Below are 47,262 nucleotides of genomic sequence, written 5' to 3'. Positions count from 1 at the left end.
TCGCCAAGGAAAACCGCACACACCGCGACTGAACCAACCCCAGGGGGTCAATTCTGCGGGAGCGGAACGTGCTCAATTCTGCGGGAGCATTGACAGCCCGCTCGGCCGTCGGCTGCTCCCGCCTCTACTACGTCGGCTGACGCGTCGACCGTCGTTCTGGGGCGGGCTTCCGCAGGCTCTGACCATCGGCACCCGCTCAGGGGTGAGGACACCGCGCTCGTCCGTCCGTACGTGTTGGCCTGGGAGGCGCGGGTACGGGCGCGCTCGGTGGTGGTCGCTCCCCAGGTGCCGTCCGATGCATGGTCGGCCCTCGCGGGGGCTCTCTGATGCCTCCTCGCCAACATCCCCGTATCGGGGACACCGCTGCCACCCCGTACCGATCGATCGCCTGTCATATCGGCACCCATTCCGCCTGCGCGGAGTCCTCCCCGGCCTCGCCGTCGGTCGACCTGCCGGTGATCTACGAAGTGTGTGACTGCTCGTGCCATACGGCGCGTGACCAGTCCGCGCCTGCGGAGGTGGCCGGGTGAGCGAGCGGGTCCCCGGTGGCGTTCTGATCTCCCACATCGAGGTCACCTCGACCACTGTCCAGTGTGGCGACATCATCCAACTCGGGGGCTGTGCCTGCCGGGTGAGAGACCTCCTCCAACTCCCTCACGGCGCCAAGCAACTCGTCTTCGAGTCAGGCGAGTCGCTGACCATACACAGCCGCACCCGACTCGCTGTCGTTCGAATGCTGGGAAGGCGGTGACGGGAATCGTGCCGTCTCGTCACCGAGACATCGCCGAGGACCTGCGGCGCCAGATTACGACCGGTCGGATCCAACCTGGCGAGCGTCTTCTGTCCGAAGCCGACCTGGCCGACCAGTACAAGGTCAGCACGGTGACTCTGCGGAACGCCCTTGCGGTGCTCCAAGGGGAAGGCCTCGTCGAGAAGATCCACGGCAAGGGCAACTTCGTCCGCCGCCCCGTGCGCAAGATCATGTACGTCGGCGGTTGGGGCACGCTGGACCCCTGGACCGCCGCCGATGCGCCCCTACACATCACGATTCGCAGCGCGACGGTGCAGGCTCACGGGCATCTGACGACCTTGCTGAAGGTGCCCACGGGCAGTCCCCTCGTCGAGTTCACCTGCGTCAGCCTCGAAGGAGACGCACCACACGGGCTGGCCCGTATCTACATCCCGCGTGACCTCGTACCCGCCGGGGTCCTCGACGACGAGTCCACCTGCCGGGAGACGGTCACGAGATTCGCCGTACTGGGCCCGTCGCCAGCCGCGGTGAGGGAGACGGTGTGCGCCCGTCAGCCGACGCCAGACGAAGCCTCGGCCCTCCGTATCGGCTCCGCCCCACCCATCCTCGCGATCACACGCGTTGCGACTGACCTCACCGGCCGAGTCGTCGAGGCCGCACTACTGGCATTCCCAGGGGATCGCGTCGACGCGGTCTTCATCACCCACCACATGACCTATGAGAGGCAGACGCAAGGATGACGCCACGGAACGAACTGCGGCTTCTCCCGTGGTCGGGGCCGGAGGGCAAGCCCTGCTATCTGACCACCGACGACCCGGACGGCTACATGTCCCGCCTGGCAGACAACATGGAAGCAGTCCAACTCGGCACGGCGGCCGAGCTGCTGGAACGAGCCTCCGAGGCGCTCGACGACCAGGACACGGACCGTGAGGACATGCAACGCCTGGCAAAGGAACTGACTGGCGCCCTGCGAGACGTCCTTCGCGTCGCGACCAGCCGCGGTCACCTCCTGGCGGTGAGCGAATCGCAGGGCGAGTGAAAAGGAGCGGGCGAAAGGGCACTTGGGTCGTGTCCCGCTTCGTGGTGTAAGCGACCTTGCTCGACGCGTTCCGGTAAGCCGCACGTCGGCCACCCCATGGGGCACGGCTCCCGGGTCGCGCAGCGGCTGACCTGCCGTCAGCGCCATGGGCGGCCCCGAACCCCGCTGAATGCGGCGATGACCTGCGGGTTCCGACGCCTTGATCCGCTACACCACCTGGCGGGACGCCACCGGCACTTGACGACAACGATCGTCCTGGCGGGGAGGGGAGCCTGGGCACCAACCCGGGCCCCCTCCGCAACGGCTTCCGGCTCCCCGTTTCACCTTGGCCCCTCTGTCGGCTCGACGCCCTCCTCCTGAGCAGAGAAGGCAGAACCTTGGTGTCTGTGCCTCAGCCGACGACAGTGCGCCACGACGGCGGGTACGCCAACCGATCCGGCGCGCGTGTGCCCGTTGTACCCCCACCGGCCTCAGCCACGCTGCTCAGTAACGTCCATCAGAGCAAGTCGTGACGGCAGAGCCGTGGCAGCGAGGCATTGGACGAGGACTTCAATGCCCCGAAGCACCACAACGGGGGCGCGAGCCACCCGTGTGGAACGCGATAGGCCGAGTTATCCACAGGCTTGCACACGTTCGCAGCGCGGGCCGTACCGTTCAGATCAAGTCGATCACGCGAGCGGGGGTGCGCATGGCTGCTCCTTCCTGGTTACGAGAAGCCCTGCTGGCTGGCTCAGTAACCTGCTCAGCTGGGGTGCTGCCGGGTCCTGACCGGGCTGCTGCTGCGTCGGACGCATCAGAACGTAGCGAGGGCGTTACGGAATGCGCCGCAGATCCATATGATCTGGTCTGTGACAGGGGCATCCGGTTGGATCTGGGATCCAAACTCATGGCAAGAGTGGGCCATCCGTCTGCTCCGGCAGCAGCATGGCGCCGACAACGTGATCAAGGTCCCGGACCAAGATCGCGGTGATCTCGGGATCGAGTGCTTTACGCGAAGCGGAATCGTCTATCAGTGTTACTGCCCAGAAAACCCTGACCTTAGTCCGCGTGCACTTTACAGCAATCACCGCGACAAGATCACAGCAGATATCAATAAATTCATCAAGAACAAGACGGAGCTTTCGAGGCTTTTCGACAGTGTGAAGATTAGATCATGGATCCTTTTCACGCCGCGACACGAGTCTCACAAAACAGTACAACATTGTAGTGAAAAGGCGACGGTTGTACGGCAAGCAAATTTGCCGTACGCTACAAATGACTTCATGATCGATGTCCATGAGTTGGCGGACTATCGAGAGTCGGCGGAGATTCTCCGCCGCGGGCCCGTCCTTCCGGCACCAGTGGGTGTTCCGGCGCCGGTGCCCAAAATAACCCCCGATGGAATCGATTTTCGCCAGGTCCAGAGTCCGTTGATTTCCGACATGGATGAAAAATTGGCGCGCATCCCTCAACTGGCCAATCCGGAAAGGCGGGCGACGTATCGGGCTAGCCTCCTGGGCAGCCACTTGGCCGGCGAGGGTCTGCTCGACCGGTACTTGGAATCGATCCCCGAAGTACACCAGCAAATCATCGATTGCATCGCAAGCGTTGAGCGAGGGTTGCTTCTCGCTTACGGGCCGGGAGATCAACCTCATAAGGTCTTGGGAGCGGTCATCGATGAAGTTCGGGTTCGCGTAGAGCAAGTAGTTCCAGGTATTGCAAAAAGTAACGCGGAAAGCATTGCGCTAATGGCGGTAACCGACTGGCTGCAGCAATGCCCTCTAGACTTTGAGGAGGCGGGTTGAGATGTCCTCTGATCCTCGAACAATGACACAAGAAATTAGCAGCCAACCCATTGTATTCAGGAGTCGGCCGCGCCCCGTTCCACCAACGAGTGATACAACCTGGCGACTTAGTGCTCTGGTGCTCGTTCTCAGTCAATTCCGCGGTTCAACTGCCGACATCGACGATCTTAGTGTACTAACCCATGCTCTAAGAACTCCAACAACTAGGGCACGTTTTCTGGCGTGGTGGGACGGCGCCTTCATTGCAGGGATCGGATCTTTCAATCTAGAACCATCACTAGAGTTGACGATCCGCCTTGCGCGCGCCGAAGGATTGATTTCAATTTCTCAGAAAGGGCGGGTCGCCCTACTGGACAAGGGGCAAAGGTTCGCGGAGGCACTGAAGCAAGATCCGGATATCTTCTCGGAAGAGAAGTCGTTCATGGACCGCTTGCTGCCCCTTTCCACGGCCAAGCTGAAGCGCGCGATTGCGCTAATTCGTTAAGGAGCTAGCCTTGTTGCGCATCTCGGCCGTTTCGATCAATTCAGTGACCCCTGAGGGGACCGTTAGCTTCCACGCGCGCTTTGGCGATGGCCTGACCGTAATTCGGGCCAAAAACAGCTCAGGTAAGACTCTGCTGCTCAACTCAATCATGTATGCGCTAGGACTTGAGGGAGCACTCAAGCCCGGTAAGCAAGGAATCCTGACTACTGCGCTTACGCGTAGCGTCCGTGTAAATGGTGCTGAACGGCCAGTACGGCAGTCTTGGATTGACCTTGAAATCGCCAATGAGCGGAGTTCCATCACTCTGCGGCGCTACCCAGTCCCGCCAGAGGGAATTAAGTCGGATCTAATCACGGTCTGGGATGGCGCGTTGCTGTCCAGGGGTGAGGCTGATGTGCCTCAGCCTCGGTACTTCTACGTAGGCAGAGGAGGCACAGCTCAGAATGAGGGTGGATTCCACAACTTCCTAGCCCGATTCCTTGGGTGGGAGCTACCCATAGTTCCCACTTACGGCGGGAGAGACGTACCACTATATCTACAGGTGCTGGCTGCTCTCTTCTTCGTAGAGCAAAAGCAAGGGTGGTCTGGCATCATTCCCAGAATGCCCACGCAGTATCAGATTAGGGAACCCCTGAGGCGGTCCATCGAGTTTTACCTGAATCTCGATGTTATGGAACGAGCGCGACGTCGATCTGAGCTGCAACAGGGACTATCCGTCTTGCGAGCTGAGTATGCGGCGCTCCGCAGTGCTTTGGACGCGGCAGCGCATGTGTCCAATGCCAGGGTAGTAGCTACGGGTGAGTTCGGCTCCGCAGCCTTCTACCGGAGCGCCCTTTTTGGTGCCGAAGACGGGCAGCTAGACGCCAGCCAGGCACTGACGATCTTTCATGAGGATCAATGGTTGAGTCTTGAGCAGATGCTCGCAAATCTACAGTCCAATATTCAGGAATTGGACGTTAATCGGCAGGCAAGGTTCAATGAACCAGAACTAGCTGCCCTAAATGCGACACTTATGGAAACCCGGGAGAGGCTACGCGTCATCACGCTGGAATTGCAGGCATTTGATGACTCTGCCAATATGATGGACATGCAGCGGGGTGTTCTGGAAAAAAGGCGACGCCTGCTGGAACAGGAGCAGAGGCGATACAAGGATATTCGAGCCTTGGAAGGTCTTGGAGCAGACTTCTCTGCTCATGCCATCGCACACCGTGATTGTCCAACATGTCGGCAATCACTCGACGGTACTGAGAGTTTGAGCGGAGCGCCAGTACTTACAACAGGTGAGAGTGCAGCCCTGGTTGATCAGCAGCTGGAGACAATTTCAAATGTCATCAATGATGCTGAGCGCAGTTCACGGGCAAACAAGGCGGCGCGCGGGGCTCTTGAGCAAGAGGCGAGCGAGGCTCGGGCGCGAATTCGTGCAATTCAGGCGGATCTGGAGGCGGAAGCCCCTAACGTCTCCATTGCACAGCTTCAGAAGAAGATTTCCGCCGAGTCCCGGTACCGTGAGTTGATTCGCCTCCGGGACAATGCGCAAGTTACCATAAACGATATGCTGGATGTTCAAAGTAGGGCTCGTCTGCTGAAACGGGAACTGGATTCCCTGGGAGATGAAGTATTCTCGGAGGCGGACGCCGGAAAGCTAGAAGCTTGGCAGCGTTCCCTTAGGGGTTTCTTGGCGAAATTCGGGTTTGCGGTATTCGCTCCGAATGAGATTACGATCGATCCGCAAGGTATGCGGCCAGCTCATGGCGACAGTGATCTCGGATTTCAGGGATCAGCTAGCGATGGGCTGAAACTGCGCTGGGCATACTTGTTGAGCCTTGTGCAGGTGAGCCTAAGCATGGGTGGCCGCCATCCTGGCCTCCTGCTACTAGATGGCCCTCGGATGTATGACATCGAGCCGAGAGCGATGGAATCATTTTTGCGCTCCTGCTCGACGCTCACTGGCAGTGGGCAGAAGACGCAAATCATCCTGACTCTGAGCGAGCAGAGCGCAGTAATCGATGATTGGCTGGCTGGCTGCGAATACGTGGTCTTGAATATCGCAGATCGCTTGCTGACTGGGTCGGTCTAGGGGCACAGCGAGAGCTGGTTTGGGCGCGAGTGATCATGAGGCCTTGCAAGCTTCCTACGTGTCGGCTCCTTGCCGTGAGCGCGGCACGGGCGCCGGCCGGGCTGGAGCGGGACGAAGGCAGGAGCGCAGGTCCGGCCGGGGGCCGGGCCGCGCGCGGGGAGCGGAGCGAGCCGCCTTGATGATGGAGAGAAGGTTTTATCCCGCTGGGATGAGGCGCTTGCCGTCGTGGCTGCGGACGTGGGGGCCGTTGTCGTCCAGGGCGTCGAGGAGTCTGACCGCGAAGACCTCGGACATGCGGTCGCTGACCTCGGCGGGGGTGAGCCAGGAGACGGCGGTGGATTCGCTGGAGGTGCGTTCGGTGCCGCCGGAGGGCTTGCAGCGGAAGACCAGGGCGACGATGCCTCGGGTCGTGTTCTTGTAGACCCCGGTGAGTTCGTCGATCTCGACGTGGATGCCGGTCTCCTCCAGGACCTCGCGGGCGACGCCGGCTTCAGGGGTCTCGCTGAGTTCAAGGATGCCGCCGGGGAGTTCCCAGGTGCCGTTGTCGGCTCGGCGGATCGCCAGGAGGCGGCCGTCCTCGCGCACCACTGCTCCGGCTACGGACACGGAGTGCAGGGGGGAGGGTGTCGCTTCCTGTGGTTGACTCATGTAGAGGAGCATAGGAGGCAGAGAAGGACTATGGGAACTGCGGCGGGAGGGGTCGGCACCGGGCCTCGGTACGTGCAGATCGCGGACGAGATCGTGCAGCAGATCCGGGCGGGGGTTCTCAAGCCTGGTGACATGGTGCCGAGTGAGTCCGAGCTGGTGGATCGCTACGGCGTGTCCGGCGGGACGATCCGTAAGGCCATGGTCGAGGTGCGGGCTAGCGGGCTGGTCGAGACCCGGCACGGCAAGGGTTCGATCGTGAAGAACCGGCCCCCGGTGCGGCACCGCTCCTCTGATCGCTTCCGGCGCTCGCTCCGGCAGGGTGGGCAGGCGGCCTACCTCGCGGAGTCCGCGCAGTCCGGGGCCACGGCCAAGGTGAGCGTCCTCTACATCGGGCCCATGGAAGCGCCCGAGGATGCCGCCGAGCGCCTGGGCGTCCCCGCCGGTGCACAGGTGTTGGCTCGTCGGCGCCTGTACTTCCGTAACGGCACGCCGGTCGAGACCGCCACGTCCTACCTGCCCTGGGACGTCGTGAAGGACATCCCCGAGCTGTTCGCCGAGAACCCCGGCGGCGGTGGCATCTACGCCCGACTGGAAGACCACGGGCATGAGTTCGCGGAGTTCGTCGAGACGCTGCAAGCGCGGCCGGCCTCCAAGGCGGAAGCTACGGAGCTGGCGCTGAGCCCGGGGGCTCCGGTGGTTCACCTGATCCGGGAAGCTCGTACGACCGCGGGCCTCGTGGTCGAGGTGTGCGACACCCTCATGGCCGCTGACCAGTTCGTTTTCGAGTACCGGATCCCTGCCGGCGACTGACGCCCGCTCAACTCCTCACAGCCCGTCGCGAGTTCTTCTTCGTGGCGGGTTGACTCATGTACAGGAGTGATGCACTCTTCTCCATGTCACTCATGTACATGAGTGGCGGAGTTCTCTGTGCGTCAGATTCCCGTCGACACCTCCGGCGCGGTTGTCATGGTCGCCAAGTCCCCGCAGGTCAAGGTGCGTGACCGCCGTACCGGCGAGATCGCCACTGACACCGAGACCGGGGCGAAGCTGATGACGGTGGACGTGATGTTCGCGGCGAATGAGGAGGTGGAGATCCTGTCCATCACCGTCCCGGAGCCGGGCATCTCCGGTGAGCTGGCCATGGGTACGCCGGTCGCGCTCACGGGGCTCATCGCCCGGCCGTGGGAGAACGACTTCAACGGCCAGAAGCGGCACGGCATCGCGTTCCGGGCGGTCGCGGTGACCTCGCTCGCCAGTGCTGCCGCAGGGTCCAAGGCGGCCTGATCATGACCGGGTTCACGGTCGCTCTGGTGCTGGTCGTCGCTGCCGTGGGTCTCCTGCGGTGGCGGCGCCCCGCCTGGTACTGGTTGACCTTCGGGGTCACGCTGGCCGTGGTGCGGGTCCTGGTCCGGTACAGCTCCGTGATGGACGCGTGCGGGCTGACCGTCCCGCCCGCCCGGTGGCGGCTCGCTCTGGCCCGTGCCACCAACCGGCCGATCCCGGAGCTGCGTCCGCCGCGCATCCTGCGGCTGCGGCCTACCCGTACCGGCCTCGTCCTGCGGCTTAAGCTCCGCCCCGGACAGGACGCCTTCGACATCGCCGCAGCCTCGGACCGGCTCCGGCACTCGTTCTCCATGTACGGCGTCACCTCGCGGGAACTGCGTTCCGGAGTCGTCGAAGTGCGGATGACCGGCTATGACGTGCTCAAGCGGGTGCAGATGCCGGCCGAGACCGACCCGCGGCCGATGCGGGTGCCGGTCGCGCTGCGGCAGGACGGCTCGGTGCACTACCGCGACTACCGTGCGATACCCCATGCCCTCACCCTCGGTGCCACGGAGTCCGGCAAGTCTGTCTACCAACGCAACCTGGTCGCCGGGCTCGCTCCGATGGACGTCGCACTCGTTGGCATCGACTGCAAGCAGGGAGTTGAACTGTTCCCGCTGGCCCGGCGGTTCTCCGCGCTGGCCGATGACCCCGACACCGCCGCCGAAGTGCTCGATGCGCTGGTGGCACGGATGGAGCGTGTCTATCAGCTCATCCGGTCACAGCAGCGGATCACCTCCGACGTACCGGATGCGGAGATCGCCGCCGACATCTGGGACCTGCCCGATGAGCTGCGCCCGGTGCCGGTCGTGGTTCTGGTCGACGAGGTCGCCGAACTCGCCCTGTATGCAAGCAAGGAGGAGGAGAAGCGCCGGGATCGCATCGTCACCGCTTTGGTTCGCCTCGCCCAACTCGGCCGCGCGGCCGGCATCTACCTCGAAATCTGCGGGCAGCGTTTCGGCTCCGAACTCGGCAAGGGCATCACCATGCTTCGCGCCCAGCTCACCGGCCGTACCGCCCACCGCGTCAACGACGAATCGTCCGCCAACATGGCCTTCGGCGACATCTCCCCGGACGCCGTTCTCGCCGCCATCCAGATCCCGGCCGAGATGCGGGGTCTCGCCATCGCGGGCGACTCCTCCGGCGGGTGGCACCGTATCCGCGCCCCGCACACCTCGCTCCGCCAGGCCGTGAACATCTGCAACCGGCACGCCGACCGGACCCCGGACCTGCCCGAGCTGGCCCCGTTCCGGCCCGTTCTCCTCGGCTCCGACGCCGAGTCCGTGCCGCTGGTCAAGGCGTCCTCGGCCACCGCCTGATCTCTTACCGCTCCTCACGGTCGGCGTGACCGCCTTCGCGCCGCGTCCCTACCCCGCCATGCCCAAATGAAGGGAGACCCGCCATGTGCCCGGACTGCGAGGACTTCGCCCGGACCGTGCTCCTGCTCGGCCAACTCGCCCTCTACGCCGACATGGCCGGCGCCGACCTCGACTTCGTGGACGTCGTCAGCCCGTCCCTCGCCGTCTCGCTGCCCGAGCCGCCGCCCGGCATGTTCCCTGACGACCAGGACCCCGACGGCGGCCCCGCCTACCCGGGCGATGTCTGATGGGTGCCCGTCACGGTCTCCGGGTCGACGCGGTTCTGATTCAGGCCGTGATCGCCGGTGCCCTGTCCTTTGCCCACCTGCACGACCTGGCCGCCGCTGCCGGACAGAACGGCTGGAAGGCCTGGGCCTACCCGGTCAGCGTCGACCTGCTCCTGGTCGCGGCTTGGCGGCGGCTGCGCAGCGAAGGGCCGTCCCGGCTGGCCTGGTGCTGGTTCGTCATCGCGCTGTTCGCCTCGCTCGGCGCCAACGTCGCCACCGCAGGGTTCCTCGACCTGACCGATCCGCCCGCCCTGCTCCGCCTCGGCATCGCCGGATGGCCCGCGCTCGCCTTCCTCGGCGGCACGCTCCTCGCTCACTCGTCGCCTGCCGAGCCGGAGCCGGAGCTGATTCCGTCGGCCTTCGTCCCGGACACGCCTGACGCTGAGCAGTCGGCGCCGGAATCCATGCCCGCGCCCGACGCGGCCCCCGCGCCAGAAGTCACGACCGCTGCGGGGCCGGTGCCCCAGGTCCCCGCCGTCCTCGTCGACCACGCCCGCAAAGTCGCCGACGAGTACCGCGCCCGCACCGGATCCCCGATCGACCCCGACACCCTCCGCTCACGCCTCGGCGTCCCGCCTCACCTCGCCGACGCCATCGCAGCCCATCTCACCTGACCCGCGAGAGACACCGGAAGGAGGACAACGGATGACCCGCGACCCCGCTGCCCTGACCGCTGCCGACTACCTCGACAGCGCCCGCGAGATGGCCGTAGCCGGTCGGCCCTACCTCGCCCACCTGCTCGCCGAGGAGGCCGCCAAGCGCACCCCCGACCCGGCCACCGCCGCCGGTATCCGCGCCACCTTTCCCGACCCGACGACCGCCCGGAAGGAGAACGACTGACATGCCCGCCCGCGACAACTTCCACTCCCTGATGCGGATCGGCCCCGTACAGATCGGCACCCACCGCGACCGCAACGGCCGCACCACGCACGCCGCCGTCTGCACCGCCGACCGCTGCGGCTGGTCCGCCGACTACTCCAGCCAGACCGCCGCCCAGCTCGCCGCCCGTACGCATCGCTGCCGCGTCGCTTAGGAGGCCACCGGCCATGCAAGTTCCGCTCTGGTTCGCCTTGTTGGCCGTCGGCTACCTCGGCGTCAAGCTCATCCGCCCGCCTTGGTGGCTGATCTGCGTGCTCCTCCTCGGCGGCTACCTCCTCGCCGACAGCATCTTCGCCCCGCTCATCAACACCGCCGTCAAGTAACCCGCCGCGAAAGGAGAACTGCCCATGCTCCGGCCCAAGCTCCCGACCATGCCGCAGCCCACCGGCCTGACCACCCCGGCCGCCGTCATCCACCCGACCACCATCACCCCCGGCATCCAGGCCGCTCCGGTCCCGCCGGCACCGGTCGCCGTTCCCGCGCCGCCGTCCCGCCCGGTCGTCCAACTCACCCCCGGCACCGCCCTCGCCCTGGTCGGCGGCGGTACGGCCGTCGTCCTGGTCGTCGGCGCCGTCCTTGTCTCCCTGCTCCTGGCGGTCGCCATCACCGGCGCTTCTGTCGCCGTCTGCGCGGTCGTCCTGCGCTCTCTGCTCGCTTCCGAGGCCAAGCGCCGCTGACCGGCCCCCGGGCGGCCTCGATACCACCAAGCATCCGCCGCCCGGGAGCCGTCCCCGCCGATCGATCTCGCAACCGGAAGGAACCTCCAGCATGGCCCACCGGGCCTCACCCGCGACACAGAAGACGCCCGCGCCCACCCCGCCGCCACTCGACCCGACCACCCTCCGGGACGTCCTCCGGGTCGCCTCGGCCGCCGACTACACCCGCTGGGAAGACCAGATCCGCCGCACCGGCGGCTGCTCCGACCCGATCCACCTCACCGGCTGGACCCTCCACAAGGACAGGACCACCGGCGAGACCCTGCACCACTACTCCACCGCCACCGAACCGGGCGGACGCCTCCGCCTCGCCTGCGGCAACCGCCGCGCCTCCCGCTGTCCCTCCTGCGCCTGGACCTACGCGGGCGATACCTACCACCTGATCCGCGCCGGTCTCGCCGGAGACGACCGCCGCGACATCCCCGCCGCCGTCCGCGACCACCCGCGGGTCTTCACCACCCTCACCGCCCCCTCCTTCGGCCCGGTTCACAACCGCCCCGACCACGGCGGCACCTGCCGCTGCGGCACGCCACACACCCCCGACGCCTCCGAGCTGGGCACCGCTCTCGACCCGGACACCTACGACTACGCGGGCGCTGTCCTCTTCAACAACCACGCCGGTCAGCTCTGGCAGCGCTTCACCACCCGCCTCCGTCGCGAACTCGCCGCCCGCGCCGGCCTGCCCCGCCGCGAACTCGCCGACCATCTCCGCGTCTCGTACGGCAAGGTCGCCGAATTCCAGAAGCGCGGCGCCCTCCACTTCCACGCGGTCATCCGCCTCGACGGCCCCGACGGCCCCGGCACGCCGCCGTCCGCCTGGGCCACGGTCGACCTCCTCACCGACGCGGCCCGCGCCGCCGCCGCGCACTCGTACACGTCCGTCTCCGTCCCGGCCGCCGCCGACCAACCCGCCAGAACCTTCCGATGGGGTCGGCAACTCGACGTCCGACCGGTCAAGGCCTTCGGCGACGGCTCCGACATCACCGAACAGGCCGTCGCCTCCTACGTGGCCAAGTACGCCACCAAAGCCGCCGAGAACACTGGCACCCTCGACCGCCGTATCGGCGAACTCGCCGAACTCGACCGCCACCACGTCCCCGACCACGCCCGCCGACTCATCACCGCCTGCCGCGACCTGGACGGCCTCTACCCGGACCGACGTCTCTGGGCCTGGGCGCACATGCTCGGCTTCCGCGGCCACTTCTCGTCCAAGTCGCGCACCTACTCCACCACCCTCGGCGCCCTCCGCCAGGAACGCGCCGACTACCGCGCTGCCCAAGAGGCCTCCGCCCTCGGCCTCGACGACCGTGAGCCGGACACCGTCCTCGTCCTGACCGACTGGCAATACGCCGGCCACGGCCACACCCCGGGCGAAGCCGCCCTCGCCGCCACCATCGCCCGCGATCTCCAGACCAACCGCGAGACCGCTCGCGACGCCCTGCGCGACAGGCTCACCGAGGAGGGAACCGCAGCATGACCACCGCCACCGCCGAACTCCTGACCGTGCCGGAGGTCATGGCCCGGCTCAAGCTCGGGCGCTCCAAGGTCTATGACCTCATCCGGTCGCACCGCCTCGTCTCCATCAAGATCGACGGCGCCCGTCGCATCCCCGCTGATGCCGTTCGGGACTTCGTCCTCGGCCAGTTGGAGGAGGCTGCCTGATGGCCACTCAGCGCAAGCGCAACCCGAACGGCGCCGGCACCATCACCAAGCGCAAGGACGGCCGCTTCCAGTGCGCGGTCTACGTGCTCCAGCCGGACGGCACCAGTGCTCGAAAGTTCGCCTACGGCAAGGACTGGGCGGAATGCGACGCCAAGCGCCGGGCGCTGCTCGACAAGGTGGATCAGGGCATCCCCGTACCCACCAAGTCCGCCAAGCTCTCCGAGTGGCTGCCGTACTGGCTGGACAACGTCATCAAGCCCCGACGGAAGCTCAGCACCTTCGACAAGTACGAGGCACACATGCGGCTCTACCTCGTGCCGCTCCTCGGTTCCAAGCGCCTCGAATCGCTCGGTGTCGCCGACGTCCGCCGCTTCCTCGTCCGCCTGGAGAAGGAGACCACGGCCGCAACCGCCAAGGAATCACACCGAGTTCTGCGATCCGCGCTGTCCTCCGCTTGCCGGGAGGAACTCATCACGCGCAATGTCGCCAAGCTGGTCGAGCCGCCGCGCACGGCTACGGCTGAGCTGCACCCCTGGACCCTGGACGAGACGCTCGACTTCCTCGCCGCGTCACGCAAGGACCCGCTCTACGCGGCCTTCGTCCTCGCCATCACCATGGGCCTGCGCCGAGGAGAGATCGTCGGCCTCCGCTGGTCTGATCTCGACCTCGACAACCGCGTGCTCTACGTGCGGCACCAGGTACAGCGCCGCCGTGGCGTCCTGTACGACGACGACCCGAAGAGCCGCCGTCGGCGTGCTGTCCCGCTGCCCGCCCTCTGCATCGCGCCGTTGCGCTGGCACCACATGAGGCAAGTAGCCGCCCGCACCAAGGCGGGGGAGAGGTGGCAGGCATCGGACTACGTCTTCGCCACCCGCACCGGTCGCCCGGTCGAGCCGCGCAACCTCTACCGCTCCTTCACCCGAGTCGCCGAGTCCGCCGGCCTCCGCGTCATCCGGCTGCATGACGCCCGCCACGGCACCGCCACTCTCCTCACGGCGGCCGGGGTCGCGCCCCGCGTCGTGATGGAGATCCTCGGACACTCCCAGATCAGCATCACCATGGACGTGTACACGCACGTTGTGCAGGACACCCAGCGCGAAGCCATGAGCCACATGGACCGGCTACTCAGGAAACGGCGCCCCGGTCGCGGCTGACCGCCCTCGTTGATGTCAAAAGTAGATGTCAAAGGCCCCGGACCATGATCGGTCCGGGGCCTTTTGCCTGGTGCCCCCGGCAGGATTCGAACCTGCGACACCCGCTTTAGGAGAGCGGTGCTCTATCCCCTGAGCTACGAAGGCTGGTGATGGCAGGCTGGGCTGCAGCTGTGCCGTCGCCCACAGTGTAGCGGCTGGCGCGGTGGGGGCCGGTGGCTGGGCGCGGTGGGCGTGGATGGCGCCGCAGGGTGGCTCGGGTGGTGGTTTCTCCTGGGTGGGGGAGGGGCCTTCCGTGTCTTCTGGTGTCAGGGAGTTGTCAGGAGACCGGTACCGGGCTGAAGCGGGAGGCGGTGTGGAGGTCGGTTTGTAGTTGGGCCGCTGTGGTGAGCAGGGCCGGGAGGACCTCGGTGACGCATTCCTCCAGGGAGCGGCGGGCCGCGTGGGTGGCCACGTTGAGGGCGGCGACCGGGCGGCCGACGCGGTCCCGTACCGGTACGGCGATGGAGCGCAGCCCCGACTCCAGTTCCTCGTCGGACAAGGCGTACCCGCCGGCGTCGTCGAGGCCGAGGAGGACCCGGCCGAGTGAGGTCCGGCGGGCCGGGAGGCGGGTGCCGACCGTGATGTCCACCGTCAGGACACGGCTCGCGGCCTCCACCGCCACGTACTGGATGTCCTTCGCGCCGGGTGCCAGTACCGCGAGTGCCGTCGGTTCCTGGAGGTGGTCCGCGAGGGCGCGCAGGTGGGGGGTCGCCAGGCGGGCGAGGGTGGTGCGGGAGAGGGGAGGGTAGCCGAGGGACAGGACCCGCGGGGTGAGGGTGAACTCGCGGTCGCGTGCCGTCACCAGGCCCAGGTGCTCGTACGTGATCAGTGCCCGCCGTGCCGTGGCCCTCGCCAGGCCGGTCGCCTTCGCCACGTCCGTCAGGGTCAGCGCGGAGCGGCCCTCGCCGAACGCGGTGAGCACCGTCAGACCGCGGGCCAGCGACTCCACGAAGTCGCGGCCCAGCTCGTGCTTGGACGCCGTGGTCCACCCGGCGAGGTCCGCGGGGGCCGGCCCGCCCTCCGCCGGGGGCGCCTCGCGCAGCTCCGCCTCCATCGCCGCCACCGCCGTACGCAGCCGGGGGAGCAGGGTTTCGCGCAGGTCCGCCGCCGTGTGGCGGGAGGTGTGGCTGACGACGTTCGCCACGCACGCGACCCGTCCCGTGCCCGGGTCGCGCACGGGGACGGACACCGCGACCAGGCCGGGTTCGACCAGCTGGTCGTCCAGGGCCCAGCCGTCCCGCCGGGCCCGGTCCGCCCGTGCCTCGAAGTCGTCAGGCGCACCGGCCGCTCTCGGCGGTACGGCGGGGAAGCCCGCGTCCGTCGGGTCCGTCGCGCGCCGGGTCCGCCAGGCCGCCCACTCCTCCTGCGTCCACTCGGCCGCGAACAGCGGGCCCGGGGCGGTGCGTTCGGCCGGGAGCAGGTCGCCTATGCGGAAACTGACGGACATCGCGCGGCGGCGGGTCGCCTGGTGGATGAAACGGATGCCGTCCCGGTCGGCGACCGCGAGCGAGACCGACTCGTCCAGTTCGTCGGCGAGGGCGTCCGCCTGTCCGTCCAGCAGCGCGGGCAGGCGCAGCGCGGCCAGGTAGGCGTTGCCCAGCTCCATGACACGGGGGGCGAGCACCGCGTCCCGGCCGTCCTGGCGGAGGTATCCCATCCGGGCGAGGGTCGCGGTGATCCGGTCGACCGTGGAGCGGGCGAGCCCCGTACGCCGTTCCAGCGCACTCGCGCTCAGCGTCCCGCCCGCCTCGGTCAGCGCCCCCAGCACGGCCACGCCCCGGATGAGCGGTGCGACCGCCTCGGCCGGCGGCGGCTCGGCCGGCGGAGGCTCGTGCGAGGGCCCGGAGACGGAACCGGGGGACGCGGGAGAGACGGAGGAGAAGGCGAAGGATGAGGATGAGGATGAGGACGGAGAGGCGGGGGGCAAGGGGGTGGTCATGGACTCTCCGGTACCTCCGGTACGGCGGCGGCTTCGGCTCTCCGGCACGGAGGCTTCCGCGTCTGCTCCACGGCGGTTTCCGCGTCCGCGCTACGACGATCAGGGCACGCCCACCGTAAACCCCGGCCGGGCCGAGTACCCCCGGGGCCGCCCTCCCGGGCCGACTCCCCGGGGCGTTGGGACGCGGTCCTGACGGCCGGATTCCCGGGGGTGTGGTTCTGACGGCCGGCTCCCCGGGGAAGGGTTCTGACGGTCGGCTCCCCGGGGCGTGGTCCTGATGGTCGGATTCCCGGGGAGTGGTTCCGGCCGTCGGCCGCTCTCCCTCGCCTACCTCCGCGTCACCCGTACCCGGTAGCTCCCGTCTCCGTTCGCCTCCGTCACCTGTACCTCGATCCCGTTGCGCGGGTCCTTGAAGCTCTCGCCCTGGCCGAACGGGGCGTCGGAGAGTTCCGCCTGGACGTTGGGGCTGCGGGTGCAGCCGCCGGAGTCGCGGTGGGCGTCGTACACCTTGATCGGTCCGCGGCCGGTGTCGACGTTCGCGTCGACCTTGTAGATGAGGACGCCGGGCCGGCAGACCTCCTCGTCGTTGCCGCCCTTGGCCCGCACCTCCAGGGCGTAGCCGGTGCGGGCGTCGACCGGGACGAAGACCATCTTGCGGCCGCCGGGAACGGAGAGCGGGGTGAGCGTGTACTCGGTGCCGCCGTGCGCCGCCGCACAGCTGACCTGGTCGGCGTCGAGCCAGCCCAGCTTCCACTTGTGCCAGCCGAGGAGGTCGTTGTCGGCGCCCCAGTCCTCGCTCATGATGTCCCAGTGCCCGACCGCGCCGCCGCCCTCCTGGGTGTAGAGGTCGGGCAGGCCGAAGACATGGCCGTTCTCGTGCGGGAGCACCCGGTAGCCGGTGCTGGCGTAGGAGCCGGAGCCGTCGTCCTGGCGGGAGTAGACGAAGGACGCGTTGGCGACCGGGACCCCGTCGGCGACCGGGGCGTCGGTGTTGCCGGCGAAGGTCACCGACAGGACCGTGTCGAGCGCGGAGGGGCCGGCGTTCGGGGTGACCAGTACGTTCAGCAGGTCGTACGACCGGAAGTCCACGTCGGGGTCGGCGGCGGCCACCAGGTCCTGGACCAGCTGCCGGTAGCCGGGGTCGAAGGGCGCGCCGCGCTCTATCCCGTACGCCCGGAACGGCTTGGGCATCCGCAGCCAGTGGTCGATGGGGGCCGCGGGCTCGTAGTCGAGCTTGCCGTAGGAGGCGGTGCGGAACCAGTCCTGGGTCTGCGGGAAGAACTCGTGGTAGCGGTCGAGCGCGCTGCCCTGGCCGGGCGCGTCGGGGAAGTCGACCATCAGGGTCAGGGCGTGCACGGTGCCGGTGGAGCGGGCGTAGCCGCCGGGCGTGGGGACGCCCTCGGTCATCTGGACCTCGTGGCCGCCGCTGATCATGCAGGGGCCGAGGGCGGAGGTGCGGGCCAGTGCGATCGGGCCGGCGCCGGCCGGGGTGGGCGCCGTCGCGAGGCGTCCGGTGCCCGCCGAGGTGCCGACCGCGAGGGTCAGCACGGTCACCGCGGCCAGGGAGACCGCCCGGCGCCGGGCGGTCGCGGGTCCGCGCGCCGCCCGCCCGCGTATGCGTCGGCTCCGCGGCCACGGACCACGGCCGGGGCGGTCCGTGCGGTGGCCGGGCAGGCATATACGGCGGCTGGGCTGCGGCTGCATGCATGGACCTTTCGCTCCACGGCAGCCGCCGGTCTCCGGCTGCACCCTCTCGATCACCCTGTGTCGAGGGGGCGGCGGGCGCGCGCTGGAGGGGCCGATCGTGGGATGCGCCGGACAGGCAGGTGTGGCTCAGGTCACATCGAATTGATGGAAGTCGCGGAAATAACCGGGGACCGGATCCCCGTTTGGACCTGTGTCCGAGCGAAACGGGGACCTGGTCCCCGGATCGCGGAAGCCATCCAGCAGACCGTCACCCGACCAACCAGGAGCGCACCGTGCACACCGCGACCGCGACCCCAGCCGTGCGCAAGGCACCCCGGCCCCGCGCCGACGCCCTGCGCAACAGGGAGCGGATCGTCACCGCCGCCCGGGAGATGTTCACCGAGTACGGCCCCGACGTGCCGCTCGACGAGATCGCCCGCCGGGCCGGCGTCGGCAACGCCACGGTGTACCGCAACTTCCCCGACCGCGACGCGCTCGTCCGCGAGGTCGTCTGCTCCGTCATGGACCGGACGTCCGAGGCGGCCGAGCAGGCCCTCGCGGAGACCGGGGACGCCTTCGAGGCGCTGGAGAGATTCGTGCACGCCACCGCCGACGAGCGGATCAGCGCGCTGTGCCCGATGGTCGCCGGCACCTTCGACAAGAACCATCCCGACCTGGAAGCGGCGCGCGAGCGGTGCGAGCAGCTCATCGGGCAGCTCATGGACCGCGCCAAGGCGTCCGGACGGCTCCGTCCGGACGTGGGCGTCGGCGATGTGATGATCGCCGTGGCCCAGCTCAGCCGGCCCCCGGCCGGCACCGGCTGCCTGATCAACGACCGCTTCGTCCACCGTCATCTGCAGCTGTTCCTGGACGGGCTGCGGGCCCCCGCCCCGTCCGTCCTGCCGGGCACGGCCGTGACCATGGAGGACCTCCGCCAGGCCTGACCCACCCGCGTATCAACGCCACCGACGGCGCCGACGCCACCGACGGCGCCGACGCCACCGACGGCGCCGATGGAACCGATGGAACCGACGGCGCCAAGGAGTCATCGGCATCACCGGTCGGCGGTCCGGACCGCGATGAGTCCGGGGCCGTCCGCCGGTCCCTGACCTGACGCACCACCACACGCACCACCACACGCATCGCTTTTTCCGTCACGAAGTCATGAAGTCACGAAGTCACGAAGTGGGTACCCCCATGTCAGAAACAGCCGCCAAGGCTCCCGGCGCACCGGCATCGTCCGGTGACGCCAACCGCTGGAAAGCGCTCGTCTTCATCGCGCTCGCCCAGCTGATGGTCGTCCTCGACGCCACCATCGTGAACATCGCGCTGCCCTCCGCCCAGACCGACCTGGGCATCTCCGACGGCAACCGGCAGTGGGTCGTCACGGCCTACGCCCTCGCCTTCGGCGGCCTGCTGCTCTTCGGCGGCCGTATCGCCGACCTGTGGGGCCGCAAGCGGGCCTTCGTCATAGGCCTGGCCGGCTTCGCCGCCGCCTCCGCGCTCGGCGGTGCGGCGACCAGCGGCGCGATGATGTTCGGCGCCCGCGCCCTCCAGGGCGTCTTCGGCGCCATGCTCGCCCCGGCCGCGCTCTCCCTGCTCGCCGTGATGTTCACGGACGCCAAGGAGCGTGCCAAGGCGTTCGGTATCTACGGCGCGATCGCCGGTGGCGGCGGCGCCGTCGGCTTCATCCTCGGCGGTGTGCTCACCGAGTACCTGGACTGGCGCTGGACGTTCTTCGTGAACATCCCGTTCGCCATCGTCGCCGCGCTCGGCGCGTACTTCGTCATCCGTGAGCCGGAGGGCGGCCGCAACCGCAACCCGCTCGACATCCCCGGCGTACTGCTGTCCACCCTCGGCCTGGTCTCGCTGGTCTACGGTTTCACCCGCGCCGAGTCCGACGGCTGGGGCGACGCCACCACCATCGGCCTGTTCGTGGCCTCCGCGGTGCTGCTGATCGCGTTCGTCGTCACCGAGACCCGGGTCAAGGCGCCGCTGCTGCCGCTGCGCGTGGTCACCGACCGCAACCGTGGCGGTATCTACCTCTCGCTCGGTATCGCGATCATCGCGATGTTCGGCACCTTCCTCTTCCTGACCTACTACCTCCAGGTCATCAAGGGCTTCTCGCCGATCCAGACCGGCTTCGCCTTCCTGCCGATGGTCGCGGGCATGATGGTCGGCTCCACCCAGATCGGCACCCGTCTGATGACCCGGGTCCCGGCCCGGCTGCTGATGGGCCCGGGCTTCCTGGTCGCCGCCGTGGGCATGCTGCTGATGACCCAGCTGGAGACCGGCTCGTCGTACGCCTCGACGATCCTGCCCGCGATGGTGCTGCTCGGCCTCGGCATGGGTACGGCGTTCATGCCGGCCATGTCGCTCGCCACGCTCGGCGTCGAGCCCCGGGACGCCGGTGTCGCCTCCGCGATGGTCAACACCTCGCAGCAGGTCGGCGGCGCGATCGGCACCGCGCTGCTGAACACGATCGCCGCGTCCGCGACGACGTCGTACATCAAGGACCACATCGCGACCGCGAGCTCCACGTCGCAGCAGCAGCTGGTGCAGATGCAGGGCGCGGTGCACGGCTACACCAGCGCCATCTGGTTCGCCGTCGGCATGCTGGTGCTGGCCTCGGTGATCGTCCTGGCCCTCGTCAACGCCGGTACGCCGGGCTCCACCCCGGTGGCCTCCGGCGAGGGCGCGGAGGACGAGGTGGCGATCCCGGTGGTCGCCCACTGAGCCTCTGAGCGACCGGCGGCGACCGGTCGGCCGACCGCAGGGGTACCCGCAGGCGGACCTGTTCCCGGCTTCTCAGCGGAGCCAGGGCAGGTCCGCGCCCGCGTCGCTCGGCTGCAGACCCTCGGCGACGATCTCCATGATCTCGCCGAGGGTCCGCTGCTGTTCCGGGGTCAGCCGCTCGAACAGCGCCTGCCGTACGGCGGCCACGTGGCCCGGCGCGGTGCGCTGGAGCACCTCGGCGCCCTCGTCGGTCAGTACGGCGAACTGGCCCCGCTTGTCGGAGGGGCAGTCCTCCCGGCGCACCCAGCCGCTCTTCTCCAGGCGGGCGATCGCATGCGAGAGCCGGGACCGGGTGATCTTCGCCCGCATCGCCAGCTCGGTCATCCGCAGCCGCCGCCCGGGGGCCTCGGCGAGGCCGACGAGCAGGCCGTAGTAGATGTGCGGCATCCCCGCGTCCCGCTGGAGCTGACGGTCCAGGTGGTCCTCCAGCAGCGTCGTGGCATGCAGGTACGAGCGCCAGACGCGCTGTTCGTCGGCGGTGAGCCAGCGGTCCTGGTGCGCCTGGTGACCCTGCTGCCGTGGCTGCTGCTGCTGCTGCGCGGTGGCGGATGTGGGTGCCGTAGTCATGTGTCCCACTGTACGAGGCCTCTCCTTGAAGATTAAACAAGTAGGGCGTAAGGTGTTGACCTGAAAGCTTGAGAGTTAAAACATTGCTCTCACTTCGCTTTGCTTTGCTTCACCTCACTTCACCTCAGTTCACTTCACTTCATCGACAGCTTCGTACTCGGAGGGAGCCGCCGTCATGTCCGCCGCAGCCCAGGAACGCATGTCCGCGGAGCGTATGCCCGCCCTCTATCTGAGCCACGGCGCGCCGCCGCTCGCCGACGACGCCGTCTGGCCCGGAGAACTGGCCGCCTGGAGCGCGGACCTGCCCCGCCCCAAGGCGATCCTGATGGTCTCCGCGCACTGGGAGGAGGCCCCCCTCGCTCTCGGTGCCGTCCAGCCCGTCCCCCTCGTCTACGACTTCTGGGGCTTCCCCGAGCACTACTACAGGGTCCGGTACGAGGCCCCCGGCGCGCCCGAGCTCGCCGAGTCCGTGCGCAAGCTGCTGCGCGCCCCCGGCACCCCCGTGCAGGACATCCCGGACCGCGGCCTCGACCACGGCGCCTACGTGCCCCTGGTGGAGATGTTCCCGGCCGCGGACATCCCCGTCCTCCAGATCTCCATGCCCACCCTCGACCCGGTCCGCCTGATGGAGATCGGCCGCCGGCTCGCCCCGCTGCGCGACGAGGGCGTGCTGATCGTCGGCTCCGGCTTCTTCACCCACAACCTCGCCGCCCTGCGCCACGTCGGCAAGGGTGTGCCGACCTGGTCCTCGGAGTTCGACGACTGGGGGCACCGGGCGCTGGAGAACCGCGACTGGGACGCCCTCCTCGACTTCCTCGACAAGGCCCCGGCCGGCCGCTACGCCCACCCGCGCACCGAGCACTTCGCGCCGCTCTTCGTCACCATGGGCGCGGCCGAGGCGGGCGGCGAGCTGGACGCGCAGAAGTCGGTGATCGACGGGTTCTGGATGGGGATGGCGAAGCGGTCGGTGCAGTTCGGCTGAGGGTGCGGGTCGGCTGACGGCCGGGTGTGGTGAGGCGTGGTCTACAGGTCCTTCTCGTACCAGGCCACGTCCCAGTAGCGGCCGAACTTGCGGCCCACCTCGCGGTACGTGCCGACGTACCGGAAACCGAAGCGCTCGTGCAGCCGGGTGGACGCCTCGTTCGGCTGCGCGACGCCCGCGTAGGCGCGGTGCAGGTCCTCGCCCCCGAGCGCCTCGAACAGGGCCGTGTAGAGCAGCGTGCCGATCCCGCGCCCGCCGGCCCGCGGGGCGACGTAGACCGTGGTCTCCACCGAGGTCCCGTAGGCCGGTTTCGCTCGGTAGGGGCTGGATGTGGCGTACCCGAGAATCTCCTGTGAGTCCCCGTCCGTGGCAACCATCAGGCGGTACGGGCCGTCTTCCGGGTGGGAGAGCAGCCAAGGACGACGCTCTTCCGGCGTGAAGACCATCGTGTCGAACGTGATGGGCGTCTCACGTACGTAGTGGTTGTAGAGGTCCGTGAGAGCTTCGAGATCCTCCTCGACTCCCGGCCTGACCTGCACCTCTGTACGTTCGGACGACATCCCGCCTCCTCTGGTGGCCGCACAGGGTACTGCATGATCAGAAAAATCGGGGGGCGCCATGGGAATTCTGTCCGGATTCCAGTCGTTGTTTCCATCGGATGCAGGGCACTCGGCGAGAGTCCCAGGAGTTCCAGGAATGGGGTTCCGGAGCGTGTCGAGTCGAGTGAACGGCATTCGCTGAAGAACCGAAGGACCCGACAGGACCAACCCGCCCGCCCACCATCGCAAGGGAGCACGCATGGCAACCCGTGCCGTCGCCCGTCGTAAGACCGCCACTGGCGAGGCGGCCGACTCGGCAAGCAGTGTCCGCGCCCGTGCCGTTCGCAGCCACGCCGGCGAGATCGCCGACCGCGACCTGGTCGGCATGTACCTCGACGAGATCGCGCGCACACCGCTGCTCGACGCCGCCAAGGAAGTCGAGCTGTCCCAGACCATAGAGGCGGGTGTGTTCGCGCGGCAGGTCCTCGACGGCGAGGAGGAGTCCGTGTCGGACGCCTCCCGTGAGGAGCTGGAGGCGCTCGTCGCCGCCGGCGAGCGGGCGAAGGACGTCTTCATCCGCTCCAACCTCCGCCTGGTCGTGGCAGTCGCCCGGCGCTACCCGCGCAGCGGCCTGCCCCTGCTGGACCTGATCCAGGAGGGCAACGCCGGCCTGGTGCGCGCCGTCGAGAAGTTCGACTACCGCAAGGGCTTCAAGTTCTCCACGTACGCCACCTGGTGGATCCGTCAGGCGATCACCCGCTCCATCGCGGACCAGTCCCGGACCATCCGGCTCCCCGTCCACCTGGTGGAGGAGCTGGGCCGTATCCGCCGCGTCCAGCGCGAGTTCAACCGGGAGCACGGCCGCGACCCGGAGCCCGCCGAGATCGCCGCCGAGCTCGGCTCCACGCCGGAGCGCGTCACCGACGTGCTCGACTGGGCCCGTGACCCGGTCTCGCTGAACATGTCGGTGGACGACGACGGCGACACCCAGTTCGGCGACCTCCTGGAGGACACGTCGGCGGTCAGCCCCGAGCAGTCCGTCCTGACCCTGCTGCGCAGCGAGGAACTGGACGACCTCATCGGCCGCCTGGACCAGCGCACGGCCTCCATCATCAAGATGCGGTACGGCATCGAGGACGGCCGCGAGCGCACGCTGACCGAGGTCGGCAAGGAGCACGGCCTGACCCGTGAGCGGATCCGCCAGATCGAGAAGCACGCGCTGCTGGAGCTGAAGAAGCTGGCCCGCGACACCGGGTTCGAACCGGCGGCGTGAGCGTCGGGTCGTAGAGCCGTAGAGCCGTAGAGCCGTAGAGCCAAAGAGCCGTAGAGACGCAAGAGCTGTATGGGCTGGCAGGGGGGCGCGGGTGGTGTGTGCGGAGCGTAGGGCGAGCGGGGCCCGTGCGCCGGGGAGCGCGCGAGGTTCCACCGTTCACCCGGCGCGTGCGCCCGGTGGCGGAAGACGGCGCGAACATGGCGCGGTACCGTCGCTTCAAGGCGCCACGTGTAGGGAACAACCAGTCAGGGCCCCGGCGTTGAGGCCCTTGGCAGCGGTCGTGCGGTGGACGCGCTCCGCCGGACGACGACGACCTTGACGGCCTCTCACCCCCAGTGAGCCATGTCCCGACGCACCGATCCCCCCGGCGCCGGGACCTCCGCAGAGCCGGGCTTCGGCGCCCATCCCCCCCGGGCGCCGGGGCCCGGTTCCACCTCGCCGCCGTTCTCGGGCTCGCCGTCAGGGGCCGGTGTTTCGAGTTCGGTGTCCGGGTTCGGTGTCCGGGGCCGGAGTTCTGCCCTGCCGCCCGCTGTCCCGGCATGCTGAGCGGCGGCCCACCCCGTACCTGAACCACGGGGTGAACCACCGGATGGCAGATTCTGCCACAGCGACATAGCCTGCCGAGGTGAGCACCCCCAGCACCACCGGCGACTTCCCTGCGCCGGACCCCGCCCCCCTCTCCCTCACGGAGCGACGCAAGGCGGAGACCCGCGTGGAGATCGCCCGCGCGGCCGCGGGTCTTTTCGTACGGAAGGGCCTGCGGGCCACCCGGGCCGAGGACATCGCGCAGGCCGCGGGCGTCGCACCGCGCACGTTCTACCGCTACTTCGCCACGAAGGAGGAGGCGGTCGCCCCGCTCTACGCGGCGGGCGCCCGCCGCTGGGCGGAGGCGGTCCGCGCGGCCCCGGCCGCCCTCTCCGTCCCCGAGGCCCTGGAACACGCGGTCCACCACACCCTCACACCCGGCGTGGGCGTCTCTGCGGCCTCCTGGGAGTGGGTCCGCACCCTCATCGAACTCGCCGGTTCGAGCCCGGCCCTGCGCAAGGTGTGGGCGGAGGTGTGCCAGTCCTCGGAGGACCTCCTCACCTCGATCCTGGCGGAGCGCACGTCCCCGGACAACGTTTCCCCCACCCCGAGCCTCCGCTTCGCCTCGGCGGTGGCCAGCGCGGCGGTCCGGGTCGCGGTCGAGTCCTGGGCGGCCGGCACGGCGTCCGCGGAGGGGGAGGAGGGCCCGAGCGCACTGGCACTGCGGAACCTGGCGGCGCTGCGAGGGTTCGAGTGGGAGACGGGGGCAGGGAGAGGGGCAGGAACGGAGACGGGGACAGGGAGAGGGACGGAGACGGGGACGGGGGCGGGGACAGTGGCGGCGGGCCGACAGTCCGGCTAGCCGCCCGCGCCCCCACCCGCATCCACTCAGGCCTCCCCGCCCGCGCCCCCGCCCGCGCCCCCACCCGCATCCACTCAGGCCTCCCCGCCCGCGCCCCCGCCCGCGCCCCCACCCGCATCCACTCAGGCGCCCCCGCATCCACTCAGGCCTCCCCGCCTCCGCCCCCACCGCCCCGCACCAGGCGTTCCCCCAACTCCCTTGCACATGAAGCGAGTTCCTCCGGCTCCCGCACCACGAACTCGCGGCCCGCCATCAACAGCCGTACCGCCAGCCACTCCAGCGGATCCCCGCTGGTGCCGCGCACCACGCACCAACCTTTGTCACCCTCGCCCCCTTCGCGCCCTTCGTCGCCCTCGCCGCCCTCGCCACCCTCGTCCACCGGTGTCCCCAGCCACCCCGGCAGCCGGGCCCCCACCTCCCGCGCCGACCCGGCGAACGCGACCACGAACTCGTACGACTCCTGCTGGCGGCCGATGGAGCGCCGCAGGTACTCCGCGGCGCTCCCCGTCGGCAGCTCCCGCGGAGCGAACCGTGCCCCGGTCGCGAACGGCTCGCTCACCCGGTCGACCCGGAACGTCCGCCAGTCGTCGCGGCCGAGGTCGTACGCCACGAGGTACCACCGCCGCCCGGTCGACACCAGCCGGTACGGCTCGGCCTGCCGCCGCGTCTCGCTCCCGTCCGCCGCGCGGTAGGCGAACCGCAGCCGCTCCCGCCCCGCCACCGCCGACGCCATCACGGTCAGTGTCTCCGGCGCGATACTCGCCCCGTCTCCGCTGGTCAGCGCCGTGGTCGCGGCCTGGAGAGTGGTCACCCGGTGCCGCAGCCGGGTCGGCAGCACCTGCTCCAGCTTCGCCAGCGCCCGCACCGACGCCTCGTCCACCCCCTCCACCGCGTGCCCGGCCCCGGCGCGCAGCCCGACCGCGATGGCCACGGCCTCCTCGTCGTCGAGGAGCAGCGGCGGCATCGCCTTCCCCGCGACCAGCCGGTACCCGCCGTCGGAACCCTTGCTGGCCTCCACGGGGTACCCCAGCTCCCGCAGCCGGTCGATGTCCCGCCGCACCGTACGCCGTGACACCCCGAGCCGGTCGGCGAGTTCGCCGCCGGGCCACTCGCGGGGCGTCTGGAGAAGAGACAGCAACTGGAGGAGCCGTGCCGGAGTGTCCGTCGTCATGCGTCGAGGATGGCGTACGACTAGGACCGGATCTGGCCTAAAGCCCTCTTAGGCTGATGGCATGACCTCCAGCGAGATGAGCGCCTCCCAGGGGCGCGGGGAACTGCGCGACCAACAACGACGCACCGGAACCCGATCGGCCACGCGCACCCCGACGGCGCCCGGAACGTCGGCCTCTCCAGGGGCGCCGCACCGCTGGCTGGCCCTGGCCATCGTCATGACCGCCGCCTTCATGGACCTCGTCGACGTCACCATCGTCAACATCGCGATCCCCTCCATCCAACGGGACGCGGGCGCCTCCTTCAGCCAGATCCAGTGGATAACCGCCGGCTACGCGCTGGCCTTCGCGGCCGGCCTGATCACCGGCGGCCGCCTCGGTGACATTCACGGCCGTAAACGACTGTTCCTCCTCGGTGTCGCCGGCTTCACCGTCGCCTCCGCCCTGTGCGGCTTCGCCGCGAACCCGGAGATGCTCGTCGCCTCCCGCATCCTCCAGGGCGCCATGGCCGCGATGATGGTTCCGCAGGTCCTCTCGATCGTGCACGCCACCTTCCCCGCCCACGAGCGCGGCAAGGTCTTCGGCCTGTTCGGCGCGATCGTCGGCCTGGGCGCGGTCTCCGGCCCGCTGCTCGGCGCCCTCCTGACTGAGTGGAACCTCTTCGGCCTCGAATGGCGCCCGATCTTCCTCATCAACCTCCCGGTCGGCATCGCGGCCCTCCTCCTCGGCCGCCGTTACATCAGCGAATCCAAGGCCCCGAGGACGCTGAAACTGGACCTGGTCGGCGTGACCCTGGTGACCCTCGGCCTGCTGATGCTGCTCTACCCGCTGACCCGCGGCCGTGAGCTGGGCTGGCCGCTGTGGGGGTACCTGTCGATGGCCGGCGCGCTCGTCGTCTTCGCCGTACTCGTCGCCTACGAACGCCGCAAGGCCGCCCGCGACGGCTCCCCCCTCATCGAGACCTCCCTCTTCAAGGTGAAGAGCTTCGCCGCGGGCATCGCCGTGCAGACCGTCTTCGGTGTCGTGCTCGGCGTGTTCTTCCTGGTCTGGACGCTGTACATGCAGACCGGCCTGGGCTGGAGCCCGCTCCACGCCGGCCTCACCGGCATCCCCTTCTCCCTCGCCGTCTCCGTCGCGGCCGGCATGTCCGTGCAGAAGCTGGTCCCGCGCTTCGGCCGCAAGGTGCTCCAGGCCGGCGCCCTGCTGATGGTCCTCGGCGTGCTGATCTACGTCGGTGAGTCGCACCGCTACGGCCTCGCCATCGCCTCCTGGCAGATGGCCCTGCCGCTGGTCGTGATGGGCGCGGGCATGGGCCTGATCGTCGCCCCGCTGACCGACGCGGTGCTGTCGGAGGTGCCGCGCGAGCACGCCGGGTCCGCCTCCGGCCTGATCAACACCGTGCAGCAGATGGGCAACGCGCTCGGCCTAGGCCTGGTCTCCGTCGTCTTCTTCGGCGTCATCGACGACCGTCTGACCCCGGCGCAGGTCGGCCCGGCCTTCGTGAACGCCTTCCAGCACGCGCTGCTCTGGGTGGCCGCCGTCCTGGCCGTGATCTTCCTGCTGATGTCCGCCCTGCCGAAGCGCCCCGCGCAGCACCTGGAGGGCGGGGCGGACGACGAGCCGCACCCGACGGCGGCGCCGGAACCGGAACGCGAACTGGTCCACTGAGCCTGCCGCGCGCATGCCTGGTGGGAGGCCCGGTACCGGAAGGTGCCGGGCCTCTCGCGTGCCTGCCCGGACGCGTCGCCACAGCCACCGAAGCCCGAACATGTCCGATTGAAGCCCGAACCTGTTTACTTTCCGGAAATCCGAGCGTAGCCTCCCAGAGAAACCACAAGTTCGGGCACGAGTCAGACATAGTCGGGCATCAGCCGGACGCCGGTCGGACCTCGGCCGGACGTATCGTGAAGCGGAGGCGCAGGGGCATGTACGCACCGGAGCGGCAGCAGGAGATCCTCCGGCTCGCCCGTGACGGCGGCCGGGTGGACGTCGTGTCGCTCGCCGAGGAGTTCCAGGTCACGCAGGAGACGATCCGCCGCGACCTGAAGGCCCTCGACCGCGCCGGCCTCGTCCGCCGCGTGCACGGCGGTGCCATACCGGCCGGGCGCCTCGACTTCGAGCCGGACCTCGCCGAACGCGAGTCCACCTCGGCCGACGAGAAGGACCGCATCGCCAAGGCCGCCCTCTCGGAACTGCCCACCGAGGGCACCCTGATCCTCGACGCCGGTACGACCGTCGCCCGCCTCGCCGCGGCCATCCCGCTGGAGGCGGACCTCACCGTCGTCACCCACAGCCTCCCCATCGCGGCCCGCCTCGCCGACCACCCGGGCATCCAGCTCCACCTGGTCGGAGGGCGCGTACGGAACCGCACGCGCGCCGCCGTGGACGCCTGGGCGCTCCGCGCGTACGGCGAGATCCGCGCCGACGTCCTCTTCGTCGCCGCCAACGGCTTCTCCGCCGACCACGGCCTCACCACCCCCGACCTCGCCGAGGCCGCGGTCAAGCGGGCCGCCGTCGCCGCGGCCCGCCGGGTGGTCCTGCTCGCCGACTCCGCCAAGCACGGCGAGGAGCACTTCGCCCGCTTCGGCGACCTGAGCGATGTGGACCTGCTGATCACCGACAGCGGACTGAGCCCCGAGGACGCCGCCGCCATCGAGCGCGGCGGCACGGAAGTAGTACGAGCATGAGCACCACGAGCACTTCGAGCACCACGGGCACTGCGGGCGCCACGAGCACTGCGGGCACTGCGGGCGCCACGAGCACTGCGGGCGCCACGAGCACCACGGGCACGAGCACCGGCGTCGGCGTCACGGGCGGTACGAGCATGATCCTCACCGTCACCCCGAACCCCTCCCTCGACCGCACCTACGAGCTGCCCTCCCTGGAGCGCGGCGAGGTCATCCGCGCCACCGGCGAACGCATGGACCCCGGCGGCAAGGGCGTCAACGTCTCCCGCGCGGTCGCCGCCGCCGGCCGGCGCACGGTCGCCGTCCTGCCCCTGGGGGGTGCGCCGGGGGCGCTCGTCGCCGACCTGCTCGACGCGCAGGGCATCGAGGTCGCGCCGGTCCCGGTCGCCGGCGACACCCGCTCGAACATCGCGCTCGCGGAGTCCGACGGGGTGCTCACCAAGATCAACGCGCCGGGTCCTGAGCTGTCCCCGGCGGAACAGGAACTCCTCCTGGAGACCGTCCGCGAGCAGTCCCGCGACGCCGACTGGATCGCGTGCTGCGGCAGCCTGCCGCGCGGGCTCGCGCCCTCCTGGTACGCCGATGTCGTCGCGCGGGCGCACGCCGGGGGCGCTCGCATCGCGCTGGACACCTCGGGGCGCGCGCTGCTCGAAGCGCTGCGCGAGCGGCCCGACGTGGTGAAGCCGAACGCCGAGGAGCTCGCGGAAGCCGTCGGGCGCCCCCTGGCGACGGTGGGCGACGCGCTGAAGGCGGCCGAGGAGTTGCGCGGCATGGGCGCACGCGCCGTGCTCGCCAGCCTGGGCGCCGACGGCCAGCTCCTGGTGGAGGACGCGGGCGCCTGGTTCGCGAGCGCCCGCGTGGACACCGTCCGCAGCAACGTCGGGGCCGGCGACTCCTCCCTCGCCGGTTTCCTCATCGCCGGCGGCAGCGGCCCGGGCGCCCTCGCCTCCGCGGTCGCCCACGGCGCCGCCGCCGTCCAGCTGCCCGGCAGCGTGATGCCCACCCCGGCCGACCTGGACCCGGCGTCGGTCACCGTCACCGACCTCGTCCCCGTCGACCGCGAACTGACGGAGCCGGTGTCATGAACGCCCGGACCACGGACACGACGGCCCGCGCGGCCGCGCTCCTCCCCGGCACCGGCCGTCGGCAACCGGCCCAGGGGCGGCGAGGTACCTCCTTACTCACCGCGCCCACGGGCCGACGGGGCACCCTGAGCCGCCCCGCCGTCCCCGGGAGGCGGGGCTTCCCCGGCCCTGTCTCCCACCCCGCCCCCCACGGCACCCCCGTCCCCACCCCCGCCCACCCCACACCCCGGGCGATACGCGTGCATAGGAGCCCGCGATGAGCGACATGATCACCGCGGACCTGGTCGATCTCGACCTGTCCGCCGACACCAAGGAAGCGGCGGCGCGCGCCCTCGCCGAGCGCATGGTGGCCCTGGGCCGGGTGACCGACCTGGACGGCTTCCTCGCCGACGTGGCCGCCCGCGAGGCCCAGATGCCGACCGGCCTCGACGGCGGCATCGGCATCCCGCACTGCCGCAGCGCCCACGTCACCGAGCCGACGCTCGCCTTCGGGCGCAGCGCCGAGGGCGTCGACTTCGGCGCCCCGGACGGCCCCGCCGACCTCATCTTCCTGATCGCGGCCCCCGCCGGCGCCGACGACGCCCACCTCACGATCCTCTCCTCCCTGGCCCGCCAGCTGATGAACTCCGAGTTCACGGACGCGCTGCGGTCGGCGGGCGACGCGGGGACGGCGGCGGCACTGATCCGAGGCGACGAGACGCCGACGACGGCGGCGGGTGCGGCGGGTGCGGCGACTGCGACTGCGGCGGGCGCGGAGTCGGCTGCGGGCGCCGGGAGCGCGAGCTCCGCTACCGCGACCGGCGCGACCGGCGCGACTGGCGCGTCCGGTGCGGCGAGCGCTGCCGAGGACGCCGTGAGCGCCGTGGGCGCCTCCCAGAACACCGCTGCGGCGCCGGCGGCGGCCTCCGCCGGCACCGCAGCGGCCGGCACGGCCACGGGCGGGGACGCGAAGGCGGCCTCGGACAAGGCGCCGGCGTCGGCTTCCGACTCCGGCTCCGACTCGGGCGGGCGTCCCTTCCGTATCGTCGCCGTCACCTCCTGCCCCACCGGCATCGCCCACACCTACATGGCGGCCGAGTCGCTGGAGAACGCGGGCCGCGCGGCGGGCGTCGAACTCGTCGTGGAGACACAGGGTTCGGCCGGCTTCACCCGGCTCGACCCCGAGGTCATCGCGGCGGCGGACGGCGTGATCTTCGCGCACGACGTCCCGGTCCGCGACAAGGACCGCTTCGCCGGTAAGCCGACCGTCGACGTCGGCGTGAAGGCGGGCATCAACCGCCCCGCCGAGCTGATCGGCGAGGTCCGCGAGAGGGCGGCCCGCGGTGAGGTGACGTCCGGCTCCGCGCCGTCCACGCCGGTCGAGCGCGCCGGTGACGCGGGCGAGGGCTACGGCACCAAGCTCCGCAAGTGGCTGATGTCCGGAGTCAGCTACATGGTTCCCTTCGTCGCGGCGGGCGGTCTGCTGATCGCCATCGGCTTCGCGATCGGCGGCTACAAGATCAACAAGGCGCCGTCGGTCATGGACCACTTCGTGTGGACGCAGGGCGACAGCTGGGGCGCGCTGTTCTTCCAGATCGGCGGCGTGGCCTTCGCCTTCCTCGTCCCCGTCCTGGCGGGCTACATCGCCTACGGCATGGCCGACCGGCCCGGCCTGGTCCCCGGCTTCGTCGGCGGCTCCATCTCCCTCACCATCAACGCCGGCTTCCTCGGCGGCCTGGCGGCCGGTCTGATCGCGGGCGGGGTGGTGCTGGGCATCCAGAAGCTCAACATCCCGGCGGCGCTGCGCGGCATCATGCCGGTGGTGGTGATCCCGCTGATCTCCTCGGCGATCGTCGGCTTCCTGATGTTCGTGGTGATCGGCAAGCCCATCGCCTCCGCGCAGAAGGGCATGACCGACTGGCTGAACGGCCTCACCGGCACCAACGCCGTCCTGCTCGGCGCCCTGCTGGGCCTGATGATGTGCTTCGACCTCGGCGGCCCCGTCAACAAGGTCGCGTACACCTTCGCCACCGCCGGTATCGCGGTCGCCAGCCCCAGTGACTCCGCGATGAAGATCATGGCGGCGGTCATGGCGGCCGGCATGGTCCCGCCGCTGGCGATGGCCCTGGCCACCACCGTGCGCGGCAAGCTCTTCACCGAGACCGAGCGCGAGAACGGCAAGGCCGCCTGGGTCCTGGGCGCCTCCTTCATCTCCGAGGGCGCGATCCCGTTCGCGGCCGCCGACCCGCTGCGCGTCATCCCCTCCGCCATGGTGGGCGGCGCCATCACCGGCGCCCTGTCGATGACCTTCGGCGCCACCCTGCGCGCCCCGCACGGCGGCATCTTCGTGGTCCCGCTGATCGGCAACCCGTTCCTCTACCTGGTCGCCATCGCCGCCGGCGTCTGCGTCACCACGGCCCTGGTCGTCATCCTGAAGGGCATGCGCAAGCCGGCCCCGCAGGCCCTGGCGGGCGGTTCCGCGTCCGGCCCGGCCGCCGCCGCGACGGAGGCCAAGCAGCCGGTCGCGGCCTGACCGCACGGCGCCCACCTGCCCCTTTGGCATGCTGTGCGCCGTTCACGGCACCTGCGAGATGCATCACGATCCGGGACCAAAGTCCCGGATCGTGGTGTGTACTGGGGCCTATGCCTGAGCACGTCTCGACCTTCCAGCTGATCGGCGCGGTCGCGCTCACCCTGGCGACCGTGGCCTGGGCGATCGTCGTGACGCGCCTGCTGCGCCGCAACCACCGCGATGCCGCCGCCTGGTACGCCGCACGCGTCCTCCCGGCCTTCCCCCAGCAGGCCGGCCCGTCCCGGGAGTCCGTCGAACTGACCCCCGACGAGCAGGACGCCTTCGCCGGCCTCGTGCGCCGCCTCGGCGGACGCTGAGGCCCCCGCGCGGACCGGTCCGCCCGGCTAGTCTTCTCGCGCCGCCCGCCGCTCCATCGCGTCCCTGGCCGCTTCCTCCGTCGGGTACACCTCGCACATGTGCCGACCGTCCGGCGTCGCCGTGTGCTCGACCTCCCACAGGGACAGCTCCCGCCCGTCACGTACACGTGCCGCGGCTCGGGGATCGGCGTCAGCGTCATCAGCACCGGCAGTTCGAAGTCCGGGGTGTCCGGCGGCAGCGGCAGCCGTGCGGTCGCGGCCCGCAGCTCCTCCTCGTCGACGTACACCTCGTGCTGCGGGTCGCTGCCCGGCGCGGTGTTGTGCACGAGCTCCCACATCGTGACCGCCGAGCCGTCGGCCAGCAGCCAGGTGTGCCGGTACGTCTCCCGGTGCAGCCCCGCGCTGTGGTGCGCCGAGTGCAGGGAACTGTCGTGCGCCAGCGCGCAGTCCAGCTGCCTTATGGCCTCGTCGGGCAGTTCGAAGGAGTTCAGGGCACGACCGAGGAGCCGCGCGAGATGCTCCTCCGGAGACTCGGGCGACTCGGCTGGTTCGTACGCTGTGGTCTCGTACGGAACGCTCAAGGTTTCTCCCGGCGTTGCTGCATGTCACCTTGTGGGTGCATACCGTAGCCCCTCGGTCGGACATCATGTCCGGGAACCGAGAAAACGTACGCCGGGAAAACGCACGGGCCGCGCGAAAAGTTCCCGCGCGACCCGACGATCCGTCAAAACCAGCCGGTCACACCGCGCTTCCGGCGGTCCACGCGCTCCACGACAGGTTCCAGCCGTTGAGCCCGTTGTCCGGCTGCACGGTCTTGTCGGGGGAGTTCTTCACGATCACGACGTCCCCGACGAGGGAGCTGTCGTAGAACCACTTCGCCATGGTGTCCCCCTGCGCGCCCTGCACGTCCGCGAGCCCCACACAGCCGTGGCTGGTGCCCTCGCGCCCGAACGGCGGGTTGGACCGGCTGTACCAGTAGTTGCCGTGGATGAACGTCCCCGACGTCGTCAGCCGCATCGCGTGCGGCACGTCCGGGATGTCGTACTCCCCGCCCAGACCGACCGTCTGGCTGTTCATCCGGGTCTGGACGAACTTCTCGGAGATCACCATCTGCCCGTTGTACGTCGTGTGCTCGGGGCTGCCCGTGGACACCGGCACCGTCTTGAGGACCTTGCCGTCACGCACCACCGTCATGGTCTGCGTGTCGGCGTCCACCGTGGACACCTGCGAACGCCCGACGGTGAACGTCACCGTCTTCCTCTGCACCCCGTAGACGCCGTTCGCGCCCTCGACCCCGTCCAGGTCGATCTTCATCGTGACCTTGGAGCCGGCCTTCCAGTACTCCTGCGGCCGGAAGTCCAGCCGCTGCGTCCCGAACCAGTGCCCCACCACCTGCTGGCCGCTGCTCGACGTGACCGTGATGTGCGACTGCACGGCCTTCCTGTCGGAGATGGCCTTGTCGAAGTTGAACGACACCGGCATCCCCACACCGACGGTCGTCCCGTTGTCCGGCGTGTACGTGCCGATGAAGCTGTTCGACGAACTGACGGTGGTGAAGATGGAGTTGGCCGCCGCCGTGAGCCCCTTCGAGTCCTTCGCGGTCGCCGATATCTCGTACTTCGTGCCGCGCTCCAGCTGCTCCTTCGGCTTCCAGACGCTGCCGTTCGCCGATATCGCGCCGTCCACCGACTGCCCCGACCCCGCCACGGTCATCTTCACGTCCGTCAGCCTGCCGTCGCTGACCTGCACGCCCGTCGTGTTGATGGACGCGCCGGTCGAACCGTCCTTCGCCGAGATCGCGATCTTCGCCGTGGACGTCCTGGCGGCGCTGTCCTGCCCGCCCTTGCCGTCGTCGGTCTTGGCGTCGGCGCTGCCGCCGCAGGCGGTCAGGGTGAGGGCGCCGACCATCAGGGCGGCACAGGCCCCCAGCGCGCGCCGCGCTGCAATGTCCGGCGTTGTCACGGGCTGCTCCAGGTTCTTGTGATGTGCGTGATCCGCTCCAGTGCGTGGAGGAAGAGGGCGGCGCGCCCGCATGGGTTCCCTCCGGCCCCCGTGAACGCCGTCACGTGACAGAACCGGGACAATCAGCGGGGGCGTGCGACCCTTCACGCCCGCCCCCGCGTCTCTCATCGCGCCCCGTACAGCTCCCCGTACGACGGCCACACTCCGCCCGGCCCGTCCACCGGCTCGGCGGCCCGCACCGCGCGCACGATCGCGCGCGTCACCAGGTCCGCGCCGGCCGCGAGGATCTCGTTGAGCGCGAGGGGGTTCGCGTCCAGCGGGCGCGCGCCCGTCGCCAGCGTGAACACGGTGTCCCCGTCGTGCAGCAGGTGCACCGGCCGCACGGCGCGGGCGATCCCGTCGTGCGCCGTCCCGGCGAGCTTCTGCGCCTGCGCCTTGGTGAGCTCCGCGTCGGTGGCGACCACCGCGAGCGTCGTGTTGAGCGGCGGGGGCCCGTTCTTGGAGGCGGCCTCGGCGAGCCGCCGGCGCGCGGCCTCGTGCACCCGCTCCTCCGGGTACTCCACCCGCCCCCGGAACAACTCCCCGTACAGCACCCCCGTCTCGGGATCCGTCACCGCACCGACGGCGTTGGCCACCACCAGCGCGGCCACCGTGATCCCCGAGTCCAGCACGGTGCTCGCGCTGCCCACCCCGCCCTTCAGCCCCCCGGCCACGGCGCCCGTACCCGCACCCACGCACCCCTCCGGCACCGGCGCCCCCAGCGCACTCGCCGCGGCCGCCTCGACCGCCGCGCGCCCCGTGGCCGCGTCCGGCCGGGCCCGGAAGTCCCCGCCCCGCCCCAGATCGAAGACGCAGGCGGCCGGCACCACCGGCACGACATGCGCCGGATCCGGCCCCACCCGCACCCCGCGCCCCCGCTCCTCCAGCCAGGCCATCACCCCGGACGCCGCGTCGAGCCCGTACGCGCTGCCGCCCGTGAGCACGACCGCCTCCGCCCGCTGCACCAGATTCCGTGGATCCAGCGCGTCGGTCTCCTTGGTGCCCGGACCGCCGCCGCGTACGTCCACGGCGGCGACCGCGCCGCCCTCCGGAGCGAGGACGACCGTGGTGCCGGTGAGCCAGCCGTCGCCGCTGCGGGTGGCATGTCCCACCCGCAGCCCGGCCACGTCTGTCAATGCGTCAACTGTCATGACGGCCAGTCTGGCCCAGCCGAACCCCGTTCCGAGCAGGTCAGGGGGCAGTCGCGGTGGTGTCCGCCGGGCGCTCGCGACCCGCGGCGCGCGCCGTCAGCGTCGTCCCGGTCGCCACCGCCAGCGCCGACACGAGTCCCGCCGCCGGCACCGCCCAGTCGCCCAGGAAGGTGCAGCAGACGATCAGCAGCGCCGTGACCGGCAGCACCAACTGCTGGGCGATGCCGACCTTGAAGTGCCGGGAGTGCAGCGCCCACAGGGTCAGCAGGTACAGCGCCGTCGGCAGCGTCACCGCCGCCGCGGCGGCCGGCGCCGAGAGGTGCGCCTGGCCCACCGCGTGCTCGACCGCCACCTCCAGCCCCGCGCCGATCGAGGCCGTCGACGCGAAGATCAGGTAGTGGCCGTAGCCCCACAGGAACGCCTGCCGGTTGGAGCGCAGATGCGCCTGGATCGGCACGACGAAGTAGATCCACCACGCGGAGAAGACGATCAGCAGACCGCCCGCCGCGATCGGCAGCAGCTCGGCCAGTGCGTCGTGCTCGGCCACGGCCGACTTCACCGCGACCGTCGCCGCCGCGATCGACTCGCCGAGCACGATGATCGTGAACAGCCCGTAGCGCTCGGCGATGTGGTGCGGGTGCCAGGAGGTGGCGTAGTCCTTCTCCGCGTACAGCGGCACGCACATCTCGGCGATCACCATCACCAGGAACACCCAGGCACGCGCGTGCTCCGGCAGCACCACCAGCCCGAGCCAGCCGACCAGGCACAGCAGCACCCCGCCCGCGTACCGGAGCGCCATGGTTCTCTCCGCGCCCTCGGCTCCCCGCGCGGCTCTCAGCCACTGCGCGGCCATCGCCAGCCGCATGATCAGGTACCCGAGCCAGACCGCCGTGTAGTCGTGGTCGGCGAACGCCTGCGAGACACCGGCCGCCAGCACCAGGACGCCGGCGATCTGGACCAGGGTGACGATCCGGTAGAGCACGTCGTCGTTGTCGTACGCCGAGGAGAACCAGGTGAAGTTCATCCAGGCCCACCAGATGGCGAAGAACTGCATCGCGTAGTTCAGTACACCCCCGCCCGCGTGGCCCTCCGCCACCGCGTGCACCAGCTCCACGCCGGCCTGCGCGATGGCCACCACGAAACACAGGTCGAAGAAGAGTTCGAGCGGCGAGGAGACACGGTGGGTCTCGTCACGGCCGCGCGCGGTGAGACGGCGCAGCGGCCGGAGAGGCGGGGGCGCGCCCTGGGAGGCGGGCGCCGGAGCGGAACTCGACGTCATGCTCCCCAGCACAGCAGAAAACCGCACCAAAATCTTGTGAGCGGATTCACAAGCGGAGAAGGGTCCAAAGCCCCGGCGGAACCGCCTGGTCAGACTGTGTGCGCGCCCGCGCGGACGGCCCACACCGGGACCTTCGGGCATCGATCGGGGACCAATGCCGTCCCCGAGGCGCGCGCCGGGGGCGTGCAATGGATCCGAAGCGACCGGCCGATGCGGAAGGTACGGGTCATGACTGCCACGCCTGCGGAAACCACCACTGCGACGCCTGCGGAAGAGGCGCCGCGCCGAACCCCGGAGCCCGGGGGCGTGTGGACCGGCTTCCGGGACGGCCCGTGGCGCGACGGCATCGACGTCCGCGACTTCGTCCAGCGCAACTACACCCCCTACGAGGGCGACGTCTCCTTCCTCGCCGGTCCCACCGAGCGCACCACCCGGGTCTGCGACAGGCTCCTCGCGATGTTCCCCGCCGAGAGCGAGCGCGGCATCCACGACGTCGACGTCAGGACCCCGTCCCGCATCGACGCCTTCGCGCCCGGCTACGTCGATCCCGACCTCGACCTGATCGTCGGCCTCCAGACCGACGCGCCGCTCAAGCGCGCCATCATGCCCAACGGCGGCTGGCGGATGGTGGAGAGCGCCCTCAAGGCCTACGGCCACGAGCCCGACCCCGGAATCCGCGAGATCTGCACCGTGCTCCGCAAGACCCACAACGACGGGGTCTTCGACGCCTACACCCCCGAGATCCGCGCCTGCCGCTCCTCCGGCATCATCACCGGCCTGCCCGACGCCTACGGCCGGGGCCGCATCATCGGCGACTACCGGCGCGTCGCCCTCTACGGAGTCGACCGCCTCATCGCCGCCAAGCGCGCCGACAAGGACCTCCTCGCTCTCGAACGGCCGACTGAACACGTCATCCAGGAACGCGAGGAAACCAGTGAGCAGATCCGGGCCCTCGAAGAACTCAGGGCCATGGCACTCTCCTACGGCCACGACATCTCCGGCGCCTACGAGCGCCTGGAGATGGCCCTGCACGACCGCAAGGTCCTGCGCACCATGGCGTGCGGCATCGCCGGCCTGTCCGTCGCCGCCGACTCGCTCTCCGCGATCAAGTACGCGCGCGTGAAGGCCGTCCGCGACGAGACCGGCCTCGCCGTCGACTACGTCGTCGAGGGCGACTACCCGGTGTACGGCAACAACGACGACCGGGCCGACGAACTCGCCCGCCGGATCGTCCAGGAGTTCATGGCGAAGATCCGCCGTCATCCGACGTACCGAGACGCCGTGCACACCCAGTCGGTTCTGACGATCACCTCGAACGTCGTCTACGGCAAGAAGACCGGCAACACCCCGGACGGCCGCCGCGCGGGAGAGCCCTTCGCTCCGGGCGCCAACCCCTTCAACGGGCGGGACCGGCACGGCTTCGTCGCCTCGGCGCTCTCGGTCGCCAAGCTGCCGTACGACGACGCGGAGGACGGCATCTCGCTCACCAACACCATCACCCCGGACGCCCTCGACCGCACCCCCGAGGAACGCGTCGGCAACCTCACCGGCGTCCTCGACGGCTACATGGCCTGCGGCGGCTTCCACATGAACGTCAACGTCGTCCACAGGGCGACCCTCCAGGACGCGATGGAGCACCCCGAGAAGTACCCGCAGCTGACCATCCGGGTCTCCGGCTACGCGGTCAACTTCGTCCGGCTGACGCGCGAGCAGCAGCTCGACGTCATCAACCGCACCTTCCACGGCGCGCTGTGAGGCCGGCGGACGATGACCACGCCTCCTCCGCCCGCCCCGCCGCCGGGCCGACGTCCCACCACCACGGCGGCCACCCCGGCCGTCGCGGTGACCCGGCGCCCTGCCGTGGGCTCGGTGCACTCCTGGGACCTGTCGACCGGCGTCGACGGACCGGGCACCCGCTTCGTGACCTTCCTGTCCGGCTGCCCGCTCACCTGCCTGTACTGCCACAACCCCGACACCTGGCGCATGCGCTCCGGCAGGCGCACCACGGCCGACGAGATCGTCGCCGAAGCCGGCAAGTACACGCGGTTCATCGCGGCGGCCGGCGGCGGCGCAACGGTGAGCGGGGGAGAACCGCTGCTCCAGCCGGTCTTCACCGGCGAACTGCTGAGCCGCTTCAAGCACGAGCTGGGCCTGCACACCGCCCTGGACACCTCGGGTTACCTCGGAGCCCGGGCCACCGACGCGCTGCTGCGCGACACCGACCTGGTCCTGCTCGACATCAAGTCCTGGGACCGCGCCACCTACCGGAAGGTCACCGGCCGCCCCCTGGAGCCGACCCTCGACTTCGCCCGCCGCCTGGCCGGCCTCGGCAAGGAGGTGCACGTCCGCTTCGTGCTCGTCCCGGGGCTCACCGACGACCCCGCCAACATCGAGGGCGTCGCCGCCTTCGTGGCCGGTCTCGGCAACGTCTCCCGCATCGACGTGCTGCCCTTCCACAAGCTCGGCGAGGCCAAGTGGCAGGCGCTCGGCCGCGCTTTCACCCTTCACCGCACGCCCGTCCCGACCGCCGGACAGACCGCCTTCGCCAGGGACGTCTTCACCGCCCACGGCCTGTACGCCGTGTGAGCCGCGTCCCACGGGGGACAAGGGCGGCCCGGAGGGCTCGGACGGCCAGGACGTGCGGGGCGGTGGCGGTCCAGGTGACCCGGGCGGCCCGGCGGGGCCGGAGCCGTACTCTTGAGGCATGAGCACCGCCCCCGAGCCCGAACCGCGCGCCCCGAAGCCCGCGCTGATCTTCGACGACCCGCTGGACCGGCAGTCCTCGGACGACATCGACCGCGGCTGGGGCGAGCGCCCGGAGGGCGACTCCGCGGCCGACCTCAAGCGCTTCCTCGACGAGAAGCCGCCCCACCACCTCTGAGCCGTCCACCACCTCTGAGCGGTCCGCGCGGCCGCCCGGACCGCCCGCAGGAGCGCCGCTAGCGCTCGCTGTGCCCGGATCCGCGCTGGGCGACGAGGGCGTCGCGGATCTCCTTCAGCACCTCCAGCTCGGTCACCTCGATGACCTCCTGCGTGCCTTCCTTCGCCTTCCTGCGGGCTTCCACCCGGGCCAGGTACTTCGCCATCGGCAGGACCATCAGGAAGTACACGACCGCCGCGGTGATCACGAAGGACAGCGTGGCCCCCAGGACCGAGCCCCACATGATCGGGATGCCGGTCTTCACCGTGCCGTCCGCGTTCAGCTCGCACGGCGCCTTCAGGCACGAGCTGTAGCTGTCGAGGTTCTTCGTGCCGATCGCGCCGACCAGCGGGTTGATGAGCCCCTTCACCACCGAGTTGACGATGTTCGTGAAGGCGGCGCCGATGACCACCGCGACTGCCAGATCGACGACGTTGCCGCGCATCAGGAAGGCCTTGAAGCCATGCCAGATGCTCGGTTCCTTCTTCTCGCTCACCTCGGGGACTCTCCTCACATGCACAGGGTGTGGAACAAAACGCTCCGCAACCTACGACACGATGAGGCCATCGCGCCCAATCCGGTAGCTCGAACGAGGGACTTGACAGCAAACGTCCGAGAAATTTCCCCAGGCTGTTCAGCACATCGTCACCGCCAGCCGGGCCGTGGCGCCCGCGCCGACCAACCGCGCCGCCGTGGCCCGCGGTACCGAGAGCACGACCAGGGCCCCGCTCTCCGCGGTCCCGTCGGCCGGCTCCGGCAGTTGCGTCACGCGCACCCCGCGCGCGACGACCCGGGCGTCCCCGCCCGTCGCGGAATCCTCGGCGGCGATGACGTCCACCCGGTCACCGGGGCGCAGCAGCCGCACGGTCGCCGCGTCGGCGATCCGCACCGGCGCCGTCACCATGTCCACGGGCGGTGCGTGCCGTCGTACCGGCTGAGCGGTCGGATGCTCCCGGGGCCGCTCGCCGCGCAAGTGATCGGTGGCGGTGCGTGGTCCGGCCGCGACCAGCGCCGCCGCGGTCACCGCCAGGCCGGCCGCGAGGGCCCGCCTGCGGTGCCGTAGCAGCCGTTGCAACCGGTACCGCCCGCCGCGTACGCGCACCGGGTCGAACTGCGGGACCTCGCACGTGGCGGGGGCGTCCGTGCCCAGCGGGAGCGGGGCGCGCAACGGAGGCGGGAAGGCGGGGGAGGAGGGCGGGAGGACGGACACGGGATCACCACCTGCGACGAGGAATCGGCTTGCGAGGCCACGATGAGGCCTCGCGCCGAAACGCGTCGGAGCCGGTGGGCTACTCACAGTTTGTGGACAACCGCGCCACCCGAACGAGGAGTTCCGCCGGTTTTCCACAGGGTCACAGGGTCACAGGGCCACAGGGTCGCAGGAGTTCAGGAGCCCCGGCGCCCGCCAACCGTTCCGCCACCCGTGCTACGGAAGGGAGAACCCGGGATCCATGCCGCCGAGCGCGTTCGTGCACAGGCACTCCCGCTCCGCGTTCCCGGGCAGGGCCGCCACCGCGTCGAACAGGACGCCGCGCAGCCGGTCCACGTTCGCCGCGAACACCCGCAGCACCTCGTCGTGCGAGACGCCCTCGCCGCTCTCGGCCCCCGCGTCCAGATCGGTGACCAGCGTCAACGACGAGTAGCAGAGTTCGAGTTCACGGGCGAGCGCCGCCTCCGGGTGACCCGTCATGCCCACCACGGACCAGCCCTGCGCCTGGTGCCACAACGATTCGGCACGTGTCGAGAAGCGCGGCCCCTCGATCACGACCAGCGTGCCCCCGTCCACCGGCTCCCAGTCCCGGCCGCGGGCCGCCTTCAGGGCCGCGGCCCGACCGGCGGGGCAGTAGGGGTCGGCCAGGGACACGTGCACCACGTTCGGCACGGTGCCGTCGGGCAGCGGCAGCCCGTCGAAGTAGGACTGCGCCCGGGACTTCGTACGGTCCACCAGCTGATCCGGTACGAGCAGGGTGCCCGGCCCGTACTCGGGGCGCAGGCCGCCCACCGCGCAGGGGCCGAGCACCTGGCGCACGCCGACGGAGCGCAGCGCCCAGAGGTTGGCCCGGTAGTTGATGCGGTGCGGCGGCAGATGGTGGCCGCGCCCGTGGCGGGGCAGGAACGCGACCCGGCGCCCGGCGATCTCGCCGAGGAAGAGGGAGTCGCTCGGCGGCCCGTAGGGGGTGTCGACCTGGATCTCGGTCACGTCGTCGAGGAACGAGTGGAAGCCCGAACCGCCGATTACACCGATCTCTGCGTTCGCCATGCGCAGCACACTAGCTGGCCGCCGAAGCCGTGGGAGCCGGTGCCCGGGAACACCTCGGACCCCGCCGTCGAGCGACGGCGGGGTCCGAGAGGAGGAGTCTCAGGCGGCGGAGCTGCTGGCGGAGCCCGACGAGGAAGACGTCGAGGACGACGGCTTCGAGTCGGACGACGCGGAACCCGACGAGGTGGAGCCCGACGACTTCGCGTCGGACGACGTGGAGCCCGAGGGCTTCGACGCGGGGCTGCTGCTCGACGAGGAGCCGCGGCTGTCGTTGCGGTAGAAGCCCGAGCCCTTGAAGACAATGCCGACCGCGGAGAAAACCTTCTTCAGGCGGCCACCGCAATTGGGGCACTCGGTCAGGGCGTCGTCGGTGAACTTCTGCACCGCCTCGAGGCCCTCGCCACACTCGGTGCACTGGTACTGGTAGGTCGGCACTGTCTTCCTCCTGGCACTCTCACTCGATGAGTGCTAACGACGGTCCATAGTGACGTATTCCCGTGGATCAGTCCACCGTCACCGGTACTCGGTGACCGACGCCACGTGCGACCGTGTGGTTCCGGGGCCGGGAGACGAGCATCGAACGCAGGGCCAGAAGGGTCACCAGGGCGAGCAGGGTGCCGGCCATCGGCACCAGGAATCCGGCACCTCCCCACAGGCGGTCCTCCAGCTGCCCGGCGACCGTGACGGCGGCCGCCTGGCCGAGCGCCACCGCGCCGGTCAGCCAGGTGAACGCCTCCGTGCGGGAGCCGGCCGGCACCAGGTCCTCGACCAGCGTGTAGCCGGTGATCAGGGCGGGCGCGATGCACATTCCGACCAGCAGGCCGAGGCCGGCCAGCACGAGCACGGAGTGGGACGTCCACAGCGCCGAAGCGGTCAGCGCGAGCGCCGCGTACCCGACGACCAGGCGATGGTGCGGGGCGGCCCGCCAGGCGATCGCGCCGCAGACGATGCCCGAGAGCATGTTCCCCGCGGCGAAGGTGCCGTACAGCACCCCGTTCAGGCCGGGCTCGCCGATCGACTCGGTGAACGCCGCGAGCGAGACCTGCATGCCCCCGAAGACGGACCCGATGCCCAGGAAGGCCACGGCCAGCACGCGCACGCCCGGGACGCGGAGCGCGGAGGCGTGCTGCGCGCGCGCGTGGCCGCTGTCGGTCACCACCGGCTGGGTGCCCTTCTGGGCGGCGAACAGCAGACCGCCGACCAGCGTCAGCGCGGCCTCCGTGACCAGGCCGGCGGCCGGCGTCACCGTCGTGCACAGGGCGGTCGCCAGCAGCGGGCCGAAGACGAAGGTGAGCTCGTCCGTGACGGACTCGAAGGCGGCGGCCGTGGACATCAGGGGCGAGTCCTGGAGCTTCACGCCCCAGCGGGCGCGCACCATGGGGCCGACCTGCGGCACCGAGGCGCCGGTCGGCACGGCCGCCGCGAACAGCGCCCACAGGGGCGCGTGCGCCAGCGCGAGCGCCGTCAGGGTGAGACCCGACACCGCGTGCACCAGCACTCCGGGGACCAGCACCGCGCGCTGGCCGCGGCGGTCGGCCAGGCGGCCGCTGTAGGGCGCGAACAGCGCCATGGAGACACCGGTGACCGCCGCGGCGGCGCCCGCCGCGCCGTACGAGCCGGTCGTGTGCTGCACGAGCAGCACGATGGAGATGGTGAGCATCGCGAACGGCTGGCGCGCCGCGAAACCGGGGAGCAGGAACGTCCAGGCGCCGCGCGTGCGCAGCAGCTGTCCGTATCCCGGGCGGGACGGCGTCGCCGAGTCCTTCGACGGCTCGGTGGTGACCGTGGATGCCACGGCCCGTGCCTTTCTGCCGCCTGGTAGCGCGCCCGTGCGGGGGGCGCCGAGAGCTGTCCTCTTGCGCGGAACTGCGGTAGATACCGGCGTCCACTGCGAGGAGTGATCCGGCCGCCATACGGTCGCGCCAGCTCTGCGTCAGGCAGAGTTGGTTCGATCAGGTGCTTTCATCGTACAGGGGGCAAGGTCCCGTACACCTGTGAAAACGGGCACCACGGGGGTCGTTCACCTGGGATTGGTGAGGGTGTGAAACGTCCGAAACGCGCCCTTAACGTGCGCCGTGCGCCGTGCGCTCAGCGCCCCGACCCGGAGCTCGCGCCCGAACCCGCTCCCGCGCCCGTCGTCCCGTTCGTGCCCAGCCAGCCGGCCAGCTTGCCCCCGTGCCCGATCGCGCGCAGGCGCTGCTCCGCGGCGTCCCGTACCGGGTCGGTGGCGACCACCAGCAGCTCGTCCCCGCGCCGCAGCACGGTCGTGGGCAGCGGGACGAAGGACTTCGCCTCGCGGACGACCAGGGTGACGGCGGCGCCGGCGGGCAGCCGCAGCTCGTTGACCTCTACGCCGTGCATGCGCGAGCCCTCGGGGATCGAGACGGACAGCAGGTGCCCGCGCAGCCGCTCCAGGGGCGCGGACTCGATGCCGAGGTCGGCGGCCTCCGGGCCCTTGCCGAGCCGCAGCTTGCGCGCGACCCAGGGCAGCGTCGGACCCTGGACGAGGGTGTAGACGACGACCAGGACGAAGACGACGTTGAAGATGCGGCGGCTGGCGTCGACGCCGTTCACCATCGGGATCGTCGCCAGGATGATGGGGACCGCGCCGCGCAGTCCGGCCCAGGACATCAGGGTCTGCTCCCGCCAGGGCACGCGGAACGGCGTGAGGCTCGCGATCACGCTCAGCGGCCGCGCCACCATGGTGAGCACCAGCCCGATGACGAGCGCGGGCCAGACGTCGTCGCCGAGCTCGTGCGGGGTGACCAGCAGGCCGAGCAGGACGAACATGCCGATCTGGGCGATCCAGCCGAGCCCCTCGGCGAAGCCGCGCGTGGCGGGCCAGTGCGGCAGCCTGGCGTTGCCGAGCACCATGGAGGCGAGGTAGACGGCGAGGAAGCCGCTGCCGTGCGCCAGCGCGCCCGCGGCGTACGCGGTGACCGCGATGGCCATCACGGCGATCGGGTAGAGGCCCGAGGCGGGCAGGGCGACGTGCCTGAGGCCCCAGGAGCCGAGCAGGCCGACCGCGAGGCCGATGGCCGCGCCGATGGCCAGTTCCATCGCTATCTCGCCCAGCAGGACGTACCAGTGCTCGACCGGACCGGCCGTGGAGAAGGCGACGACCAGGATGACCACCGGGGCGTCGTTGAAGCCGGACTCCGCCTCCAGCGTGCCCGTCACGCGCGCGGGCAGCGGAATGCGCCGGAGGACCGAGAAGACCGCCGCCGCGTCCGTCGAGGACACCACCGCTCCGATGATGAGCGCCTGCCGCCACTCCAGCCCGACCAGGTAGTGGGCGCCCGCCGCGGTGACGCCGACGCTCACCCCGACCCCTACGAGGGCGAGCACGGAGGCCGAGGCCAGGACCGGTTCGACCTCCTTCCACTTCGTGCCGAGACCGCCCTCGGCCAGGATCACGACCAGGGCCGCGTACCCGATGACCTGGGTCAGCTCGGCGTTGCTGAAGTGGATGTCGCCGATGCCGTCCTGGCCCATGAGGACGCCGATCCCCAGGTACACGAGCAGGCTGGGGAGCCCGCTGCGCGAGGAGATCCGGACGGCCGCGACGGCGACGAGCAGGACCAGGGAGCAGACGAGCAGGAGCTGGTTGAGGTGGTGGACAGTCAGTGGCGGTTCCCTTCCTTGGCTCGCGCGCGGAAGACGCGGAAGCTCACGTACACAAGACCCGAGGCTGCGACACTTCGCACCCTAGTTACTTCGTTACCTTACCTAACTCTTGACGCTTTCTTGACGCTTCCCCCGGCAAGATCGAACGTCCGTGCGCGCTGGTTCCCTACTCCGCGTCAAGTCGCGTAGGGCCCTGCGCCTATGGTTGCTCCAGCACTCCAGGACCGCCTGCCGCTCGCGTTAGGACAGCAAGGACAGCGATGCCCCCCAACACCACCGCCACAACGGGTGACAAGCCCGGCAAGTCCGGCAGGAAGAAGGGGCGCAAAGCCCGCCTGATCGTGCTGGTGCTCGTCCTGGCCATCATCGGAGGCATCGCCTACGGGTCTTACTGGTCGATCAGCACGGTCCGCGCGTCCTTCCCGCAGACCAAGGGTTCGATCACGCTCGAAGGCCTCTCCGGGCCCGTGACCGTGAAGCGCGACAGCTACGGGATCCCGCAGATCTACGCCTCGACCGACGCGGACCTGTTCATGGCGCAGGGCTACGTCCAGGCGCAGGACCGGTTCTACGAGATGGACGTGCGCCGTCACATGACGGCCGGACGCCTGTCCGAGATGTTCGGCAAGAGCCAGGTCAAGAACGACGAGTTCCTGCGCACCCTGGGCTGGGACCGGGTCGCGAAGAAGGAGTACGACACCAAGCTGTCGGCCTCCACGAAGAAGTACCTCCAGGCCTACTCCAAGGGAGTCAACGCCTACCTCGCCGGCAAGGACGGCAAGGACATCTCCCTGGAGTACGCGGCCCTAGGGTTCACCAACGACTACAAGCCCGAGCAGTGGACC

46 protein-coding genes, 1 tRNA gene and 1 pseudogene (1 of these 48 cut by a window edge) are annotated in these 47,262 nt (G+C 70.0%); 31 read left to right on the top strand and 17 right to left on the bottom strand.

Annotation, left to right across the window (positions count from 1 at the left end):
* Window positions 1-747: 747 nt before the first annotated feature.
* From ACZ619_RS20455 to ACZ619_RS20435, 5 genes are all read left to right on the top strand, one after another.
* Window positions 748-1,491: a GntR family transcriptional regulator gene (locus tag ACZ619_RS20455; protein ID WP_469600590.1), complete on the top strand. Its 744-nt coding sequence runs from the start codon at window positions 748-750 to the stop codon at window positions 1,489-1,491.
* Window positions 1,488-1,790 (top strand): hypothetical protein, encoded by a 303-nt coding sequence (locus ACZ619_RS20450; RefSeq protein ID WP_469600586.1) that lies wholly within the window; start codon window positions 1,488-1,490, stop codon window positions 1,788-1,790. The genes ACZ619_RS20455 and ACZ619_RS20450 overlap by 4 nt, the downstream gene beginning before the upstream one ends.
* Before the next feature lie 848 nt (window positions 1,791-2,638).
* Window positions 2,639-3,574: a hypothetical protein gene (locus ACZ619_RS20445; RefSeq protein WP_469600581.1), complete on the top strand. Its 936-nt coding sequence runs from the start codon at window positions 2,639-2,641 to the stop codon at window positions 3,572-3,574.
* A gap of 118 nt (window positions 3,575-3,692) precedes the next feature.
* Window positions 3,693-4,058 carry a hypothetical protein gene (locus ACZ619_RS20440; protein ID WP_469600578.1) on the top strand — a complete coding sequence of 122 codons (366 nt, stop codon included), beginning with the start codon at window positions 3,693-3,695 and terminating at the stop codon, window positions 4,056-4,058.
* Window positions 4,059-4,659: 601 nt separating this feature from the next.
* Window positions 4,660-6,135 (top strand): hypothetical protein, encoded by a 1,476-nt coding sequence (locus ACZ619_RS20435; protein ID WP_469600576.1) that lies wholly within the window; start codon window positions 4,660-4,662, stop codon window positions 6,133-6,135.
* Between the two features lie 195 nt (window positions 6,136-6,330).
* On the opposite strand, the gene ACZ619_RS20430 is transcribed toward ACZ619_RS20435, so the two are convergent.
* Window positions 6,331-6,795: an NUDIX hydrolase gene (locus ACZ619_RS20430; RefSeq protein WP_469600574.1), complete on the bottom strand. Its 465-nt coding sequence runs from the start codon at window positions 6,793-6,795 to the stop codon at window positions 6,331-6,333.
* Between the two features lie 18 nt (window positions 6,796-6,813).
* Between ACZ619_RS20430 and ACZ619_RS20425 the strand changes: the two genes are divergently transcribed.
* The 12 genes from ACZ619_RS20425 to ACZ619_RS20370 all read left to right on the top strand — a co-directional run bounded on the left by ACZ619_RS20425 (window position 6,814) and on the right by ACZ619_RS20370 (window position 14,162).
* On the top strand, window positions 6,814-7,593 hold the full coding sequence (locus ACZ619_RS20425) for a GntR family transcriptional regulator (protein ID WP_469600571.1): 780 nt from the start codon (window positions 6,814-6,816) through the stop codon (window positions 7,591-7,593).
* A 117-nt stretch (window positions 7,594-7,710) separates the two neighbouring features.
* Window positions 7,711-8,067, top strand: a complete 357-nt coding sequence (locus ACZ619_RS20420; protein ID WP_453080641.1) for an SCO3933 family regulatory protein — start codon at window positions 7,711-7,713, stop codon at window positions 8,065-8,067.
* 2 nt (window positions 8,068-8,069) lie between these two features.
* Window positions 8,070-9,425, top strand: a complete 1,356-nt coding sequence (locus tag ACZ619_RS20415) for an FtsK/SpoIIIE domain-containing protein (protein WP_469600567.1) — start codon at window positions 8,070-8,072, stop codon at window positions 9,423-9,425.
* 83 nt (window positions 9,426-9,508) lie between these two features.
* On the top strand, window positions 9,509-9,712 hold the full coding sequence (locus ACZ619_RS20410) for a hypothetical protein (RefSeq protein ID WP_469600565.1): 204 nt from the start codon (window positions 9,509-9,511) through the stop codon (window positions 9,710-9,712).
* The gene (locus ACZ619_RS20405; RefSeq protein ID WP_469600563.1) at window positions 9,712-10,365 is read left to right on the top strand and encodes a DUF2637 domain-containing protein; all 654 of its coding nucleotides are present in this window, start codon (window positions 9,712-9,714) and stop codon (window positions 10,363-10,365) included. Before ACZ619_RS20410 ends, ACZ619_RS20405 begins: the two co-directional genes overlap by 1 nt.
* Window positions 10,366-10,396: 31 nt before the next feature.
* A complete protein-coding gene (locus tag ACZ619_RS20400; RefSeq protein WP_469600560.1) occupies window positions 10,397-10,591 on the top strand; it encodes a hypothetical protein in 195 nt (64 codons plus the stop codon).
* A 1-nt stretch (window position 10,592) separates the two neighbouring features.
* Window positions 10,593-10,784 carry a mobile element transfer protein gene (locus tag ACZ619_RS20395; RefSeq protein WP_089102147.1) on the top strand — a complete coding sequence of 64 codons (192 nt, stop codon included), beginning with the start codon at window positions 10,593-10,595 and terminating at the stop codon, window positions 10,782-10,784.
* A 13-nt stretch (window positions 10,785-10,797) separates the two neighbouring features.
* Window positions 10,798-10,953 (top strand): hypothetical protein, encoded by a 156-nt coding sequence (locus ACZ619_RS20390; RefSeq protein WP_469600557.1) that lies wholly within the window; start codon window positions 10,798-10,800, stop codon window positions 10,951-10,953.
* A 24-nt stretch (window positions 10,954-10,977) separates the two neighbouring features.
* Complete coding sequence (locus ACZ619_RS20385) at window positions 10,978-11,307, top strand: SpdD-like protein (RefSeq protein ID WP_469600555.1); 330 nt, start codon at window positions 10,978-10,980, stop codon at window positions 11,305-11,307.
* Between the two features lie 91 nt (window positions 11,308-11,398).
* Complete coding sequence (repSA, locus tag ACZ619_RS20380) at window positions 11,399-12,823, top strand: replication initiator protein RepSA (protein ID WP_469600553.1); 1,425 nt, start codon at window positions 11,399-11,401, stop codon at window positions 12,821-12,823.
* Window positions 12,820-13,008: a helix-turn-helix domain-containing protein gene (locus ACZ619_RS20375; protein WP_263209762.1), complete on the top strand. Its 189-nt coding sequence runs from the start codon at window positions 12,820-12,822 to the stop codon at window positions 13,006-13,008. Before repSA ends, ACZ619_RS20375 begins: the two co-directional genes overlap by 4 nt.
* A complete protein-coding gene (locus ACZ619_RS20370; protein WP_469600550.1) occupies window positions 13,008-14,162 on the top strand; it encodes a tyrosine-type recombinase/integrase in 1,155 nt (384 codons plus the stop codon). The genes ACZ619_RS20375 and ACZ619_RS20370 overlap by 1 nt, the downstream gene beginning before the upstream one ends.
* Before the next feature lie 68 nt (window positions 14,163-14,230).
* Here ACZ619_RS20370 and ACZ619_RS20365 read toward each other — a convergent pair.
* The 3 genes from ACZ619_RS20365 to ACZ619_RS20355 all read right to left on the bottom strand — a co-directional run bounded on the left by ACZ619_RS20365 (window position 14,231) and on the right by ACZ619_RS20355 (window position 17,844).
* Window positions 14,231-14,306 (bottom strand) — tRNA-Arg (locus tag ACZ619_RS20365).
* Between the two features lie 172 nt (window positions 14,307-14,478).
* Window positions 14,479-16,140, bottom strand: a complete 1,662-nt coding sequence (locus ACZ619_RS20360; protein ID WP_469600548.1) for an IclR family transcriptional regulator domain-containing protein — start codon at window positions 16,138-16,140, stop codon at window positions 14,479-14,481.
* A gap of 327 nt (window positions 16,141-16,467) precedes the next feature.
* Entirely contained in the window at window positions 16,468-17,844 is a 1,377-nt protein-coding gene (locus ACZ619_RS20355; RefSeq protein ID WP_469600545.1) for a M6 family metalloprotease domain-containing protein, read from the bottom strand.
* 275 nt (window positions 17,845-18,119) lie between these two features.
* Between ACZ619_RS20355 and ACZ619_RS20350 the strand changes: the two genes are divergently transcribed.
* The gene (locus ACZ619_RS20350) at window positions 18,120-18,770 is read left to right on the top strand and encodes a TetR/AcrR family transcriptional regulator (protein ID WP_469600543.1); all 651 of its coding nucleotides are present in this window, start codon (window positions 18,120-18,122) and stop codon (window positions 18,768-18,770) included.
* A 253-nt stretch (window positions 18,771-19,023) separates the two neighbouring features.
* Window positions 19,024-20,562: an MFS transporter gene (locus ACZ619_RS20345; RefSeq protein WP_469600540.1), complete on the top strand. Its 1,539-nt coding sequence runs from the start codon at window positions 19,024-19,026 to the stop codon at window positions 20,560-20,562.
* 72 nt (window positions 20,563-20,634) lie between these two features.
* Here the strand turns inward: ACZ619_RS20345 and ACZ619_RS20340 are convergent, their stop codons facing one another.
* Window positions 20,635-21,189, bottom strand: a complete 555-nt coding sequence (locus ACZ619_RS20340; protein WP_469600538.1) for a MarR family winged helix-turn-helix transcriptional regulator — start codon at window positions 21,187-21,189, stop codon at window positions 20,635-20,637.
* 175 nt (window positions 21,190-21,364) lie between these two features.
* On the opposite strand from ACZ619_RS20340, the gene ACZ619_RS20335 reads away from it, so the two are divergent.
* Window positions 21,365-22,171: a dioxygenase family protein gene (locus tag ACZ619_RS20335; protein WP_469600536.1), complete on the top strand. Its 807-nt coding sequence runs from the start codon at window positions 21,365-21,367 to the stop codon at window positions 22,169-22,171.
* Between the two features lie 41 nt (window positions 22,172-22,212).
* Here the strand turns inward: ACZ619_RS20335 and ACZ619_RS20330 are convergent, their stop codons facing one another.
* A complete protein-coding gene (locus tag ACZ619_RS20330) occupies window positions 22,213-22,731 on the bottom strand; it encodes a GNAT family N-acetyltransferase (RefSeq protein WP_469600534.1) in 519 nt (172 codons plus the stop codon).
* 238 nt (window positions 22,732-22,969) lie between these two features.
* Here ACZ619_RS20330 and ACZ619_RS20325 point away from each other — a divergent pair, with 238 nt between their 5' ends.
* Both ACZ619_RS20325 and ACZ619_RS20320 read left to right on the top strand, forming a co-directional pair.
* On the top strand, window positions 22,970-23,983 hold the full coding sequence (locus ACZ619_RS20325) for a sigma-70 family RNA polymerase sigma factor (protein WP_469600531.1): 1,014 nt from the start codon (window positions 22,970-22,972) through the stop codon (window positions 23,981-23,983).
* Between the two features lie 625 nt (window positions 23,984-24,608).
* Window positions 24,609-25,370, top strand: coding sequence for a TetR/AcrR family transcriptional regulator (locus ACZ619_RS20320; protein WP_469600528.1), 762 nt, complete (start codon window positions 24,609-24,611; stop codon window positions 25,368-25,370).
* A gap of 142 nt (window positions 25,371-25,512) precedes the next feature.
* Here ACZ619_RS20320 and ACZ619_RS20315 read toward each other — a convergent pair whose 3' ends face one another.
* Window positions 25,513-26,541: a helix-turn-helix transcriptional regulator gene (locus ACZ619_RS20315; protein ID WP_469600525.1), complete on the bottom strand. Its 1,029-nt coding sequence runs from the start codon at window positions 26,539-26,541 to the stop codon at window positions 25,513-25,515.
* Window positions 26,542-26,758: 217 nt separating this feature from the next.
* Between ACZ619_RS20315 and ACZ619_RS20310 the strand changes: the two genes are divergently transcribed.
* The 5 genes from ACZ619_RS20310 (at window position 26,759) to ACZ619_RS20290 (ending at window position 33,179) form a co-directional block, all read left to right on the top strand.
* On the top strand, window positions 26,759-28,207 hold the full coding sequence (locus tag ACZ619_RS20310) for an MFS transporter (protein WP_469600647.1): 1,449 nt from the start codon (window positions 26,759-26,761) through the stop codon (window positions 28,205-28,207).
* Between the two features lie 257 nt (window positions 28,208-28,464).
* Complete coding sequence (locus tag ACZ619_RS20305; protein WP_469600523.1) at window positions 28,465-29,226, top strand: DeoR/GlpR family DNA-binding transcription regulator; 762 nt, start codon at window positions 28,465-28,467, stop codon at window positions 29,224-29,226.
* 137 nt (window positions 29,227-29,363) lie between these two features.
* Window positions 29,364-30,311 carry a 1-phosphofructokinase gene (pfkB, locus tag ACZ619_RS20300; protein ID WP_469600643.1) on the top strand — a complete coding sequence of 316 codons (948 nt, stop codon included), beginning with the start codon at window positions 29,364-29,366 and terminating at the stop codon, window positions 30,309-30,311.
* Between the two features lie 256 nt (window positions 30,312-30,567).
* Window positions 30,568-32,823, top strand: a complete 2,256-nt coding sequence (locus tag ACZ619_RS20295) for a PTS fructose transporter subunit IIABC (RefSeq protein ID WP_469600519.1) — start codon at window positions 30,568-30,570, stop codon at window positions 32,821-32,823.
* Window positions 32,824-32,933: 110 nt separating this feature from the next.
* The gene (locus ACZ619_RS20290; protein WP_469600517.1) at window positions 32,934-33,179 is read left to right on the top strand and encodes a hypothetical protein; all 246 of its coding nucleotides are present in this window, start codon (window positions 32,934-32,936) and stop codon (window positions 33,177-33,179) included.
* A gap of 27 nt (window positions 33,180-33,206) precedes the next feature.
* On the opposite strand, the pseudogene ACZ619_RS20285 reads toward ACZ619_RS20290, so the two are convergent.
* From ACZ619_RS20285 to ACZ619_RS20270, 4 genes and pseudogenes are all read right to left on the bottom strand, one after another.
* A pseudogene (locus ACZ619_RS20285) lies at window positions 33,207-33,760 on the bottom strand (DUF6227 family protein).
* 157 nt (window positions 33,761-33,917) lie between these two features.
* Window positions 33,918-35,141 (bottom strand): L,D-transpeptidase, encoded by a 1,224-nt coding sequence (locus tag ACZ619_RS20280; RefSeq protein ID WP_469600514.1) that lies wholly within the window; start codon window positions 35,139-35,141, stop codon window positions 33,918-33,920.
* Window positions 35,142-35,305: 164 nt separating this feature from the next.
* Window positions 35,306-36,331: a P1 family peptidase gene (locus ACZ619_RS20275; RefSeq protein WP_469600512.1), complete on the bottom strand. Its 1,026-nt coding sequence runs from the start codon at window positions 36,329-36,331 to the stop codon at window positions 35,306-35,308.
* Window positions 36,332-36,371: 40 nt separating this feature from the next.
* Window positions 36,372-37,610 carry a low temperature requirement protein A gene (locus ACZ619_RS20270; RefSeq protein ID WP_469600510.1) on the bottom strand — a complete coding sequence of 413 codons (1,239 nt, stop codon included), beginning with the start codon at window positions 37,608-37,610 and terminating at the stop codon, window positions 36,372-36,374.
* A gap of 228 nt (window positions 37,611-37,838) precedes the next feature.
* Between ACZ619_RS20270 and ACZ619_RS20265 the strand changes: the two genes are divergently transcribed.
* The 3 genes from ACZ619_RS20265 to ACZ619_RS20255 all read left to right on the top strand — a co-directional run bounded on the left by ACZ619_RS20265 (window position 37,839) and on the right by ACZ619_RS20255 (window position 40,491).
* Window positions 37,839-39,365 (top strand): pyruvate formate lyase family protein, encoded by a 1,527-nt coding sequence (locus tag ACZ619_RS20265; protein ID WP_469600507.1) that lies wholly within the window; start codon window positions 37,839-37,841, stop codon window positions 39,363-39,365.
* A 12-nt stretch (window positions 39,366-39,377) separates the two neighbouring features.
* Entirely contained in the window at window positions 39,378-40,196 is an 819-nt protein-coding gene (gene pflA, locus ACZ619_RS20260) for a pyruvate formate-lyase-activating protein (protein WP_469600505.1), read from the top strand.
* A 118-nt stretch (window positions 40,197-40,314) separates the two neighbouring features.
* Window positions 40,315-40,491 carry a hypothetical protein gene (locus ACZ619_RS20255; RefSeq protein ID WP_469600503.1) on the top strand — a complete coding sequence of 59 codons (177 nt, stop codon included), beginning with the start codon at window positions 40,315-40,317 and terminating at the stop codon, window positions 40,489-40,491.
* A gap of 58 nt (window positions 40,492-40,549) precedes the next feature.
* On the opposite strand, the gene mscL is transcribed toward ACZ619_RS20255, so the two are convergent.
* The 6 genes from mscL to ACZ619_RS20225 form a co-directional block, all read right to left on the bottom strand.
* A complete protein-coding gene (gene mscL, locus ACZ619_RS20250) occupies window positions 40,550-41,026 on the bottom strand; it encodes a large conductance mechanosensitive channel protein MscL (protein ID WP_469600500.1) in 477 nt (158 codons plus the stop codon).
* 138 nt (window positions 41,027-41,164) lie between these two features.
* A complete protein-coding gene (locus ACZ619_RS20245; protein ID WP_469600498.1) occupies window positions 41,165-41,740 on the bottom strand; it encodes a hypothetical protein in 576 nt (191 codons plus the stop codon).
* A gap of 216 nt (window positions 41,741-41,956) precedes the next feature.
* Complete coding sequence (locus ACZ619_RS20240) at window positions 41,957-42,790, bottom strand: S-methyl-5'-thioadenosine phosphorylase (RefSeq protein ID WP_469600496.1); 834 nt, start codon at window positions 42,788-42,790, stop codon at window positions 41,957-41,959.
* A gap of 99 nt (window positions 42,791-42,889) precedes the next feature.
* Window positions 42,890-43,225: an FmdB family zinc ribbon protein gene (locus ACZ619_RS20235; RefSeq protein WP_469600494.1), complete on the bottom strand. Its 336-nt coding sequence runs from the start codon at window positions 43,223-43,225 to the stop codon at window positions 42,890-42,892.
* Between the two features lie 67 nt (window positions 43,226-43,292).
* The gene (locus tag ACZ619_RS20230; RefSeq protein WP_469600492.1) at window positions 43,293-44,585 is read right to left on the bottom strand and encodes an MFS transporter; all 1,293 of its coding nucleotides are present in this window, start codon (window positions 44,583-44,585) and stop codon (window positions 43,293-43,295) included.
* Window positions 44,586-44,878: 293 nt separating this feature from the next.
* Window positions 44,879-46,417 (bottom strand): potassium/proton antiporter, encoded by a 1,539-nt coding sequence (locus ACZ619_RS20225; protein WP_469600641.1) that lies wholly within the window; start codon window positions 46,415-46,417, stop codon window positions 44,879-44,881.
* Window positions 46,418-46,677: 260 nt separating this feature from the next.
* On the opposite strand from ACZ619_RS20225, the gene ACZ619_RS20220 reads away from it, so the two are divergent.
* Window positions 46,678-47,262: the start of a penicillin acylase family protein gene (locus ACZ619_RS20220; protein WP_469600490.1), read on the top strand. The gene runs 2,172 nt beyond the window's last position; only the first 585 of its 2,757 coding nucleotides appear in the window; it begins with the start codon at window positions 46,678-46,680; the stop codon falls past the right edge of the window.

Source organism: Streptomyces sp. NPDC104367, assembly GCF_055583825.1.
Note: the sequence above shows the minus strand (reverse complement) of the source record. Positions and strands in the feature narration are given on the sequence as shown.

Coding starts and splice junctions, on each gene's coding strand:
- repSA (WP_469600553.1), top strand. CDS start 11,399: ATGGCCCACCGGGCCTCACCCGCGACACAGAAGACGCCCGCGCCCACC.
- ACZ619_RS20240 (WP_469600496.1), bottom strand. CDS start 42,790: ATGGCGAACGCAGAGATCGGTGTAATCGGCGGTTCGGGCTTCCACTCG.
- ACZ619_RS20270 (WP_469600510.1), bottom strand. CDS start 37,610: ATGACGTCGAGTTCCGCTCCGGCGCCCGCCTCCCAGGGCGCGCCCCCG.
- ACZ619_RS20275 (WP_469600512.1), bottom strand. CDS start 36,331: ATGACAGTTGACGCATTGACAGACGTGGCCGGGCTGCGGGTGGGACAT.
- ACZ619_RS20295 (WP_469600519.1), top strand. CDS start 30,568: ATGAGCGACATGATCACCGCGGACCTGGTCGATCTCGACCTGTCCGCC.
- ACZ619_RS20315 (WP_469600525.1), bottom strand. CDS start 26,541: ATGACGACGGACACTCCGGCACGGCTCCTCCAGTTGCTGTCTCTTCTC.
- ACZ619_RS20355 (WP_469600545.1), bottom strand. CDS start 17,844: ATGCAGCCGCAGCCCAGCCGCCGTATATGCCTGCCCGGCCACCGCACG.
- ACZ619_RS20385 (WP_469600555.1), top strand. CDS start 10,978: ATGCTCCGGCCCAAGCTCCCGACCATGCCGCAGCCCACCGGCCTGACC.
- ACZ619_RS20310 (WP_469600647.1), top strand. CDS start 26,759: ATGACCGCCGCCTTCATGGACCTCGTCGACGTCACCATCGTCAACATC.
- pfkB (WP_469600643.1), top strand. CDS start 29,364: ATGATCCTCACCGTCACCCCGAACCCCTCCCTCGACCGCACCTACGAG.
- ACZ619_RS20415 (WP_469600567.1), top strand. CDS start 8,070: ATGACCGGGTTCACGGTCGCTCTGGTGCTGGTCGTCGCTGCCGTGGGT.
- pflA (WP_469600505.1), top strand. CDS start 39,378: ATGACCACGCCTCCTCCGCCCGCCCCGCCGCCGGGCCGACGTCCCACC.
- ACZ619_RS20360 (WP_469600548.1), bottom strand. CDS start 16,140: ATGACCACCCCCTTGCCCCCCGCCTCTCCGTCCTCATCCTCATCCTCA.
- ACZ619_RS20330 (WP_469600534.1), bottom strand. CDS start 22,731: ATGTCGTCCGAACGTACAGAGGTGCAGGTCAGGCCGGGAGTCGAGGAG.
- ACZ619_RS20305 (WP_469600523.1), top strand. CDS start 28,465: ATGTACGCACCGGAGCGGCAGCAGGAGATCCTCCGGCTCGCCCGTGAC.
- ACZ619_RS20290 (WP_469600517.1), top strand. CDS start 32,934: ATGCCTGAGCACGTCTCGACCTTCCAGCTGATCGGCGCGGTCGCGCTC.
- ACZ619_RS20325 (WP_469600531.1), top strand. CDS start 22,970: ATGGCAACCCGTGCCGTCGCCCGTCGTAAGACCGCCACTGGCGAGGCG.
- ACZ619_RS20370 (WP_469600550.1), top strand. CDS start 13,008: ATGGCCACTCAGCGCAAGCGCAACCCGAACGGCGCCGGCACCATCACC.
- ACZ619_RS20405 (WP_469600563.1), top strand. CDS start 9,712: ATGGGTGCCCGTCACGGTCTCCGGGTCGACGCGGTTCTGATTCAGGCC.
- ACZ619_RS20390 (WP_469600557.1), top strand. CDS start 10,798: ATGCAAGTTCCGCTCTGGTTCGCCTTGTTGGCCGTCGGCTACCTCGGC.
- ACZ619_RS20450 (WP_469600586.1), top strand. CDS start 1,488: ATGACGCCACGGAACGAACTGCGGCTTCTCCCGTGGTCGGGGCCGGAG.
- ACZ619_RS20435 (WP_469600576.1), top strand. CDS start 4,660: ATGCCCACGCAGTATCAGATTAGGGAACCCCTGAGGCGGTCCATCGAG.
- ACZ619_RS20335 (WP_469600536.1), top strand. CDS start 21,365: ATGTCCGCCGCAGCCCAGGAACGCATGTCCGCGGAGCGTATGCCCGCC.
- ACZ619_RS20255 (WP_469600503.1), top strand. CDS start 40,315: ATGAGCACCGCCCCCGAGCCCGAACCGCGCGCCCCGAAGCCCGCGCTG.
- ACZ619_RS20425 (WP_469600571.1), top strand. CDS start 6,814: ATGGGAACTGCGGCGGGAGGGGTCGGCACCGGGCCTCGGTACGTGCAG.
- ACZ619_RS20430 (WP_469600574.1), bottom strand. CDS start 6,795: ATGCTCCTCTACATGAGTCAACCACAGGAAGCGACACCCTCCCCCCTG.
- ACZ619_RS20395 (WP_089102147.1), top strand. CDS start 10,593: ATGCCCGCCCGCGACAACTTCCACTCCCTGATGCGGATCGGCCCCGTA.
- ACZ619_RS20410 (WP_469600565.1), top strand. CDS start 9,509: ATGTGCCCGGACTGCGAGGACTTCGCCCGGACCGTGCTCCTGCTCGGC.
- ACZ619_RS20375 (WP_263209762.1), top strand. CDS start 12,820: ATGACCACCGCCACCGCCGAACTCCTGACCGTGCCGGAGGTCATGGCC.
- ACZ619_RS20345 (WP_469600540.1), top strand. CDS start 19,024: ATGTCAGAAACAGCCGCCAAGGCTCCCGGCGCACCGGCATCGTCCGGT.
- ACZ619_RS20265 (WP_469600507.1), top strand. CDS start 37,839: ATGACTGCCACGCCTGCGGAAACCACCACTGCGACGCCTGCGGAAGAG.
- ACZ619_RS20400 (WP_469600560.1), top strand. CDS start 10,397: ATGACCCGCGACCCCGCTGCCCTGACCGCTGCCGACTACCTCGACAGC.
- ACZ619_RS20340 (WP_469600538.1), bottom strand. CDS start 21,189: ATGACTACGGCACCCACATCCGCCACCGCGCAGCAGCAGCAGCAGCCA.